41 protein-coding genes, 1 pseudogene and 1 riboswitch (2 of these 43 cut by a window edge) are annotated in these 57,671 nt (G+C 54.5%); of the genes and pseudogenes, 17 read left to right on the top strand and 25 right to left on the bottom strand.

Annotated features, from left to right (window positions below):
- On the bottom strand, positions 1–220 hold the beginning of the coding sequence (locus HB393_RS18355) for an ATP-binding protein (RefSeq protein ID WP_213806639.1). Its footprint begins 1,163 nt before the window's first position; the window shows 220 of its 1,383 coding nt (coding positions 1–220); it begins with the start codon at positions 218–220; its stop codon lies off the left edge, out of view.
- Between the two features lie 7 nt (positions 221–227).
- The gene (locus HB393_RS18350; protein WP_345945300.1) at positions 228–950 is read right to left on the bottom strand and encodes a response regulator transcription factor; all 723 of its coding nucleotides are present in this window, start codon (positions 948–950) and stop codon (positions 228–230) included.
- Positions 951–1,225: 275 nt separating this feature from the next.
- Between HB393_RS18350 and HB393_RS18345 the strand changes: the two genes are divergently transcribed.
- The gene (locus HB393_RS18345) at positions 1,226–2,206 is read left to right on the top strand and encodes a hypothetical protein (protein WP_213806637.1); all 981 of its coding nucleotides are present in this window, start codon (positions 1,226–1,228) and stop codon (positions 2,204–2,206) included.
- 35 nt (positions 2,207–2,241) lie between these two features.
- Here the strand turns inward: HB393_RS18345 and HB393_RS18340 are convergent, their stop codons facing one another.
- Entirely contained in the window at positions 2,242–3,264 is a 1,023-nt protein-coding gene (locus HB393_RS18340; protein ID WP_213806636.1) for a carboxypeptidase-like regulatory domain-containing protein, read from the bottom strand.
- 499 nt (positions 3,265–3,763) lie between these two features.
- Here HB393_RS18340 and HB393_RS18335 point away from each other — a divergent pair, with 499 nt between their 5' ends.
- Together HB393_RS18335 and HB393_RS18330 are read left to right on the top strand one after the other, a co-directional pair.
- Entirely contained in the window at positions 3,764–7,216 is a 3,453-nt protein-coding gene (locus HB393_RS18335; protein WP_255551317.1) for a TonB-dependent receptor, read from the top strand.
- A 199-nt stretch (positions 7,217–7,415) separates the two neighbouring features.
- A complete protein-coding gene (locus HB393_RS18330) occupies positions 7,416–8,474 on the top strand; it encodes a phytoene/squalene synthase family protein (protein ID WP_213806634.1) in 1,059 nt (352 codons plus the stop codon).
- A 7-nt stretch (positions 8,475–8,481) separates the two neighbouring features.
- On the opposite strand, the gene HB393_RS18325 is transcribed toward HB393_RS18330, so the two are convergent.
- From HB393_RS18325 to HB393_RS18295, 7 genes are all read right to left on the bottom strand, one after another.
- On the bottom strand, positions 8,482–8,736 hold the full coding sequence (locus HB393_RS18325) for a hypothetical protein (protein WP_213806633.1): 255 nt from the start codon (positions 8,734–8,736) through the stop codon (positions 8,482–8,484).
- 133 nt (positions 8,737–8,869) lie between these two features.
- Complete coding sequence (locus HB393_RS18320) at positions 8,870–9,160, bottom strand: YXWGXW repeat-containing protein (protein ID WP_213806632.1); 291 nt, start codon at positions 9,158–9,160, stop codon at positions 8,870–8,872.
- A 221-nt stretch (positions 9,161–9,381) separates the two neighbouring features.
- Positions 9,382–10,470 (bottom strand): CehA/McbA family metallohydrolase, encoded by a 1,089-nt coding sequence (locus HB393_RS18315; protein WP_345945298.1) that lies wholly within the window; start codon positions 10,468–10,470, stop codon positions 9,382–9,384.
- A gap of 261 nt (positions 10,471–10,731) precedes the next feature.
- The gene (locus tag HB393_RS18310) at positions 10,732–12,186 is read right to left on the bottom strand and encodes a CehA/McbA family metallohydrolase (protein ID WP_213806630.1); all 1,455 of its coding nucleotides are present in this window, start codon (positions 12,184–12,186) and stop codon (positions 10,732–10,734) included.
- A gap of 174 nt (positions 12,187–12,360) precedes the next feature.
- Positions 12,361–15,567, bottom strand: a complete 3,207-nt coding sequence (locus HB393_RS18305; protein ID WP_255551315.1) for a TonB-dependent receptor — start codon at positions 15,565–15,567, stop codon at positions 12,361–12,363.
- A 635-nt stretch (positions 15,568–16,202) separates the two neighbouring features.
- The gene (locus tag HB393_RS18300; protein ID WP_213806629.1) at positions 16,203–16,682 is read right to left on the bottom strand and encodes an NUDIX domain-containing protein; all 480 of its coding nucleotides are present in this window, start codon (positions 16,680–16,682) and stop codon (positions 16,203–16,205) included.
- Positions 16,683–16,766: 84 nt separating this feature from the next.
- Entirely contained in the window at positions 16,767–20,195 is a 3,429-nt protein-coding gene (locus HB393_RS18295) for a carboxypeptidase regulatory-like domain-containing protein (RefSeq protein WP_213806628.1), read from the bottom strand.
- A gap of 168 nt (positions 20,196–20,363) precedes the next feature.
- A riboswitch (cobalamin riboswitch) is annotated at positions 20,364–20,564 on the bottom strand.
- 371 nt (positions 20,565–20,935) lie between these two features.
- Here HB393_RS18295 and HB393_RS18290 point away from each other — a divergent pair.
- A complete protein-coding gene (locus HB393_RS18290; protein ID WP_218624014.1) occupies positions 20,936–21,616 on the top strand; it encodes a PEP-CTERM sorting domain-containing protein in 681 nt (226 codons plus the stop codon).
- A 1,120-nt stretch (positions 21,617–22,736) separates the two neighbouring features.
- Here HB393_RS18290 and HB393_RS18285 read toward each other — a convergent pair.
- The 5 genes from HB393_RS18285 to HB393_RS18265 all read right to left on the bottom strand — a co-directional run bounded on the left by HB393_RS18285 (position 22,737) and on the right by HB393_RS18265 (position 30,120).
- Positions 22,737–23,555 carry a FadR/GntR family transcriptional regulator gene (locus tag HB393_RS18285; RefSeq protein ID WP_255551314.1) on the bottom strand — a complete coding sequence of 273 codons (819 nt, stop codon included), beginning with the start codon at positions 23,553–23,555 and terminating at the stop codon, positions 22,737–22,739.
- 50 nt (positions 23,556–23,605) lie between these two features.
- On the bottom strand, positions 23,606–24,106 hold the full coding sequence (locus tag HB393_RS18280) for a hypothetical protein (RefSeq protein WP_213806626.1): 501 nt from the start codon (positions 24,104–24,106) through the stop codon (positions 23,606–23,608).
- 69 nt (positions 24,107–24,175) lie between these two features.
- Entirely contained in the window at positions 24,176–27,475 is a 3,300-nt protein-coding gene (locus HB393_RS18275; RefSeq protein ID WP_213806625.1) for a carboxypeptidase-like regulatory domain-containing protein, read from the bottom strand.
- A 59-nt stretch (positions 27,476–27,534) separates the two neighbouring features.
- Positions 27,535–28,740, bottom strand: a complete 1,206-nt coding sequence (locus HB393_RS18270; protein ID WP_213806624.1) for a mandelate racemase/muconate lactonizing enzyme family protein — start codon at positions 28,738–28,740, stop codon at positions 27,535–27,537.
- 30 nt (positions 28,741–28,770) lie between these two features.
- A complete protein-coding gene (locus tag HB393_RS18265; protein WP_255551313.1) occupies positions 28,771–30,120 on the bottom strand; it encodes an enolase C-terminal domain-like protein in 1,350 nt (449 codons plus the stop codon).
- Positions 30,121–30,312: 192 nt separating this feature from the next.
- Between HB393_RS18265 and HB393_RS18260 the strand changes: the two genes are divergently transcribed.
- The 5 genes from HB393_RS18260 to HB393_RS18240 are packed head-to-tail and all read left to right on the top strand — an operon-like array spanning position 30,313 to position 35,960.
- On the top strand, positions 30,313–31,332 hold the full coding sequence (locus HB393_RS18260; protein ID WP_345945296.1) for a D-glycerate dehydrogenase: 1,020 nt from the start codon (positions 30,313–30,315) through the stop codon (positions 31,330–31,332).
- Positions 31,326–32,810 (top strand): NAD-dependent succinate-semialdehyde dehydrogenase, encoded by a 1,485-nt coding sequence (locus tag HB393_RS18255; RefSeq protein WP_213806622.1) that lies wholly within the window; start codon positions 31,326–31,328, stop codon positions 32,808–32,810. The genes HB393_RS18260 and HB393_RS18255 overlap by 7 nt, the downstream gene beginning before the upstream one ends.
- A gap of 20 nt (positions 32,811–32,830) precedes the next feature.
- Entirely contained in the window at positions 32,831–33,592 is a 762-nt protein-coding gene (locus HB393_RS18250) for an SDR family oxidoreductase (RefSeq protein WP_213806621.1), read from the top strand.
- A 17-nt stretch (positions 33,593–33,609) separates the two neighbouring features.
- Entirely contained in the window at positions 33,610–34,689 is a 1,080-nt protein-coding gene (locus tag HB393_RS18245; RefSeq protein WP_213806620.1) for a tartrate dehydrogenase, read from the top strand.
- A complete protein-coding gene (locus HB393_RS18240; protein WP_255551311.1) occupies positions 34,686–35,960 on the top strand; it encodes an MFS transporter in 1,275 nt (424 codons plus the stop codon). Before HB393_RS18245 ends, HB393_RS18240 begins: the two co-directional genes overlap by 4 nt.
- Before the next feature lie 836 nt (positions 35,961–36,796).
- Here the strand turns inward: HB393_RS18240 and HB393_RS18235 are convergent.
- Positions 36,797–37,195 (bottom strand): hypothetical protein, encoded by a 399-nt coding sequence (locus HB393_RS18235; RefSeq protein WP_213806619.1) that lies wholly within the window; start codon positions 37,193–37,195, stop codon positions 36,797–36,799.
- Between the two features lie 492 nt (positions 37,196–37,687).
- Between HB393_RS18235 and HB393_RS18230 the strand changes: the two genes are divergently transcribed.
- On the top strand, positions 37,688–41,206 hold the full coding sequence (locus tag HB393_RS18230; protein WP_213806618.1) for a TonB-dependent receptor: 3,519 nt from the start codon (positions 37,688–37,690) through the stop codon (positions 41,204–41,206).
- Between the two features lie 404 nt (positions 41,207–41,610).
- Positions 41,611–41,859 (top strand): hypothetical protein, encoded by a 249-nt coding sequence (locus tag HB393_RS18225; RefSeq protein ID WP_213806617.1) that lies wholly within the window; start codon positions 41,611–41,613, stop codon positions 41,857–41,859.
- A 1,002-nt stretch (positions 41,860–42,861) separates the two neighbouring features.
- Here the strand turns inward: HB393_RS18225 and HB393_RS18220 are convergent.
- Complete coding sequence (locus HB393_RS18220) at positions 42,862–43,128, bottom strand: low affinity iron permease family protein (RefSeq protein ID WP_213806616.1); 267 nt, start codon at positions 43,126–43,128, stop codon at positions 42,862–42,864.
- Positions 43,129–43,381: 253 nt separating this feature from the next.
- Between HB393_RS18220 and HB393_RS18215 the strand changes: the two genes are divergently transcribed.
- Together HB393_RS18215 and HB393_RS25360 are read left to right on the top strand one after the other, a co-directional pair.
- Positions 43,382–43,927, top strand: a complete 546-nt coding sequence (locus HB393_RS18215; RefSeq protein WP_213806615.1) for a hypothetical protein — start codon at positions 43,382–43,384, stop codon at positions 43,925–43,927.
- A 570-nt stretch (positions 43,928–44,497) separates the two neighbouring features.
- Positions 44,498–44,800, top strand: coding sequence for a DUF892 family protein (locus tag HB393_RS25360; RefSeq protein WP_255551310.1), 303 nt, complete (start codon positions 44,498–44,500; stop codon positions 44,798–44,800).
- Positions 44,801–44,905: 105 nt separating this feature from the next.
- Here the strand turns inward: HB393_RS25360 and HB393_RS25355 are convergent, their stop codons facing one another.
- Complete coding sequence (locus tag HB393_RS25355; RefSeq protein ID WP_255551309.1) at positions 44,906–45,067, bottom strand: DUF3309 domain-containing protein; 162 nt, start codon at positions 45,065–45,067, stop codon at positions 44,906–44,908.
- 175 nt (positions 45,068–45,242) lie between these two features.
- On the opposite strand from HB393_RS25355, the gene HB393_RS18205 reads away from it, so the two are divergent.
- Positions 45,243–47,357 carry a catalase gene (locus HB393_RS18205; protein WP_345945293.1) on the top strand — a complete coding sequence of 705 codons (2,115 nt, stop codon included), beginning with the start codon at positions 45,243–45,245 and terminating at the stop codon, positions 47,355–47,357.
- 218 nt (positions 47,358–47,575) lie between these two features.
- A pseudogene (locus HB393_RS18200) lies at positions 47,576–48,348 on the top strand (IS5 family transposase).
- A 421-nt stretch (positions 48,349–48,769) separates the two neighbouring features.
- Here HB393_RS18200 and HB393_RS18195 read toward each other — a convergent pair.
- Positions 48,770–49,327, bottom strand: a complete 558-nt coding sequence (locus tag HB393_RS18195) for a cytochrome b (protein WP_213806614.1) — start codon at positions 49,325–49,327, stop codon at positions 48,770–48,772.
- Positions 49,324–50,208, bottom strand: coding sequence for a catalase family peroxidase (locus HB393_RS18190; RefSeq protein WP_255551308.1), 885 nt, complete (start codon positions 50,206–50,208; stop codon positions 49,324–49,326). Before HB393_RS18190 ends, HB393_RS18195 begins: the two co-directional genes overlap by 4 nt.
- On the opposite strand from HB393_RS18190, the gene HB393_RS25350 reads away from it, so the two are divergent.
- Positions 50,183–50,536 (top strand): hypothetical protein, encoded by a 354-nt coding sequence (locus tag HB393_RS25350; RefSeq protein ID WP_255551306.1) that lies wholly within the window; start codon positions 50,183–50,185, stop codon positions 50,534–50,536. The two genes, HB393_RS18190 and HB393_RS25350, sit on opposite strands and share 26 nt — an antisense overlap.
- Before the next feature lie 378 nt (positions 50,537–50,914).
- Here HB393_RS25350 and HB393_RS18185 read toward each other — a convergent pair whose 3' ends face one another.
- From HB393_RS18185 to HB393_RS18165, 5 genes are all read right to left on the bottom strand, one after another.
- Positions 50,915–52,381 (bottom strand): cytochrome b N-terminal domain-containing protein, encoded by a 1,467-nt coding sequence (locus HB393_RS18185; protein ID WP_213806612.1) that lies wholly within the window; start codon positions 52,379–52,381, stop codon positions 50,915–50,917.
- Between the two features lie 12 nt (positions 52,382–52,393).
- Positions 52,394–52,945 carry a ubiquinol-cytochrome c reductase iron-sulfur subunit gene (locus HB393_RS18180; protein ID WP_213806611.1) on the bottom strand — a complete coding sequence of 184 codons (552 nt, stop codon included), beginning with the start codon at positions 52,943–52,945 and terminating at the stop codon, positions 52,394–52,396.
- A gap of 65 nt (positions 52,946–53,010) precedes the next feature.
- On the bottom strand, positions 53,011–53,331 hold the full coding sequence (locus HB393_RS18175) for a cytochrome c (RefSeq protein ID WP_213806610.1): 321 nt from the start codon (positions 53,329–53,331) through the stop codon (positions 53,011–53,013).
- 40 nt (positions 53,332–53,371) lie between these two features.
- A complete protein-coding gene (locus HB393_RS18170; RefSeq protein WP_213806609.1) occupies positions 53,372–55,519 on the bottom strand; it encodes a hypothetical protein in 2,148 nt (715 codons plus the stop codon).
- 112 nt (positions 55,520–55,631) lie between these two features.
- Entirely contained in the window at positions 55,632–56,561 is a 930-nt protein-coding gene (locus tag HB393_RS18165; protein ID WP_213806608.1) for a DmsE family decaheme c-type cytochrome, read from the bottom strand.
- A 788-nt stretch (positions 56,562–57,349) separates the two neighbouring features.
- Here HB393_RS18165 and HB393_RS18160 point away from each other — a divergent pair.
- Positions 57,350–57,671, top strand: partial view of a hypothetical protein gene (locus HB393_RS18160; RefSeq protein WP_213806607.1) — the 5' portion only. It continues 242 nt past the right edge of the window; 322 of the gene's 564 nt are visible here — the first part of the coding sequence; its start codon is at positions 57,350–57,352; the stop codon falls past the right edge of the window.

Here is a 57,671-nt window from a genome sequence, read left to right as displayed (position 1 = left end):
GATGGCAGGTTGAGTCCTGTTGAGGCGAGGCCTCGGAGCCGCCGTGTTGATACCTCTCGAGCGCGGTCTTTGCGCAGCTCTGCAGATCGCTGAGTGGCAAGCTTCGCAGCCTATCGTCCTGCAGAGGGGAGGAGTCCGTCGACAGTAAGAGAGGAGATATCGCGATCACCACGATGGTCGCGACCCAGAAGCTGACGAAGATGCGGAGGAAGATTCTCAAAGCGTTGTCACCCCGCTGTCCCTAGGACATAGCTGTAGCCGACGTTGCGAATGCTTTTGAATCTGTCGAGACCATTTTCGTGCGGGCCCAGTTTTTTGCGCAGGTTGTTCACCAGATTGTCTACGCTGCGATCCAGTCCGCTGGGCTCGCGACCGAAGATGCGAGGGATGAGCTCTTCGCGTGATAGAGCTTCGCCTGGCTGGCTCAGAAGCAACTGAAGTAGATGAAACTCCGCTCCGGTGAGATCGAGTAGACGACCGTTCAATGCGACGGAACGCTCCTGTTCGTTGAGTGTAACGTCGCCTACTGAAAACCCTGCTGGCGCTTCTTTGGGATGAACTCTTCTCAGGATGGAATTGATGCGGGCGAGAAGTTCCTCGGGCTGAAAGGGCTTCGGCAGGTAGTCATCGGCTCCATGTTCGAGCCCGTGAATTCGGTCTTTGGCAGCTCCGCGAGTCGTCAGCATAAGGATGGGTGTATTCGATGTGCTTCGAATACGCCGCAACACCTCAAAGCCATCTATGCCGGGAAGCATTACGTCGAGGATGATGAGGAGAAAATATTGTTGCCGCGCGACGCGTATGCCGTCTTCGCCGGTGTTTGCAGCTGTGATGGAGAATCCTCCCGGCCCGCAATATTCTGTAAGCAGGACGGCTAAGGAGCGGTCGTCGTCGATCAAGAGGAGAGGAGATACCGGGGCCGGGGGAGTCTGAATCGTGGGACTTGTCACAGATCTATTGTCGCGCTTTAGCTCAGGGTGCGGTTGTCGAGAAGTGTCATTTGCCCGGAGCTTCATCTTATGTATGCCCCTGTTGCGTTTTCTATTCGAGACGATGCGTTAGATAAAAGGTATCGCATCGATTCCTACCGGTCACCCTCGACACTTCTCGACATCGATGCCAAGAGCTGAACGTCAGACTAAGTGAATGGTTTCGACCCATTCTCTTTATTCTCCAAATGTACTCTTCAAAGCCCCTATTGCACTTTCCAGGAAAGGATTTACCTTTGCTCAGACTCAATAAAACCATTGCTCTTTCGGTCTTCACTGCCTGTCTCGCGGCTTCAACTCCCGGAGACGCTCAGGCTCCAGAATCGACAGCTACGGCTGAAGTTCAAAGCTTAGATAAAGGGCTTGCCGATGTTATTTACCTTGCTGGATTGCCCGATGCAAAGCCACGTATCAAAGGCGTCTTAATCCTCACTCCAAACGCTTTAAGTTTTACAAGTGAGGGTGTTCACGCGCTGATCCCGCTTAAGCGGATCTTCGCTGTCTCCATTGGAGATGAGCGGGTCGAGAGAGGAGGCACAACCGGCCAGATTGCCCGGAAGATTATTCCTTATGGAGGAGGAGCCGCGCTGGGAGCGGCTTCGCAACATTCTGTCGATCTGCTTACTATCGAGTATCGCGATCCGCACGATGGCTATCATGGGACGGTCTTTGTGCTTCCTACGAAGCAAGCATTGGCTTTGCAGCAGAGAATGCTCGCACAGATTCAGCCACCGGCTACGGTGACGCCCCAGGTCTGTCCGGCGGGTGCAGCTGCTCCCAATTCGGTGTTGCTGGCTCCGATCGTGGTCGAGGGCGTGGACTTACCGGCAGAGTACCGGGTTCTGCTGTATGAGCACCTGCTTACGGCGCTGCGGCAGTCCCGTCCTGCGGATACGTTCTTCCGCGATGGGGATGTCTCTGCTGGACCGGGATGTGCGGCCCTCACCTTGCACCTCTCCACCGATGACTTCAAGAAGGGCAATCAAGCGGTGCGTGCTTCTACAGGGCCGCTAGGGTTGTTTCTTGGCACGACTTCGCTGTCGTTCCGACTGAAGCTCGATGCCCCAGATGGAAAGCTTATCCTTGAAGCGAAGTTGAAGAAGAGCAAGCGAGGAGACTCCGACAGCTTGAATCTGGCGCAGAGTATCGCCAAGGATATATCCAAGCGAATCGATAAGGCTCTGAAGAAGAGTAAAGCGAGTGGTTCGACGGTCTAAGTTGTAACTAACTATGTGACGAGCTTAGGAATGTCTTATTTTTGGTCCGTACCTTTTACTCTCGATGTGAATCTGGGAAGGACGAACTCCTGGGCCAGAGCGTTGGCGAGTCGACCGGCTGTTGTAATCAAGGCGTTGTTGAAGACCAGGCCTGGCCCACGATTTGACGCGGGGTAGTAGAGATTGGAGAGTGCGCCAGAGGCCAGGTCGCCTCCTACGCTGGAGTAGTTGAACTGCCACCGGCCGTTGTCTCCCTTTGCCATGAAGGGGCTGGAGAGAGCATGGAGTGCGCGGGACTTTCGGGTGCCTTCGCCCTGGTAGAAGTAACGGGGATCCTGATGTAACAAGGTGGGCAGGATGGCTCCGCCGATCAGGATATTCGAGACGCCGCCTGCATATGTGGCACCGAAGCGCTGGCCGTAGCCCTTCGCTCCTTGCACATAGTTGGGAGTACCTATGGCCTGATCGATGCCTGCGACGAATGCAGCGGCGGAGATGGTGACGATGTCGGTGGATGCGCGAAAGGCGAGTTGAAACTTCAGCCGGCCAGAGAGAGGCACGAAGGTCTGATCGTACGAGGTGTAGAAGTTGGGGATGACACCGAAGACTCGCTGTTGCTCCGCGTTCTTGATCTGCAGGATCGCGAGCTTATCGGGATCGACTGCGTTCACGGATGTCTCTACCGCTCCGACCATGAGCTTGATGTTGGTGAGTTCCAGCGACTGGCCAGGGGTGAGGATCAGTTCGGGGGAGGTCCAATCGGCGAAGCCCTGAGCATGGATGGTGACGTGATATGGAACTGCGGGATGAAGATCGCTGAGAGTAAAGGAAGCTGCATCGGTCGCCGTGACGGTGTGGTGATCGGCAGGGGTGGGGCCGTCGATGCTGATGGTGGCACCGGGGATAGAGGCCTCATCGGTGTCGGTGACGGTTCCGACGATGCTTGCAGACTGTGGTACGGGGCCTGAGACCTGTTGACCAGGAAGATTTATCGCGGTGAAGCAAAAAAGAGGCACGAAGAGCAGGGCCTGTTGGAGACGGATCTGAAGAAAAGCCATACATAGCAGACGGCGCGGGTGGCCTAACGATTCCTTAGTCGACACTTCTCGACAGATCAAATCTTGGTTGCTGAGCCATTTATCGCACTAATTCGCATCTGAGTGCCAAATTTATGTCGAAAACGGCTCTCAGGTTCATGGATGCACGTATTGTCTCTCTGTGCGCGCGACTATGCCCTAGTGCAGCTTGAGGCGGTCATGATAGATAGCCTTCGTTAATGCATTGTGAGGTAGAGGACAGTCTGGTCACGTTAGGTGAAGAAGAATCCCAGATCGGGACGCGTTGCATATGACTGAGACTAGAGGTGAACAGATCTAGCATTTCGACGTGACTGCTATTGCCAAGTAGTGGAAAGTATTGGCCACTTCATACGTGGTTCATCTTTTCCCGATACGTTCATTCATGCTAAATTTTTCGCTGTCTTTGCACCCTTTAGGCCGTGGGACTGTGTCATTTTCGGGTCCCTTTGTGACGTTTAAGAGGAGCTTGCTCCCATTTTTGCTTTTGCTTTTTCTGGCGACCTTCCCTGCAGTTGCACAGTTCGATACAGCCAGCGTTTTGGGGACGTTGCGTGATCCTAGTGGAGCGGTTCTTCCAAAAGGAAATGTAGTTCTGACGAGCCTGGCCACTGGGACGCAGCGGACCGCCGTGACTAACGATTCGGGTAATTACGAGTTTGGTTCGGTCAAGCCGGGCGACTATAAACTGACCGCCGAGCTTGCTGGCTTCAAGGTCGCTCTGGCCGAACACTTTAGCGTCACCGTTGGGGCTCGCCAACGTGTCGATCTGACACTTGAGGTTGGAGGCACGTCCGATACTGTTACGGTCTCGGGAGCTGCAGCGGTGCTAGAGACAGATTCTAGCGATCGCGGCGAGGTCATCAGCCAGCGAGAGATCGTCGGGCTTCCACTGAATGGCCGCTCCTATGCGGATCTTGCGTTGCTTGTTCCGGGTGTCAGAAAGTCTGTGCTCGAGAATCAGACGCTTTCGAGCCGGGACTCTTCGTTCAATGTGAACGGGCAGCGTAGCGAGCTCAATAACTTCATTCTGGATGGACTGGACAATAACCTGTACGGCACAGATAACCAGGGCTTCTCGAACCAAACGATTCAACCCTCGCCTGATGCGGTCAGCGAGTTCAGAGTCGTTACGGACAACTACAGCGCGGAGTATGGCCGCGTTACGGGAGCCGTCGTCAACGTTACGACACGAAGCGGTACGCGCCAGTTTCATGGTAGCGCTTGGGACTTTTTACGAAATACTTCGCTGAACGCGATCGGTCCCTTTCTGCCGCCAAAGAACGCGCTTACGGGACAGTTTCAAAAGCCTGTCTACCAGCAGAACCAGTTCGGCGGAACTATTGGTGGGCCTCTTAAGATGCCCATCGGGATTCTCCGGGACAAGCAGTTCTTCTTCCTCGACTACGAAGGGGAACGTCGGGTGACCAGACTGCTGGCGACGGCGACGATTCCTGATGCCGATCAACGAGCAGGACGCTTCAAGACAGCGGTGATGAATCCTTATACCGGTCAGGTGTATGCGGTCGATCCGACGACTGGCTTTGCCCAGGTTCCGGCCAGCCAGATCAATCCGCTCGCAACGCTTGTGATGGCCGCGCTCCCGTTACCGAACGTCGCGGGCGCTTCGAACAACTTCGTCTCGCTTCCCCGTGGCTCGCTGAACGATGACAAGGGCGATGCGCGCTATGACGGTTACTTTACTCCCAAGCTCACCAACTTCTTCCGCTACAGCGAGCGCAATGTGAACATCTTCGATCCACCGAATATTCCTGGGGCCGCTGGCGGAAACTCCAACAGCGTTGTCAAGATTCACGATCAGCAGATTGCCTATGGAATGACCTATGCCGCGAGCAATAACTCGCTGATCGATGCTCGCATCGCCTTCAGTTGGGTGCAGGGGAGCAAGGCTCCTTCGCAGATCGGACAACCTAGTTTGCTCGCGGAGGCTGGGATTCCAAATATTCCTACCGACCCGCGCATTGCTGGAGGCCTTAATACGCAAAACGTGAATAACTTCAGTGGGTTTGGCCGTCAGACGACCAGTCCGAATGTGCAGAATCCTTTTGTGATCGATCCCAAGTTCAACTACTCGCTGCTACGGGGTGCGCATAGTCTTAAGTTTGGCTATGAGTATCAGCGCATCGAGGTGACTGATGACGACTTCCATCCGAAGTATGGGAACGATACCTATTCGGGTGCGTTCAGCACACCGTTGACGCCAGTGGCCAACCCCTCTAATGTTCCCGCTCCCAGCAGTGCGTATATCAACGAAGATATTGCTCTGACGGACTTCTTCTTCGGTGCTCGAAGCCATTACGAACTGAATAATACTCATATCGCCGTCATCGAGCAGCGGCTTCACCAGTGGTACGCACAGGACGACTGGCGCGTCGCCCATAAGTTGACGCTCAATATCGGTCTACGCTATGAGCTTGGAACACCTGAGTGGGAGGCCAATAACCAGCTTGCCAACTTCGATCCTGCCACATCGCCTACTACCGGCAAGCTGATTACGGCCAGTTCGGGATCGATCTACAACCGTGCCCTGGTCAATATGCAGAAGAACAACTTCGCACCGCGCCTGGGCTTTGCGTACCAGGTACAACCGAGCACGGTGATCCGCGCAGGATATGGCATCAGCTACACGCATTTTGTACGTGAGGGTGGAGAGAATCTGCTGGTCTATAACGCTCCCTTTACCTTCGATGCCCAGGTCAATCAACGCGGTCCCCTGGCTTCTAACGGCCAGCCGCTCTGCACCAGCGACACGCAGAATCCTGCGAGTTGTTTCCGTACTACGATGCAGGGGTACTCCATCGGCTTTACAGATGCCTCGAACTTCAATCCGCTGATTGCGCAGCCGCACTATCAGCCGAAGAACGATCCGAACGGTTATGCCGAGTCATGGCATGCGAGTGTGCAACAGCAACTCGATGCGAATACGGTTCTCGATATCGCTTATGTTGGGGTCTCGGGCAAACATCTTCCGGTGCTGGCTGACTATAACGAGGCGCTGCCGCAAAATGCCTCTTGCCAAGCGGCGAATGCGACTACCTGCAAGACTGTGCAGCAACGTCGTCCGCTGCAGAGCTTTGCGGGCATTGAAGTAGCCTTTGGTGCAGGCGACAGTATCTATCACGCGCTCCAGGTCAAGCTGGAGCATCGCTACTCCTCTGGACTTTACCTGTTGAACTCCTTTAGCTGGTCGCATGCCATCGACAACGCATCCGGCACGCTTGAGAATACTGGTGGAGACTCTAACTTCCTCACCTACACGAATCCAAACTACGATCGGGGCCGTTCGGGCTACGATCAACCTCTCAACGATACGACGTCAGTGATCTACGATCTTCCTTACGGGCGCAATCGCCGCTTTGGCGGCGATGCCAATCCGCTCCTGCGCGGGGTGTTGGGGAATTGGCAGTTCACCGCGATCCATACGGCGACCAGCGGTCTACCGGTCACCCTTACCTACAACGCTGGAGGATACAAGCTGGGACAACTTCCCTCCGATGCCTTTGCACTGACGGCGGGCGCGTCGTCTTCGGGAACGCTGTATTCGCAGCGTCCTAACCAAATGGGCGATGCCATCGCGCCTAAAACCAACTGGGTGAAGACGGCTTCGGCGTTGAACGGCTATCTCAATCCGGCGTCAGTCTCGCTACCTACCGATCCAAGCCATCCGCTTGGGAACGCTGGCCGCGGTTCGACACATGGTCCTGCTTTCTCCCAGTTGGACCTTGGCCTGCATAAGGTCTTCCCGGTATGGAAGGAGTCCACGAAGATCGATTTTCGCGCGGAGGCCTTCAACGCCCTCAACCAGGTGAACTACCAGACGCCAGATCAGACGGTGACTGACGGAGCTTATGGATCGATTACGTCGGCCTATCCTGCCCGCCAGCTTCAATTCGCTGTCAAAGTCTTGTTCTGATTCCAATCCTTCTTATGCACGCCAACCTTATGGCAAGTCCGGTCTTCGCCGGACTTGCCATTTCTTTATGCTGGTTCACATTTGCGTCGATCTCACATTTGCTGTGTGGATCGCGGCTCCTTCTAACGATTCGTCGAGATTCCAGGCGAGATGATACCCGCTCCTCTAAAATGGTAGAAGTACTTCATAATGAGAATTCATGCGTAATTCCGCTCGAGCCGTTCTTCTCGGCCCTCTTCTGAAAGGTGTTTCACGCTCCTTCTATCTCACCCTGCGCGTGCTGCCGGTTGGGATGCGCGATCCTATTGGCCTTGCATATCTTTTGGCGCGCGCCGCGGATACGATTGCGGACACATCGCTTATCCCGCCGGGACAACGATTGGAGATGCTCTTTTCGCTTCGAAGCCAGGTTAACGGCTCTTTAGATGAAGGAGCGCTTGCGCGTATTGCGGGGGAGGTTGCCAGCCAACAGAAGCAGTCAGACGAGAAGGTTCTACTCGAATCGCTCGGCGCAGCGCTGACCGTGCTAACGCAATTGAGCGAGACTGATCGCGAGGCGGTACGCGATATTGTCACGACGATTACAAAGGGCATGGAGTTCGACCTGCGTACTTTTCCCGACGAACAGTCTGGGCAGATCGTCGCGCTACAGAGGTTCGAGGAGCTTGACCACTACACTTATATGGTCGCGGGATGCGTGGGGGAGTTCTGGACGAAGATGACCTACGCGCACATGCCTAGGACATTCAAGGACAGCCCCGATACGATGCTGGAACGTGGCATTCGTTTCGGCAAGGCGCTGCAGATGACAAACGTTCTGCGGGACTGCAGCAAAGATCTGCGCATCGGGCGCTGTTACCTTCCCGCCCCGATGCTTGATCGATTTGGTTTAACTCCGCAAGACCTCTTGTTCCCGGATGCGTCGCTCCTGGCACGACCGTTGATGTTCGAACTTGTCGGGAAGACACTCGATCACTTCCGTGAGGCAGTTGAATACGCGCTCGCTATTCCGGAGTACTCCATCCGACTGCGGTTGGCTTGTCTGTGGCCGGTCCTCATTGGGCTAGAGACGCTATTGGTCCTTGTGCACAACGACGAATGGCTGGACCCGGCAAAGGTATCGAAGATACAGCGCAGCGACGTATACCGGCTGATAGCGTATTCCGTGCCGCTAGTGGCATCCAATAGACTGCTGCGTATCTGGCTTGAGCGACTGATGGGAAGAATCGAGGCCCGGCTGAGGCTAACCAATGCGTGAAGGATGACTAAGCGGCTTTTGCCTTCTTCGCAGCCTTTTTCGCCTTCGCCCAACGAGCCTTTTGAGCAGCAGCGATCCTGGCTCTTCCTTCGGCGGTCATCGCGCGCTTGGCCGGTGTAGCAGCGAGGATCCTTGATACGACATCGTTCACTTTAGGACGACCCGAATTTTGTTTGATAGCAGAGCGCAACAGCAAAGCCTTGGCTTGCTGCAACCTAACGATCTCCGCATCGATTTGTTCAATGATTGCTTCCATGTTCATGTTCCTCCATATCTCATGCTAAACGAGAAAGAGGATGGAAAACTATGGAAGGTGAGCGTTCGGAGATTTGAATCCGTATATAGAACCATGGAGCGCGTCAGTTATGACCTGCCGACGCGCTCTCATTCTGGCTTTATCTCCAATACCCACGACGATAGTAGTACCGGCCGCCACGGCGATAGTACCCATCGGGTATCCATCGTGCACCACGCCGCGGCGGAGCTGCATAGTGTCCAGGCGTCCACACATAACGCGCTCCATCCCAGCGGTGATATCCACCTTGCCAGACCCAGCCCGGACGCGGCGGAGGTCCATAGTGCTCCACGATTGGCGGTGGAGGTCCAATTCGAATTGCAATCTGTGCCTCAGATACGCCCGACATCATCGAAGCAATAAACGCTACAAGGATCAGTTTCTTAATCATAGATTCTCCTTTCAAGGCGTTGAATCCGACCTTCGTTAATCTCAACCCAACACCTTTGTAATTGTCTCGTACTGAAGCCAATGTTATTCGGCGATGCGGGGTTAATTTATGGGAGGTCTACTTCGCTCGTATCTAAATTGTTACTGACTATGACGATGCTTCGAGGCTGGTATGTTCATGACAAACTTCCACTGATCACTCTCACGAGGAGAAAGCCGCGCTCAAAAGTTTGGGTCGAAGTTGAAGTAGATCGGGTTCGACAATCCGACCATATTTCCGCTCATCGCCATGGATTCGGGGACCTGCGGATAGGCTGTTGGAGGGCCCTCGACCGTGACACGGTAGTAGGTTCTGCCGAGTAATGCCGGGGTGTCCGTGAACTCGACCATAGGTATCTTACCGATGGCCTGGAAGGTGCCGAACTTGTTGCCGTCCTTCACTACATTCACGGTATAGGACGCGGTTGGAACTGTGTTTCCTGTGAGCTGAACACGGAACTTGACGGGCTTGCCTGTTGACTTGGTGTTGTCGCCCATCATCATGTCCATCTTGCCGTCCTGATCGAGATCAGCGTAGAACTCGACGCGAGGGGCATATGGATTCGCGCTGACGGAGACTCGACCGCCGGTAAGGGTGTCTACGACTGCTTGCGAGGTCCGCGCGGGGGCAAAGACCCAGGTAGTCGGCGTTCCAATGTAGTTGGATTTAGCCTGAAAACTATTTTTGGTTGCCTTGTCGGGCGTCTCCGGAGCGCCGTGATGGGCGTCGCTTCCGCCTCTACCGGTCAACTTGCGACCCGATGAGAGCATGTCGTCCCAAATCATGATTGCGTTGGCATTCTTCGGCCAGTAAGAAGAGTTCCAAACTTCGATCGAGTCGACCATATCGTAGGAGTATCCAAAGTGATCCTTTCCGCTGGGATGGTTGGCCGATAGATGGATTCCAAGTTCCTTCTTCACCGCTCCGACTACCACGTCGCGTTGATCGCGAACGTCGTATAGCCGCTGGTGATCGTATGGTCTGGCAGAGAAAGCATTGCCGTGGCCGCGAGTCGTCGTCCATTCCGCGCCGTACAGAAGCAGGACGGAATCTGACTTGAACTCGGGATCGGTCCAGGTGTTGTGCGCGACGTCGCCGAGTACGTGGTTGTCGTGGTCCGTGATGCAGAGGTAGTCCATGCCGACGGATTTGGAGAAGGAGATGATCGTTGCGACGGAGTTGTTGCTGGATTCCTTGCTATGCCTGGAGTGCACATGGAGGTCGCCTTTTAACCACTCACCTCCGGTCAGGCTGGCGATGGGTGGCAGCACACCGATCTCTATTGGCGCCCATGGATCTGTGTGGCTTGACTGCCCTATCGCCAAACTTGTGAGACAGCCTGCCATGATCAAACCAGCCACGAAAACACTTCTGTGCATATTCAATTCCTTTCAGGAGGTACCTAGGCTATGTTCTATCTGCCTTGCCTTAGTTCATGCGGCAAGTGCGGCAGCGAATTGTTTTGAATGAAGGATATTGGCAAGAGTCTTCCCACAAGGCTGAAGACGTTGCGAGATCGAATACCTAACCCTTTAGAAGTTGATATAGATCGGATTGCTGAGCATTTGGGTCGTGTCGTTAGCATCCACCACTACGAAGCGAAGCCAATGGCGGCCTTCTATCCCGGTCCAGTGGAAGCCTGGGGTGGCGTCATCGGCGCTTAAAGTTTGTGGGTTTCCGGCGGCTTTGCCGTCCACGAACATTTTGAGTTGAGAGCCATTGCAGCCTGCGACGTGAATTGTTAGTTCGACCTGTTCTCCGTTTTCTGCGCGGAGGGTATCTCCCATGTGAGCAGAGGTCTTCGAGGTGTGAGCCTCTATCTCAAGGAGACGATTCCGCGAGCCGGCGAGATCGATGAAGACATGACCAGCGCGAATGCCTGCCAAGATACTGGCGACGGAGAGGTCCTGTGCCATGACGGCAGTAGTAGGATGCCCGATCGCCGTGGGGATATCGTCGCCATAGGGTGAGCTGTGGTTGTCAGATCCGCCGATGGCAGTCAGACGATGGCCTTGCGCGATCTGCTCGTCCCAGAAGCGATCCATGACACGGTTGGCATTGACCACCTCGACTCCAGCGAATTTACTGAGGTCCGTAGGAGTTGGTGGAGTCCATCCACATCCGCGGCAGCGTTCGTCCGTAGGGGACATCGGATGGTTGATCGATACGATGCCGCCTTGTGCAAGGATGTCCGCTACGACCTGATCGATTGTTCGGCCACCCTTTTCCGCGACGCGATAGTCGACATATTGCGTGATGCCGAATGCGTTGAAGTGTCCATAGAACGTGGTCATCTCGCGGCCGGGAATCAGAAGCATCTTGCTGAAGTAGGGTTGGAGCTCACGCATCTCTGCGTAGTGAGCCAGGGAGTTGTGGTCGGAGATGGCGATAAAGTCGAGGCCACGGTTGGCTGCCGCCTGGGCAGTGAGGAAGAGGGGGCACGGAACTCGCACGCCACTCTGGTTGGGGCACGATCCATCACTATGCGCCGTGTGCATGTGCAAGTCGCCTCGAAACCAGCGCGCATGAGTATCGAGAGGCGTCAGGGTGAAACTGGAGTCTTCGAGAGGAGAGTTGAAGCGGATCTCGGCCCGATAGTGCGAGGTGATGTTCGGCCGAATGCTGGAGACTGAGATGAGCAGCTTCCACTCCCCCGGCGGGATACTGCCCGGGATGTAAGAGGCTGTTGCATCTCCGGGGCCGATGGTGAAGTGGTCCTTGTTGCTGCCACTTTGGCCACGAAATCCGTTTGGATCGTGAATCCCGATATTCAGCGTGGTCTTCTCTTCTCGGTGCGTATAGGAGAAGTCGACTGTGATGCGGTGTACACCTACGGGAACTTTGAACGGGACGAAGAAGTGCGTTCGATTCTGATCTGGAGTGACATCCCCTTCGAGCACCAGACTCGGAGTTGGCTGCTGTGCGGGCAGAAGACGCGATGCGAGAAGGAGAAGAGATGCGGAGAGCAGAAGACGGACAAGCTTCATTCGAAGTGCCTTTGGATACGGAATAGAAGAGTCGAAGTGTTTGGAGCCTAGCTGCATTTAGTTCCCTGGCTGCAGATTCCGCCTCAATGACGACATTATTGATGCGCTCGGAGGTGCCCGCCTGTAAAACGAACAGTCTCTAACAGGCAGGCTGTATTTCTCTTTACGAATTCGTTAGAAGTTGAACTTCGCGGCGAATTCGACGGTGCGACTTTCGTTGACTGTTGACGAGATCACACCGACTGAAGCGGGATTGCTGATGGCAGAGCTTGGAGTCCCGAAGTTGGGATGGTTGAAGACGTTGAATACCTCACCGCGAAGCTGCAATCTGTAACGTTCTCCGAGGCTCGTGTTCTTTTGCAAATTCATATCCCAGTTCTGGTAGTGCGGACCCCACAGCATGTCGTAGCCGGAGTTACCAAAGGTATAAGCTGGAGGCGCAGTGAACGCTGCTGGATTGAACCACTCCGCATTGCTCTTATGCGCGGGATAAAGAGGCACACCCGGCACTCGATTGGCACGGCCACTGGCACCGTAGGTCTGACTGCCTGGTGCGGTGTAGGTGACGGAGAAGGGCTGCCCGCTCTGGAACGAGCTGATACCAGCCAGTTGCCATCCGCCGACAAGTTTGTTTGTAAGACCACTCGCCCTAGCGAACAACATCTTGCCCTGCCCTATTGGAAGCTCGTACGCATAGCTGATCTCCAGGGTCTGCGGAGTGATATTAGAGATGTTGCCATAGGAGTCGCCGATGGCCGTTGGGTTTTGATGATTTTCGACGCCCAGCACACGAATCCACTGATACTCGGCATTGATCATGAAGCCATGCCTGTACTGCTTATGTAAGCCCACTTGCAATGAGTTACCGGTAGTGTGATAGATCGGATCGAAGGCCAACGTTATCGTCGAGAAAGGTTGGAAGGGGCGCCGGGACTGCTCAACCGTCGGTCCGGGGGCTGAATAGTTTAGATCGGGTTCCGTGTTACCAGGACCGCCATGATTGTTCTGGTGGATGGTACGCTGGCCGACGTAGCCGATGCGGAGGTCTACTGCGCCAGGAAGTTGTTGCTCAATCGCGAGGTTGTACTGCTCAGTGTAGGGCGTGATGGTCTTGTGCTGCGCTATAGTCGTCGGGTTGGCCGGAACGGAAGCAGTGGCGGCAAATGGCGCGTTCATCGTAATGGTGGGCGTGTCGCTGTTCGTATACGTCAGAGCATTTACGAAGGGCAGGTTGCTGAAGCCGCCGCCATCGACGTAGGCAGAAGGCAGGAGGTTGTAGTATTGGCCGATTGCGCCACGAATGACTGTCGTTGGTCGAATCTGATAGGCAAAGCCGAAACGTGGCGCGATATTTGTCTTGGGTTGGCCAAGATAGTCAAACATGCTGGTGGGCAGACCCACCGACGGCGCAAGCACCGTGTCAGGAATGTAAAGCGGATTGGTCATGGCCGGATACGATTTTGCGAAGACTACAACTTTGCCGACGCTGGGCACGAAGAGAGATTCAGTGCCATACGGATTGTCGTGGAAGCGTTGCAGATCATAACGGATGCCATAGTTCAGTGTCAGTTTTGGCAGCGGCTTCCAGTCGTCCTGGATATAAATGCCATATTGGCTGGACTTGAACCGCACGATAGAATCGTGCGGGGTCGAGTTGGAGGTGGTGTCCGGATCGCCCAAAAGGAAGTCGGCGTAGGCGATATTGGTGAACCGGCCTGTGAACGTGAAGGAGCCGTGCGAAGTCGAGCTATCCTGCCAGGAATCGTTGTAGAGATATGAGACACCCGCCTTGACGGTGTGCTTGGGAAAAACTTTGGTGAGAGCAGTGTTTCCCTGATAGGTCTGTTCAAGATTCTTGGAACCGGCTTCGGTCACCGCTGTAATGTTGGTAATGTTCAGAGTTGGTGCACCTTCAAGCAGTTGTGAGCCAAGGCCTGGGATAATCGAAGAGAAATCCGTCTTGAAGTTCTGAGCATCGCGAAAGAGCGGAAGATGCAGGTAAGAGACATAGCTATCGAGCAGCAGGGTGGGCGAGAAGGTGTGAGTCCAACCGACGACAAAGATCGAGTTATGTTCTCCATCTCGCGCCACACCGCCGGCAAGACTAGAAGTTCCTACGTCAGAAAAGGGACCATAGAAAGCACGCAGCCAAGTTCCGCGAATCTGATCGTGATCACTGATCTTATGATCGACGCGCAGATTGAAGCGAGTCACTTGCGTCGTATGGGCGATTAGTTCAAAGGTATTGACGCCGGTGGTCTGCGTGGTCGACTGGGGGAAAAGAAGGTTCTGCAACTGAACGTCGACCGGATTGAAGGGAACGTTGATCTTGTTTCCAGGGAATGGTTGCTTCGTCAGCGGATTGATGATGACTGTGTTCGGTGCCCCCGAGGTTGCGCAGCTCCCTCCAGCGAGAAAGCAACTGAAGTCACCATTGCGTTCCGCCGCTGTTGGCTGGGTACTGTTCACCGAATTCGATTGCGTGAGATGAAACCCTTCGTAGCTGGCAAAGAAGAACGTGCGATCTCTTCCATTGTAGAGATGCGGAATGTAGACCGGTCCATTAAGATTCGCGCTGTACTCATTGCGCTGGTAAGGCGGACGGGCGGGGGCAGAGGCACGGGATGTAGGAACCCACTGCTTCGCAGCTGTTCCCCTGCTGCGATTGAACTCCAGCACCTCGCCATGCAGCGCATTGCCGCCACTGGCGCTCACAACGATAACCTGGTTCGGCTGATTGAACTCCGCGGGCGCGCCCTGGGTGATGACCTTGAACTCGGACAGGGCGTCGAGTGGTGGCACTTCGCCCTCACCTCGTTGTAGCTCGACCTCCTCGTTGGTGACGCCGTCGAAGGTAAACCCTGCGTTGCCGTAAGAGTTGCGCTGATTGGTCCCGAAGGCCAGCGTCACACCACGGACGGGAACCTGATCCTGCGCGGCGACGTCCTGAACTCCAGGAACAAGATTGATGAGGCCAAGAATACTGACGTGTCCGTTCAAAGGTGTGTTCTGGATCGTCTGGCTGTCGACGACCAGACCGACGGATGAGGTCTCGGTCTGGATGACGGGAGCTTCGCTTGAGACGTTCACGATCTGCTGGTTCGAGCCGATAGAGAGCTGGGCGTCGATCTTCACCACCTGATCGATCGTAAGCGTGAGGTTGTTCTGCTGAAAGGACTCGAAGCCAGCCTTGTCGACCTTGACGCTGTAGGTTCCTGGCGATAGCTGCGTGACGGTATATGAGCCGACGTTGGAGGTTGTTGCCGTCCGAACCGCATTCGTATCCACGCGACGGATTGTGACGACCGCCCCAGCGATCGACGCTCCACTGGAGTCGCTCACCGTTCCCGCAATCGTTCCGGTGATTCCCTGGCCTAGCAAATTCGATGTCGTTAGCGCGAGTACAAGTAGTAGGTTGGCAAGAAAAGCGGAGGATCTGGTGGACCTATTTCTTGGTGGCACTCCCGCCTTATTCTTTCGCTGTAACATTCCTGTAAAAAAAACCTTCACGAAGTTCTCCTCTAAGCAACACAAGGCGTGGATCTCTCATGTATGCGAGAGCGATATCCACTTGCAGTCCTGGTTGAGGCGAGTATTGGTCAGCCGCCACCTCTCCGCTAGGGGTTTCCTTGTGCTTAGAGGTCTTAACACGTCGTCGACGCGCATCTTCTACGAAATCAGTCAGCTGAGACTGGTCTCTTTCGTCTCCGAACACGGGTGTGCGATTGCGTTGACACACTGAATTTACAGAACGTTCATCAAAACGAACTAAACTCTTCTGAAGATGTGAGCTCGAAGTAGACGATACGGATGTTGCTGCCGGTACCGTATACCGATGCAGGAATATATTTTGGGGTATGAGCACGTCTGCGGCAGGTATCGATAGTCACGCCGCTGCGTAAGTTGGCATCAGCGCAGTGTGTTACCGCAGGCATATTCGGACTGCTCGTGTTTGTCTGTGCGCTCTCACCCTCTGGATTTGTGACGTTCCAGAGCAGCGAAGATGATGCAGGTTTTTATATGTTGCGTGCAGCGATCCAGGACTCCAACGCTTCCAAGAGTGGAATTTGCTCGGATCGTATGTGCGTTCTGGCATTGCGCGATGAGAACCAGGAGCCCCGATCGATCTCCGGAATCTCCAGTCGCTTACCGGACTTGGGTGGCCATTCAATTTCGCAGATGTTGCTCTTGAGTTGAGTAGGGTCGCAGTCTCCTTCAACGGCCCAGGCGATGACTACCTTTCCGCTCTTCTGTCGAATTGAACCTAGCTCGATGAAACTGCCGGTTGCTATGAACCCTGTCTCTTCGAGGAACTCCCGTTGTGCCGCCGCGAGTGGCTCCTCGTCATTCTCATACTCCCCCTTGGGGATTGTCCAAGCGCCTTGGTCCTTCCTAGCCCAGAACGGACCGCCGGGGTGAACGAGGAAGACTTCGACCTCGCCTTGGCGCTTTCGATACATGAGCAAACCGGCGCTGCGTTTCGAGGATTTCTTCATTGGTTGTCGAATGAGAGCATTTGATTGTTTGTCATGGTCGTGGCCTCTACCAAAGTCCCGCGTAATTTGATGCGATGATGGCACTTAGAATGCAAATTTTGCTGCGAGTTGTATGAGGCGAGGCGCCGCCGCGCTTTCGATCTGCCCAAAGCTGGGATCCCCTCTCTGTCCGTCCACCGCCGCGGGCCCATAGAACTGCGCATGATTGAAGACGTTGAACGCCTCCGCGCGGAACTCAAGCGATCTGGCGTCCGACAGCCGCAGGCCCTTTTGAAGGGTCATGTCAAAGTTCTCAATCCCAGGACCATAAAAGATTCGGCGTTTCGCGTTTCCAAGCTGACCGAGATTCTCTTCAGGAAACAGCGCGGTATTGAATGCCGGGCGGCCATTGCGGCCGTTGGTATTGATCTTGAGCGCCCCTGGCAGGTACTGCGGAGTATCGAGCAGATAATTGTTCGCTCCATTGCCTAAAGTTCCGAGCAGCGAGTTGTCCGTGTTATCGAACAGCGTTACAGGAAAACCGGTGGTGAAGCGGGTTGTTCCGGAGAGACTCCATTGGTCTGTAAGGCGGTCACTCTTATGCAAGAGCTTGGCAACGGGAAGTGCCAGCGTGTAGCTTCCGACAAAAGCATGCTTCATATCCCAGGCTGAGATAGTACGGCTCTGGCGCGGATCGATCGAATTCAGTTGCTCGCCGAGATTCGATCCCTGATCGATCGACTTCGCATACGTGTAGCTCAACAGGAATTGCGATCTATGGTGCTGATAGCGAAGAGTGATTTCGAGAGCGTTGTAGTTTGAATTGGCGATGGAGCTATCCGAGGTATTCTCTCCGTAGTTCGATCCTTGACCGAAGCGGGTTCCCTGGATCGTTTCTCCCGCACCGTTTGTATACGGCGAGTCCTCTCCGAAGGGACCGCAGCCGGGAAGGCTCAAACAGAGTGCCGGATTACCGGGATTAACCGAAACAAGTGCAAGGATGCGGTGTCCCTGGTTTCCTACGTAGCTTACGGTCAATAGAGTGTCTCCCGTAATCTGCCGCTGGATCGAAAACATATAGTTGCTGGTGTAGGCCGGGCGATTGTTATGGTTGAAGAACGGGTCAGCCGCAAGAGGAAGGAAGTTGGACCAATTGACCGAGGTATCAGGATTCGAGGCGGAGACGTTGTGCGACGGAAAGGGGAACGGAAACCGCTGCCCGTTGTCGACGCCCGTCGCAGCAGTTATGAACGGCTTGGCCAGCAGCGGTGGCCCGGGACTGAGATAGTTAAAGCCGAAGGGAGGAACAGCGTACATGATGCCCGCCGACAAACCCTGAAACGCAGTATAGAAGAGGCCGTAGCTCGCTCGGATGCTGCTTTGTCCGTTGCTTCCGAAGATTCTGCTCCAGATTCCCTGTTCAAACCGGGGTGAATAAGCCAAGCCGACTCTGGGCGCAAAGTTCTTGTAGTCGGTAGGCGCGAGTGTCTTCGGTACGCCGGGATCGCCGGCAACAACCAATCCTGAAGGCGCTCCCGGATAGAGGGTCGACTGTGCCCCGGGTATATAGGTCTGGAGCTGGTTGAACTTCTCCCACCAAGGCATAATGAGGTCCCAACGAAGGCCGACATTGATTGTCAGGTCCTTTCGCGCGCGCCAACTGTCCTGTGCATACGTGCCGAAATAGTGATTCCGAAGATAGAACGGCTGACCAGAGGATTGTGTGTAGTTGCTCGGAGTACCCAACAGAAAGTCCGCGTATGGATTCCCGGTCTCGGTGCCGTTGATGTTGAAGGTTCCGTTGAAGGTAGCATTCGGATGGTTGTTCACCTGATCCGCATGGAACTGGGCCCCGAATTTCAACGTGTGCGAGCCCATCGCTTTGGAGATTCCATCGCTCACGTACCAGGTATTGTTCACCTGGGTTAGATTGGTGATCGGCACTCCCATGACAAAGGTCGGGAAGGTGATGTTCTCTACTCCCTCGAACTGGGGCGCCTGAACGAAGATTCCAGAGTCATCCGCCGATGAAAACCCTTGCGACGCCAGACTGACACCGAGGCCGCCCTTCGGTTGACCGATAATGTTCGCATTGCGGAGATAGCCCACATGAAATTCATTGACGATATTTGCGCCAATGACCTTCGTATCTCCAAGCGAGAAGAGTTGCGCCCGTCCGATCGTCAACGCATCGAAGCCGGGAATACTCGCTCCGGCCACAGAACCAGGGTAGGGGTTATCCAGCCGGTAATCGTCGAGAAAATAATAGCCGGATAACTGGCCGAGCCTGCTATTGAGATCGATGCGTACTGATCCCTTATCATCGCGAACCGTCTGCGAAAAAGCAGACGTAGAAAATTGATCCGAACCGGAATTAGGAGAAGGGATATATTGCAGCAGATTTTTTGCAGGCGCGGACCAGGCGCGTTGGGGGATGACTCCGTTCGGAAAAACCGCAGAATATGCCTCTCCCGCCGTAACCGCGTAGCCAAGCTGCTGTGTCAAGAGGGATGCCAGGTAGGGACCGCTCACGTTCCCGGTAAGCATGCTCGATTGAGTGCTTGGATAGACAAAGTTGCCGCTACGCTGCGCGACCGTCGGTACTGAAATATTCCCCGTCGAAACACCTTGAGTCGTGCGCGTTCCCTGATAGTCAGTGAAGAAAAACAGCTTGTCGCTCTTGATCGGTCCGCCGATAGCACCCCCAAACTGGTTCTGCTCAAAGGCCGAGCGCGTTGGATCAAAGTATCCCCGTGCGTCCAGATTTGTATTGCGGAAGAACTCGAACGCTCTACCGTGTAATTGACTGGTTCCCGATTTGCTGATGACAGTAACGATTCCGCCGTTATAGTTGCCATACTCAGGATCGAAGTTCGTCGTCAAAACCCTGAACTGCTCGATCGAATCAAGATCCGGGATGATCGAGGTACCGCCATTCATGTGCTCCTGGACATCGATTCCGTTCACCAAAAACCCGTTGGCTGACTCGCGTTGACCGTTGATGGAAAGATTGCCAGGATTCAGATCGCCGGATGGATTGATACTGCCTGTAACGCCCGCCATGATGACGGAGTTGGACAACAACGTCGAGATGGGAGCCACTCCCGGCTGAATCGCCAGCAGGTCGGTATAGCTTCGTCCATTCAACGGAAGCGCTGTCATCTGGGCACCCGACACCACCTCGCCCAGGTTGGTCGCCGCTGTCTCGACCTGCACTCCGGTCTCGCTCGTGACTGTCACTGTATCCGATCGCGAACCGATGGAGAGACTGACATCCACTCGGATCGCCGAGGCAGTGTCTACCGTTAAATTTGTCTTCCGCTGCGGCGTGAACCCGTTGGCTTCGATAGTGAGGTCGTAGTGGCCGACTGCAAGATTGGGAAAGGAATAGAAGCCCTGTCTGTCAGAGGTCGTTTGATACGTCGTCCGCTGGGCAGTATTGACCAGTTTCAGGGTTGCCCCCGGAACCATAGCACCGCTCTGATCTGCGACCACGCCGGAGATGCTACCGCCCGTCGCTGCCCACAAGGGCATTGCTACAAGAAAAAGAAATACGATCGATAGAAGAGAAACGTAAACAGTGCTGGGTGGAGAATTCAAACTCGGTCGGAACAAATGCGCCTCACAATCCTGAATAGCGGGAAAGAGGCACAAAAGCTCAAGGACCAATGAGCGATCGCTTCCCGTTTCCGCGCGGAGAAGTTTCACAAATTCATCCTGGGTAGGTCTCCTGATTTACAGGCGGAGTCGATGTTGCCAAACTCCTGACTTTCCGCCTTCCCCGGTGCAAAACCGAGTGGCCAATGGAAAGTCATTGTTCCTGATTACAGTGGCGGGACCACGCCGGACTCTCACCGGCTTCCCTTTTATGCCCTCGCGGGCACCCAAGATGTTATTTACTCTAATGCAATTTAGCACATTGCAAGTCTTAAGGTGTCAAGGTATTGTCAACATCATCAGTGTCTTAGCCGATGAAGAGGTCATTGCGAATCAGCCTCAATGTGATGTTTTTGCGGCTTATTGTTGGATTCAATCCTAGCGGTTCATTCATCGATTTGCTAAATCTGTAGTGGAACACGCCGGTACAATATTGGCATTAAACTTCCACTTTAAGTTGCAAGATGCTGCACTCAAAAGCATACAACTCTGATCCTGAAACCCGTAACCTTGGTGGTCCAGACGACTACTAACGGCGGTCAGAATCTTTTCAGTGGCCATAGGAATGCTCCTAAAGACTGTGTAGGAAGTATTTAGAAGAATTCCGGGAGAACCACTTGATTCAGTTTCATAAAACGTTTGTCGCCATAACAATCGCCTTCGCGGCCCTAGTCTCAGCAAATGCCTCTACCATCACTCTTGGAAGCTATGGAACGACCGCGGTCAATCCAGGTTTTGACAACACTGCTACGTCCTATCTTCCACTCACTTCAACAGTCAATAGTGGGACAGGTGCCACCTACAACATCAGCGCCGGGTCCACATGGCACGCTGCCCTCCCCGGTTCCAGTTACGTTTCGTTCAATTCGGGTACTGGTCCCACCGGTAGCGTCGTTGTACCAAACGGCAACTACGTCTACACCACCTCGTTTAACGCTATTGGAACAAATGCATCCACAGTGGGGACCCTTACCGTTCTCGCAGACGACACCGTCTCCATCTTCCTGAATAACGTGCTGATCCTTCAGGCAGGCGGCCTCATGGGCGCGGATAATAGTTATGCTAGTTGCTCGGACACAGGGCCGAACTGCCTTACACCTCTGACCTTCTCCTTTTCGGGTATCTCCGAAGGATTGAATGAACTCACATTCGATGTAAAGCAAGTGAACCTCGTGAATGAAGGTCTCGACTACTCGGGAACCATTTCTACTGTCCCCGAACCTGCTTCATTGGCTCTCTTTGGGACGGGAATGTTTAGCGTCATTGGTTTGATGCGTCGCTTTCGAGGAGCAAAATAACACTGATCAAAATGGTCACTGGCAGAAGCTAGTTTGCCGGTGATCATTTTGATTGATCGCAACTGGAAAGACCATCTTCCTTGCAACACCTTCTTTTAGAGGCGCCCACAAGAGCTGGTCCGTGGATCGAAGGATCACGGATACGTTGCTGCTCTCTTCGACAACCATTGGAGATGTAGAGCAGGAGAAGCAGTGCGAAAGGAGCGCTAGCTTCGAAAGCGTCACGGCACTACAAACATTCTTTGTCATACAGGTCCGGGAGAATCGCTCGAATCCGACCTCTCGAATCCGACCTAATGATGTCCCCAACGGCGAACCAGCACAAGAGGATTGCGGCCTCAACACCCTGGGACACACCTACTGTGCGGCGCGCTTTTGCCTCGTCGCGTCCGTTAAGATCCGCCGTCCCCTATTTGTTTATGCGGCTGCCTCTACGCGGTCTCGAAGAGCTTGGCGACGCGCGAGCAGATCGAGCCGTATCCGTCTCAGCTCCCGTAGCTGCACTCTATCTGACGCGGTCACGGGATTTCCCACCGTCCACCGCTCAATCTCGTCTTCTGTGGCTTCGATATTTCTTTGGTTGAGGGTCAAAAGACGGTCGAGTCGGACAATTTCGGGGAGGAGTGTTTTGGAATTTTGCGAAGTTCGCACGTACTTTAGCGGCATAGATTTGATCTGTTCCTAAAGAATGAATTCGAGAAGTTTAGCCAGATTCAAGAAGTACGATGCAACCTCAAGTGCAGTGGCTGCCTATAGTTGTGGCGACATCCTTTCGGCAAAGACGAGAGGAAATATCTACCAATGAGCCGACAAAAACTACCAGCCATCGATACCGAATTACCTGGTGATCCACGAACTGTGTATTAAGCGGTCAGTGACGGCGGCCTGTGAGAGATACCTAGACGCTTCGGCTACAGACCGCTTCGACAGATTGCGAGATGCTCGAGATTTGAGCAAGGCGTTCCACGACTGCACCTTTTTGTCATGAAGATTACGCTGTGCACTTCATCCGTCGTAACTACCCACCGACCGCACTTATTGTAGTAATCTCGTCCAGATTTGAAGATGGGCGGGGTGGAGAGGCGAGCCTCGGCAGGGCTACGATCTAGCAAGCTGCATTTTATTTTGAGGTTGAGACAACTTGAATAGCTTTGTTTTGCCAAAAGTCTGCGTCGGCTGAGAGAAGGCGCTTCGAGGCATTCTCGATATGAGTACGTGCGGCAGCCGCAGCCGCATGTGCATCGCGTTTAGAGACCGCTTGTGCAATTGCCTTGTGTTCACTGCGGGTTTCTTTCGCAAGCTCTTCCATACGGCGCTCGTTTGCCCTGGTTACGGCGATACCGCTGTAAAACGAGCCGCCAAGAAAGCGGATCAATTCGAAGAACATAGGGTTTTGCGTGGCCTGTGCGATGGAGAGATGAAACTCGAGGTCCTCGGCGACCGCGTCACCGCCTGCATCGCTGGCGTGATCGATTGCCTTGAGTGCGCGTTGAATAGCGGCCATCTGATCCCGCGTTCTGCGTGCGGCTGCCAGAGCTGCTATTTCAGCGTCGAGTCCGAGCCGTAACTCGAGGATATGCAGCAAAGAAGGTAGAGGATTGGTTGCATCGATTCCTAACCGAAGAGGGACGTCCGTTCGGTCTGTTCTTACGAACGCGCCGCGACCTTGGCGTGTATCTATAAGGCCCTCGGACTTCAGACGAGAGATGGCCTCGCGCACAACCGTTCGACTGACGCCGAAGCTGGCGGCCATCATCTGCTCCGAGGGAAGCTGAGCACCGGCTGGCAGTTCCTTGCCCACGATCTTCCGCATCAGTGCTTCGGAGACACGGTCGGCTAGTGTCCGGGTCGAGGATATCTGCTCCGAGGCAAAGAGCGCGATCCATTCCGATCCCTCCCGCTCCGAGGCCGTTTTCGTATTAGGTTGTGAAATGGCCATGTCCTTTAAGCGTATCGCAACTGGTGAACAATCCGACCCAGACTTACGTCCTAGCGGGACGGTTTGGGTAGAGGTGCTATTGCACTGTCCTCATGAACCTTTACGACGAAGTAAGTGAAAGTATCTCCGGGAGCGAGCCGCAGTTGGTGCGGCACGTTTGCCGGTATATGCACAAGATCGCCACGTTTTAGAGAGACGACCGATGCGCCGAACAGACCCGAACCACGATGTTCGCCCGGCTCTGTGACTTTATCATTCTGCATCGACCCTCCAGTCCATAGCTGAGCACTTCCGCCCGCTACGAAAAAGACATCGGCAACATGCTCATGCAGTTCGGATTGACCGTTATCGCGACGAGTAATAAGCATGGTGTAGTGATTCGGGTAATGTTCAAGGACGCTTGGGGTTTCGCCTGGTTTTAGGGCGGCCTTTGTTGACGAGGCTGTCAACTGCTCAGCCGTATAGACATCGATCTTGCTGGTCTGGGCGCTTGATACGGTAAGCGCCATGAAAGTAAATGCCACAACAGTGTTGAGGGTAGCAAAGGTCATGCTCTCTCCATGAACTTGATCACGTCGTAGCGGGATAACAACCCCGCTACGACGTGGCAGTGGGGCAGACTAGAAATAAAGTTTAGCTGCAAGTTGGATTTCGCGAGAGGTTCTTTGGAAAAGAACCGGCTGGCCAGCGGAGGATATCTTTCCTGCATTGACACCCCCGATTTGAGCGTTGGGGTTGTTGAACTGAGGGATATTGAAGACATTGAAAGCCTCGGCCCGGAACTGCAGATAGTGAGTCGCCGATTCGTTGAGGTGGACGGTCTTGAAGATAGATACATCGAACTGCTTTGTGCCGGGGCCGTAGAGAATATTACGGCCAGAATTGCCAAATGTGAAAGCGGGCGGTGCGACAAAGTCCGCTGTATTGAACCAGGCGAGTGGGTTACGGTTTGCTAATTTGCCGGAACCGATGCGATTTGGATATTGAACGCCGGTACCATTGTTGAGGTTTGAAGTCGCCATCGTGGGAGTGTATGGCGATCCTGTCTGAAAGGTATCGATACTGTTGAGTTGCCAACCGCCAACGAGGAGATCTGTTAGCAGACCAGCATCTGGGAGGAATGTGTGGCCGCGGCCAAACGGAAGCTCATAGGTTTGGCTTAGGACGAGACTATGACGAAGGTCGAAGTCAGAATTGCCATAGTAGCTGGAAAGAACATAGGGATTCTGATAGGCAACGCTTGAACCAGTGCCGCTTGTGTTATCGAGGCTGTGAGAATAAGTGTATGCGCCTTGTAAGTGAAGTCCTTTAGAGGCGGTATAGATATAACTGGCTTGAAACGAGTGGTAAGAGGAACTACCGGTCGGATTGTTTTGAGTGCCGTCCGCGAGGTTCGGAAACGGCCTGCGTGCGGCTACCGCTCCGCTCCCGGGTGAAGCAAGATTGATGTTGTTCACGACGAGAACGTGCACGCCCGTCTGACCTACGTAAGCGATGGAAAGTACGTCTTTCTTGGTGAGTTGCGTTTGCAGGTTCAGATTCCACTCGTTCGCGGAGGGGTTCTTGTAGCTGCGAGGATAGTAGACGAAGTTCGTACCGGCTGTCGGATAAAGGGTAGGACGTGCCGCAGGAAATCCGGCCGATATGGGAGCCGCGGCAGCGTAGTTGCCAGAGTTATTATTGGCGACCAGTGAGCCATGGAAAGGTGCGTTGACTGCCTGGTTGACGTTGGAGGTATTGTTCTGAAAAGCGTAGAAGATGCCTACTCCACCGCGCAGAACTGTACGGCTATTTATGGAACATGAGAAGCCGAAACGTGGACCAAAGTTTGTATAGCGCCCGTCTGTGATGTGATTGCCCGGGAAGGCGGGATCGGTTCCAACCGGAATGAGCTGACCGCCGTTCAGCGGCGAGAAGCCAGCAAGCCGGTTTGAGCGCTCAGTCCAAGGAGTGACGGTATCGTCGCGAAGGCCAAAGTTGAAGGTTAGTTTGGGACTGACACGCCAGTTGTCCTGGACATAGTAGCTGGTTTGAAAGCGAAGCAGGCTAAAAAATTGATTGACGTCGAGGGTTGAGCTAATGGGCCGCCCAGAGAGAAAGTCTGCGAAGCCATTGCCGGTGTAGACGCCAGAGAAAGTCATTTGGCCAACGGGGTAGGTAGGAGAGAAAAATGCGAAGCGGCGACTCTGGAAGTCAACGCCAACCTTCAACTCATGGTTTCCTTTGATGAGAGTGAATGCCTGATCCACCTCCCAGTTGTTGTTGACCTTCTGAAGACTTCCGGAACCATCACCAAGGCCGACTGTACCGCCAGAGATACTGATATTGGTAAGGCCAGTGCCACTGCGATTGGCGTTCGGTATGCCCAATTGCTCGGCAAGATTCCCCATTGTAGAGTCGGTATCAATGATGAGCTCGGTCATGCGGGAGTAGCCAAGACGGCCTTCGTAGAACTTATTGCCTCCAAAGGTGCGGCTGTATCCAAGCACCCCCTGCCAGGCTGGGATTTCAGTGGCCCCAGGTCGAGAGGGACCACCGCCGACGGCAGGCGCTGGAAGATAACCGGGTGTAATCGTGTAGGGGTTTTCTTTACTGAAGCGCCCGAAGATTGTGGTCATATTCGAGTGATAGTCAATGCGGGCGTCACCCTGGTGGATATTATTGATGACGGGGCCATTGAAGAGGAAGTTGTTTGAGATTCCGGGCGAGGTCGGTGCGGGATACAGCGCGGCGAGGTTCGCTGAGGTGGGGTCGATAGAGGTTAGCCGGTTGAACGGCAGCGGAATTTTAGCGGCACCCGTGGATGCCGCCGTTCCTGGTACATAGATCTGTTGCGCGGCCAGCTGAGCTGCCGGGGCCATGCACAGACCCGCTGCATTGAAACCGGCCGTGCACAGAGCACCGAAGTCTCCAGCTCGAAAGGCTGCTGTTGGGACTGTGCTGGTATAGGTTTGTGCCTGGTTCTGACGCTTCCCTTCGTAGTCGATGAAGAAAAATAGCTTGTCACGTCCATTGAAGAGGTGAGGGATGACGATTGGACCAGACAGGTTCGCCCCGAACTGGTTCATATGGAACGGTGGAATCGGCTTGGTTGGGGAGTCAAAGTAGTTCTTGGCGTCAAAGATATTATTGCGGACGAACTCGTATAGCGTTCCGTGCAGCTTGCTCGTTCCTGAGCGGAAGGACACGTTGATAATAGCCGGACTACCGCCGAAGGCTGCGGGTGCCGCGCTGGTTTGAACCTTGAATTCACCAATGGCGTCGACTACTGGAAACAGGATGAGATCATCTGCGTCATTATCCATGCTTTGGATTCCATCGAGGAGGTACACCGTATCTTCAGGTGGATTACCGCCGATAACTGCACCGTTGGTACCGCGACCGTTCGTGTATCCCTGGGAGACAGAGTTGGCGGAGTTTCCACGATTATTGACCCCGGGCGCAAGATAGACCAGTTGCGTAAAGTTGCGGCTGTTCAGCGGCAGACCCTGAACCTGATCCTGCGAACGGACATTACCGAGTTCCGAGGAGCCTGTCTCCAGATTAACCGCTGTCGAAGTCGCGTCCACATCCACCGTAGCCGTTGCGCTGCCAACATTGAGTGAGACATTCGCTTCTACACGCTCCGACACCGCGACGTTCACACTGCGGATCTGATCGCTGAAGCCACTCAGTGTAACTTTGATCGTATAGACGCCAGGTTGCAGACCAACGAAGGTGTACTCCCCCGTTGCTGAAGTTGTTGTCTTTCTAGATGAGTTCGTCGAGTTCTGAGTGGCTTCTACCGTAGCGGCCGGCAGGCGTGCTCCCGATATATCCGTTACCGCACCGGTGATGGAACCCACTTCAAACTGCGCGTTGGCGGTGACCACACTGAGAAAGAAGAATGCAAATGAAAGCAAATGTGTTCGATGCTGCATGTTGTACCTCCAAAAATATGAATTTCGTATATTGCGAAGAGCTTCGACCGAAGAGCTGTTCAAGAGCGAACCTTATATTTGTCGATGAAGTCGCGGCGGAGCTCATTGCCCATGCCGGGATCCTCCGGTGCCGGAATTTCTCCATTGACAAGTCGTAGAGTCTCCACATGTGTCGTATCGCTCTTCAGACTGCCGGACTCCATGTAAATGGCGTTCGGCATCGCGAGTAACATATGCATGTTGGTGGGGGCTCCTCCATGGCTCGCGAGCTCTACATTGAATGCATCAGCGATCGCTCCAATTTCCATCCACTCCGTAACCCCGCCTGCTCGACGGTTATCGGGCTGCACTACATCAGCACCGCCTATGCGTAGTTGTTCAAGGAATTCATACTTGCCGTAAAGGTTTTCTCCAGTTGCAATACGGATGTCGAGTTCCGCTGCGAGCGCTCCGTATTCTTTCTTTGCGTGCGGCATCATCGGCTCTTCATACCAGAAACAACCAAGCTCCTGATAAACGCGGCCGCGTGCGAGAGCATCTGTGAAGTTGAACTTCTGGTTGGCGTCAACCATTAAGCGGCGATCTTTGCCAAGCAGTGCCTGCGCAGCCTTGATCCGCTTGACATCGTCATCGAGGGTGTAGCGACCCACCTTGATCTTGACGGCGTGAAAGCCTTCTTCTAATGCTCCTTGAATCTGTTTTTGAAATTGTGACAGGTCGTCGTCGTTATCGTAGTACCAACCACACATGTCATAAGTGGGCAGGCTCGAACGATAGCCTCCCAGCAGACGATAGACAGGCATCTTGGCAACTTTGCCGACGATATCCCACAACGCCATATCGACAGCGGCCATGGCACAGGTAACAAGACCGGAAGTACCGCTGTACTCGGCGGCCCGCCACATCTCATGGCGCAGCCTCTTGGACATAGTGGGGTCCTGGCCTATCAACGCCGGCTTGAGGAGGTTCTGGAGGATACCTTCCACTATCCCGGGACCGCCAATCTCAGCGCCGAAGGAGATGTAGCCCCAGCCCGTGATGTTGCTGTTGGTCTTCAAGCGCAACACGACTCCGCCACCTTCCGATCCAAAGCGATGAATCGCGTCCAAAAAGGGTTTGCCCGGAGGCATGCGAAGCAGTTCAGTCTCCATGGAGGTAATCTTTAGTCCTTCAGTTACCTGCGCGGAGAGAGTCTGCAGTTGTGAGGCAATAGGAAATGCTATGGCCGCAACGGTCGAGGAGGTGAGAAAGTTTCGTCTGTTCAAGATATAGATCCTCAAGTAGAGCTATTTGGATTAAAAAGCGAGCACTTTACGGGACTCGACCTTGCCTTCATCAAGCGTGATACCGAAGCCGGGACCCTTTGGGACGGAGAAATGCGCACGCACCGGTACCGGCGGATTCGCTTCAAAATGGTAGTAAGAGCGCATCTTGATCACGAGGTACTCTGCCAGCGGAAAAGTCATGGGCGACTGACTGAGAATCACATGCAGTGCCGCATGAAGGCTGTGACCGTGCGGAATAACAGGTACGTCATGCACGCTTGCGATGGTACCGATCTTGAGTAGCTCTGATATTCCGCCACACCATTCAGGATCGGCCTGCACGACGGAGAGCCCGCCAGCATTGAGATAGCGCTCGACCTCCCAGCGGCCATAAAAGTGTTCCCCCGATGCGATGGGAATGGATGTGCTTCGACGAAGCGTGCTGAAGGTCTCAATCTTCTCAGGGTGTGTTGACTCCTCCATCCAGCGAGGGCGGTATCGTTCAACTTGGTGCGCCCACTCAAGCGCATAGGTCAGGTCCCAACCACTGAAGGAATCGAACATGATCTCCACGTCGTCGCCTAAGGTCTCGCGCAAGATGCGAACCAATTCCACATTGCGGCGCATGCCTTCAGGTCCATCCCCCGGGCCATAGCCCATGAACCACTTCTGATTACGGAAGCCTTCATTCTTTAGCGCCAGACAACGCTTCCTCACCGCATCTGGTTGGAGCGAAAACCCCAGTGTGCTCGAATATGCTTCGACGGATTCCCGTGTAGGGCCTCCAAGGAGCCGATAGACCGGAACGTTGTAGTAACGTCCGCGCAGGTCCCAGAGGGTATTGTCGACTGCGCTGATTGCCATCATGAAGATGCCATCGCGAGAGTGGCGATTGGACCGATACATCTGATCCCACAACTCTTCACCGGCCAGTACATCTTTGCCGATCAGAAAGGGGCGTAACTGTTCACGAACGACGAAGGCAGCTTCCCGGTCGATGGGGCCGTAGAATCCGTCTAAGCCGCCCGCAGTATGAATGTACAGGTAGATCGCAGATGTTTCGATCTGCTTACTTGGTCCAGACTTATCTTCATAGACCTTTGCCTTATAACCGTCGTAGATGGCAAGCGGTGTGACCTCTGGTTGATTGTCCACAGTAGGGGTCGCGTCGTAATGTCCCTTGACCTGGATCAGCTCCAGGTCCGTGATCTTGAGGGTGTCTCCTCTTCTTGCCTCTGTCCCCAGAGGGGACTGTGCGAGAAGGGTGCGGAACGGGGTAGCGAGGATAGCGCTTGCCACGAGACCGCCCAATAGCTGCCGGCGGCTCATAGCCGCAGAGCTGGGAAAACGGGATGCGGCATATCGTGAATGCTGTTGCATTGACCGTGGCCTCATACGGAAGTTGGGAAGCGCAATCTTTATACGCACATTGTGTCCGCGCCGTCAATAACATTTCATATAGTAGGCTAGACTGGTTGTCATACAACTTAACTTGCCGAAGATCATTTCTATCGGTATGCTTGCGCTGTCGAACTCAGATCCCTGTCGATTCTCTGTAAAAAGTTATTTAGTATGCCGTTCCCAATGAAGGAGACTGCACAAATGCGTGACGTTGGGGAACCCGAATCCCGGCCACCAAACTTGAAGGTATTTGTCTCCCGGCGATTGCCAGAGGCCGTGGAGCGCAGGGCCGAACGATACGAACTCATTATGAATAAGGAAGATGTAGTTCTTAGTCCAATGGAGTTAGCAGAGGCGGCGCTGAATTGCGACTATATTGTGACTTCAGCGATGCAACCGATTCCCCGCTCTGTCTTCGAGCGGCTGAAGGGAACGCTGAAAGCAATCGGGACATTGTCCGTGGGTTATAACCATATTGATCTCGAAGCAGCCCGCGAGTGTGGTGTCGCCGTCTTCTATTCTCCGGGGGTGTTGTCTGAAGCATGTGCAGATCTCGCCGTGATGCTGATGCTGAATGCCGCACGGCGCGCTCATGAGGCCGACGCTTTGATGCGTTCCGGTAAATGGACAGGCTTTGCACCTACCCAGTTGCTGGGGATCAGCCTGACTGGCAGACGTGCGGGTATCCTCGGCATGGGACGGATCGGGCAGGCTGTTGCCCGACGACTAGCGGCATTCGGAATGAAGTTGCATTATCACAACCGAAGGGCGCTCTCTCCGGACGAGAGTATAGGCGCAACCTATCACCCCACAGCGGAGGCTTTGCTAGAGGTAAGCGACGTTCTATTCCTACTCGCGCCGGGAAGTGCGGAGTTGGTGAAGTTCCTGGACAGGCGGCGGATCAGCTTGCTTCCTGCCGATTCCGTTATCGTTAATATTTCGCGTGGCGAGACGATCGATGACGACGCTTTAATAGAGGCGCTCCAAAGCAATCGTATCTTTGCAGCAGGGCTCGATGTGTTTACCGACGAGCCTAACTTCGATCCTCGATATAAAGCATTGCATAACGTCTTTCTTACACCTCATATTGCCAGCGCCACAGTCGATACGCGGAATGCCATGGGCTTTTTAGTTCTTGACGGGTTTCTGGCCTTTGAGCAAGGCCGAAAGGCGGACAATCAGCTATGCTGACCTCCACTATAAGTTCGGGTGGGAACGCCTCCGCATTGGGGCTGCAGGATGACGGTCTATTTCGCGAGCAGTGTTTCATCGATGGCCAATGGTTGGGAGACCCGGTCGATGAAATACTGAATCCACACGATGGTAAGGTGCTTGGTCGTGTTCCTCGCTTCGGCGCCGAAGAAACGAGGCTGGCGATTCGCGCCGCGGAAGAGGCGTTGCCAGCGTGGCGTTCGCTGAGCGCGAAGGAGCGCTCGGATGCTATTGGCAACTGGGCCGACCTTTGCCTTGAACATCAACAGGATCTCGGAAGAATTCTGACACTGGAGCAGGGGAAGCCGCTGGCTGAGGCTCGTGGCGAGATCGTCTACGGCACCTCATTTCTGCACTGGTTCTCCGGTGAGGCAAGGCGAGTCTATGGCGATACAATTCCCGCCAATGCACGGCATCGCCGGATCGTTACGTTGAAGCAGCCTATCGGGGTGGTTGCGGCAATTACACCGTGGAACTTCCCCAACGCGATGATCACGCGCAAGGCAGGCGCAGCGTTGGCTGCGGGCTGCACGATTGTTGTGAAGCCCGCGCCCGAGACTCCCTTCTCCGCGCTGGCCTTGGCAGAACTGGCCAAGCGTGCAGGAATTCCAGCAGGTGTGTTCAACGTAATTACTGGAGACGCGATAGAGATTGGACGGGAGCTTACATCCAGCACAGTGGTTCGTAAGTTGTCCTTCACTGGCTCGACCGAGGTGGGCCGCATTCTTCTGCGTCAGTGCTCGGATACGGTTAAGAAGGTCTCTCTGGAGCTTGGAGGGAACGCACCGTTCATCGTCTTCGACGACGCCAACGTAGACAAAGCGGTTGAAGGGCTGATGGCCTCGAAGTTCCGCAATGCAGGCCAGACCTGTGTATGTGCGAACCGAATCTATGTTCAGAACGGAATCTATAACCTCTTTACAGAGAGGCTGGCGGCAGCCGTCGACAAGCTACAGGTAGGCAACGGCCTGGACGAGGGAGTGACTATCGGCCCGCTGATCAATCACAGTGCCATCGAGAAGGTAATTTCGCACGTCGGGGATGCGGTCGCCCGTGGAGCCCTGATACACACTGGTGGGCAGCCACATGCGCTGGGTGGTTTGTACTTCCAACCCACAATCTTGACCGAGATCTCAGAGGGCTCCGCGCTCCTCGACGAGGAAACCTTCGGACCGGTGGCTCCATTGATCCGTTTCTCGACGGAAGAAGAAGTGATCGCTCGAAGTAACAATACCGAGTCCGGGCTAGCAGCATATTTCTATACGCGGGATATCGGACGAATCTGGAGAGTCTCCGAAGCGCTCGAGTATGGAATGGTCGGAATCAACGAAGGATTGATCTCAACAGAGGTTGCGCCTTTTGGGGGCGTGAAGCAATCCGGATTGGGACGTGAGGGTTCGAAGTACGGCATCGATGACTATCTCGAAGTGAAGTATCTCTGTTTCGACATTTCGTAAATGAAGGTGAGGAAGACAAGATGAAATTGCAAGGTCAGGTCGCGATTGTCACGGGTGCGGGCAGCGGGTTCGGTGAGGGCATTGCAACGCTCTTCTCAGAAGTGGGCGCGAGTGTTGTGGTCGCGGATATTCGGAGTGAATGCGCGGAACGAGTCGCTGCCAGGATTCGGAGCTCTGGAGGCAAGGCCACCGTCTCCGTCACGGACGTCACGAAAAATGACGAGGTGGCCGCAATGGTAAAGCTGGCCGTGGACACATACGGCAGGCTGGACATCGTGGTAAATAATGCCGGCACCACGCATAAGTCGCAACCCATGCTGGATGTGGATGAAGCAACGTTCGATCTCGTCTACGCGGTCAACGTGAAGAGCCTTTACCTCTCTGCAAAAAACGTCGTGCCATTATTCAAGGCGCAAGGGGGTGGGGTGATGATCAACATTGCATCGACTGCGGGCGTTCGTCCGCGCCCTGGCCTGACCTGGTACAACGGCTCGAAGGGAGCCGCGATCCTTTTGACCAAGTCCATGGCTGTTGAATTGGCGGCCTTCAAGATCAGAGTGTGCGCTGTGAATCCGGTTATGGGTGAGACAGGGCTGATCGCCGACTTTCTGCCCGGGGGGCAGGACACCCCCGAAGCACGCGCCAAAGTTATCAGTGGCATTCCATTGGGACGGCTCTCCAGGCCATTGGATGTCGCAAAAGCAGTCGCATTTCTTGCCAGCGACGAGGCCGACTTCATCACTGGAGTTTGCCTCGAGGTAGATGGCGGCCGCTGCATCTAGAAGTTCAGGATGGTGTTATGAAGTTCAACATCGCAGTCATACCCGGGGACGGTATTGGGAATGAGGTCGTCCCCGCAGGTCTCCGTGTCCTGGAGCGTGTCGGCTCCCTTTTCGGGATCGAGTACGTCTTCGAGCACTTCGATTGGAGCTGCGAGTACTACCAGAAGACCGGGCGCATGATGCCGGCGGACGGCATTGCGCGGCTCCGCGATCACGACGCCATCTTCTTCGGCGCGGTTGGATTTCCCGGAGTTCCCGATCATATCTCGCTATGGGGTCTTCTGATACCAATCCGTAGGGAGTTCGATCAATACGTGAATCTACGGCCAGTACGGCTGCTTCCCGGGGTACAGGCTCCAATTCGCGCACAACCAGGAGACGTCGACTTCTGGGTCGTGCGCGAAAACTCAGAAGGCGAGTACTCGCAAGTAGGTGGACGAATGTTCGCCGGAACTGACCGCGAGACTGTAATACAGCAAGCAATCTTTACACGCCGTGGAACAGATCGAATCCTCCGCTACGCATTCGAATTTGCCCGCAAACTGGGGCGCCCCCATGTCACCTCCGCAACTAAGTCGAATGGACTCTTTTACTCCATGCCGTTCTGGGACGAGCGCTTCCATGCGGTCAGTCAGGAGTTCCCGGACGTCAAAACGGATCAGTACCACATCGACATTCTTGCCGCGCGTTTTGTTATGTCACCGGAGCGCTTCAGCGTCGTAGTAGGAAGTAACCTATTTGGTGACATTCTCTCGGACTTAGGCCCTGGAGTTACAGGTACGATTGCGATCGCGCCTTCCGCTAACATCAACCCAGAACGGATCTTTCCGTCCATGTTCGAGCCAGTCCATGGGTCTGCTCCTGACATCGCGGGTATGGGAATCGCGAATCCCATCGGGCAGATCTGGTCTGCCGCAATGATGCTGGATCATCTGGGGCAACATGAAGCTGCAGATCATATTCTTAAGGCGATCCAACATGTCCTGCTGCAACGGCGGGAACTTCTGACTCCCGACATGGGGGGCAACGGTACCACTCAGACGCTGAGCGACGGCATCGTGGACTCGCTGGAGCTTCCGCTAGGAGACCTCGATTGATAGATACTTACTACAAGGATCTGGCCATACCCGAAGTCGAGACCAAGCGTTGGCAACTGGCTGTCAGCGCAGGTGTCTTCGGGTGGCTTCTGGATGCGTTCGACTTCTTTATCCTGATCTTCCTCTTCGATCTAATTGCGGCGCACTTCCATGTACGCAAAGAGGCTGTTGTTTACACCCTGACGCTAACCTTGGCGATGAGGCCGCTTGGCGCTTTATTTTTTGGCGCCCTCGCAGACAGATACGGTCGTAAGTGGCCACTGATCGGCTGCGTGCTTTACTTCTCCGCGGTGACGGTGCTGAGCGGACTTGCTCCAAGCTTTACCTTCTTCGTCATAATGCGTGCGCTTTATGGATTGGGCATGGGAGGATTCTGGGGTATCGGAGCATCCTACGCAATGGAGAGCGCTCCACCTCGAATGCGCGGCTTGTTGAGTGGGATGATGCAGGGGGGCTATCCTATGGGATATCTCTGCGCGGCTGTCGCTATCCAGGTCGTAACTTTGCAACACGGGTGGCGGGTCTTCTTTTTTCTAGGAGCTCCAGTGGCTCTACTCGTCGCGCTACTGACATATCTTGCCCCGGAGTCCGGAGCTTGGGGCGCACAAAAGCTAAGTTCTGTTCGAGAGATCTTTCATGCAATGCTGCCGCATGGACGCATTTTTATTTACCTGCTGATTCTTATGTCCGTTATGTTGTGTCTTTCGCACGGGACACAGGATCTTTATCCCGATTTTCTCAAATCGACTCATCGCATGAGTAGCAAGCGAATCGCAGGCATGAACGCGTTGTATGCCGTCCCTATCCTCTACAACATTGCAGCAATTGGGGGAGCTCTTCTCTTCGGCTCCCTCTCTGAGTGGATGGGACGACGCTATTCCATCATGCTCTCGCTCGTATTGTGCCTTATCTCCATTCCTGCCTGGGCCTTTGGGAACACCGTGCTTGTTCTGGTTTTGGGTTCGTGCCTGATGCAGCTACGAGGACAGGGCGCATTCGGTGTTATACCGGCCCACATCAACGAGCTATGTCCAGCCTCCCTTCGCGGTCTTTTCCCAGGCTTCGTATATCAGCTCGGCGTCCTGGTTGCCTCTCCTGCAACGATCCTAGAATTGAAGCTTCGCGACCTATTCGGATATCAACTGGCACTCGCGGGTTTCGCAACATGCGTTGTTGCTGTTCTTCTTGTGCTTTTTTACTTCGGTCCAGAGGCCCGCGGTAAGAGCTTCCTTCAGGACACTTCCAGGACCTCTGAAGTCTATGTGGATTGATGAAGTGTCATCTTCCAAAGCTCACTTGTTTGTATAAGCGTCAATGAATGCTTCCATCCACATGAGCTTCCTCGCGAAGCCTTGCAAGGCGCTATGCCCTCGCTTTGGATGGCAAGAAGACGTAGTCCGAAACCTACAAGGTGCTCGCCGTTATAGACAAGCCTACTGCTGGCCCAGCGAAGTAAAGTCTATTGATCGCTGCGAGATGGTTCACGGCTGGCTCACGCGACAGTCGACCCAGTTGCACCTTCTCTATGAACTGCGTCGTCGCCAACGTCGATGCGTGTCTGAATCCTTCAGGTTACCTGCGCCACCGTCAGAACTTTGGGCATGCAGGAACCATCGGTAGGATAATCATCGTCACTTTTTCCCTCGGCTCGCTGTCGTATTTACCGCACCCACCATCGCGTACTACCCATGCCTTGCGGGGAAAACGAGCAGACAGGGATTCAGATTTGTTAAATATTTCTCCCTGTTGGGACGGGAGCATATCAACCTGACCGGAGAATACCTGGCGCAACAGCGCCAGCATCCGCGCCGGTAAGTTCAGACCCACTACGAATGCTTACCGTACTTAAGATCCGTTTCTGAGACCACCCCGGCCTGTTTTTGTATTACATCGTCCTCATCGTGGCCGTCGCCTGGGCCGGATACCAGCCGGGCCCTAACCTTCTCCTTGCTCATTGCTGCCCTGAGCTTCCCGCTCTATCTGGTGGCAAGAGCGGCGGGAAATAAGCGCTCTCCATGCCATAAATCTTCAACACCTCATTAATATTGAATTTCATTGAAAACATTGAAGCGAATATAGGTCATTTGACCTATAAAAATACCAGACATTAGCCCGATTGACGCAACATCTTCGATAGTTTGAAATCGATCCACTGAGAAGCAATTGTTTTTATATTAACCGCGGATTCACCCGCGACGAGGCCCGGCTTATCTATAAGTACCTCGCCCCCGAGACCGCAGAAGACGTCGGCAGCATTCTCGCCGTCGACTCCTACGGCAGTGCCATCAACCGTCCTGAGTTCACCAACCTCACCCTCTACCCTGACGCCCACCTCACCGACAAGGGTCCCCTTTACCACAATCAGCAGTACGAGGACTGCTACACCAGCTACCCCGACTTCAACATACTCGCCTGCTCTTCTTGGTCCCAGTTGTACTACGGAGAGCAGGGACTCTATCCCTCCCTCCAGGAAGCGAAGGGCGCTACTAGCCCAAACATCTTCCACCACGCCATGTCCATTCGCGCCTGAAAAGTCCAAGTGCGCGCCGTTTGAGTTTGCAGTCCGATCTTTCGCAATCTGACGTTTTTATACGGAGACGCCTTGGGGCGACCGATCCATTCGACCCTCTACCAGTCGCACCCGAGCGCCGCTGGAGCCGCGCGCCCTCTTCCCGCATCGTGCCAGGTTCCTTGCCCGGTGTTTCAATGGACAACGGCTCTCCAGTCAGTTTGAAAATGTCATTTACTTCCCTATAATGCAGCAGAATCCCGCTCAGGCGATTTCGCTGCATACAGGAAAGAACTCTCTCAAGGAGGCAATGCAGCTGAAAGCACGATCCCACCGGTAGCGAGTCGAGAGACCCGGGCCGACAACCCGACTCCGCTCTCACGGTCCAAAGACAAAAAGACAAAACAAGGCTGGGAGAAACACACATCGCATCGTGATGCCTTTCCCACCCGGCCAATAGCCAAGCAGTTTTTTTTGAGGAGACTAAAGATGCAACGAAGATCTATCGCTCTCAGTATTCTGATCGCCTTCCTACTGGTGGCCTGTTCCGCTATTTCCTGGGGACAGACAATTACCGGAAGTGTGAACGGTACAGTCACCGATTCGTCGGGCGCCATTGTCCCCAACGCCAAAGTCACCGCCAGCAATGCGGATACCGGCGTCAACACCGACACCACAACCAACGGCGACGGCATCTACAACATCCGCTTTCTGCAGATCGGCCGTTACAAGGTCACGGTCAGCGCCCCCGGCTTCGGAGACTCGATCTATGGCCCGTTCACCCTTGAGACCGGCCAGAACGCCAAGATTGACAGCCACCTGAGCATCGTAGGCCAGCAGCAGAAGGTCTCGGTCGAAGCCGAGATCGCGCCGCTGCTCAACACCGAGAACCCTACCCTCGCCACAACGCTCGATAGCCGGGCGATCGAGAACATTCCTCTCGTCAGCCGTAACCTGACCGCGATCACGATGTTTCTTCCCGGCTCCGTCAGCACCCAGCCCAACAGCTTCGTCAGCAACGCGGCCGTCTCCGGTCCGCTGAGCGGAAACAACCCCAACGGTGGCAGTAGCAACGCCTCCGTCTCCGTCAACGGCAACCGCCAGCAGGCCAACCAGTACCTGCTCGACGGTATGAACATTAACCAGACCCTCGACGACGAAATCGGCTATAACCCGAGCGTCGACGCCATCGGCCAGGTCCAGGTAATCTCAGCCAACGCCAACGCCGAGTATGGCAACGTCAACGGCGGCGACATCCTCTATCAGACCAAGAGCGGAACAAACAACTGGCATGGAAGCATGTTCTACTTCCTCGGAAATTTCAACCTCGACGCCAATAGCTGGGTAAATAACTTTACTGGCGTTGCGAAGAACTCCTACACCCGCAACCTCTTCGGCGGAACCTTCGGCGGCCCCGTCGTGAAGGACAAGCTCTTCTTCTTCGTCGACTATCAGGGCGGCCGCTTCCACTCCGGCGGTCAGTCCGTGGCCAGCGTCTATACCCAGAAGATGCGCAATGGTGACTTCTCGGAACTCCTGAACCCGGCCATCATGGGCGCAGGCAAGACCGTTCAGCTCTACGACGCAACCCAGCCTGGCCTTCCCGCCTACGCCAACAACCAGATCCAAGTCACCAACCCCGCAGCACAATACCTCTTCGCTCATCCGGAGCTCTATCCGCTTCCCAACGCCGCTCCAAACCCCGGTTCGCCGACCCAAAACAACTACCACGGTCTCCAGAAGCAGCGGAACTACGGCGACCAGTTCGATGCGAAGGTCGACTGGAAGATCAGTGAGAAGGACAACATGTTTGTGCGCTACTCGCAGGATGATAGCGGCCAGACAACCCAAAGCGCCCTGATCACCAGCTTTAACAGCGCCCCCACCTTTCCCTTCCGGGGTGTGGCCATCAACGAGGTCCACCAGTTTAACTCCTCGCTCGTCAATGAGTTCCGTGCCGGTTACAGCCGTATCCAGGACAACGGGGCGGTCCTGCTCGATCCCAGCGGCGCCTTTGGCCTGAACGGCAACAGCCTCCTCGGCATCGGCTCCAATAACCCTCAGGCACAGGCCTTTGCTGGCTTTTCCGCTCTGGGCATGCAGAACTCGAATAGCCCCCAGGGCTTCTCGGCCTCCAACGGATCGAGCGATTTCACCCTCATCGGCAACGCCAACCTCGGTACCAACTTCACCCTCAACACCTTCCTCTATGGAGACAACCTCACATGGTCCAAGAACCGGCACACCTTCAAGTTCGGTGCCCAGTTCCTGCGTCAACAACAGAACAACTTCTACCCCGGAAACGACGGCTCCCTCGGAGGCCTTTACTTCCTTGGGGCCGGCACGTCGAATGGAACTAGCGGCGGATACACCGGAGCCGACTTCGTCCTGAACCGCGCCAGCTTCGTCAGCAAGGGCGGCGTCTCCGGACCGGTTGGAATGCGCTCCTGGCGAGACGCTTACTTCGCTCAGGACGACTGGAAGATCGCCTCGACCCTCACCCTCAACATCGGTGTCCGCTACGAGTACATCCAGCCCATCTACGAGGTCAACAATAAGATGTCGACCATCGATCCCAACAACCCCTCGGTCATTCTGCTCGCTGGCTCTGCGCAGGCTAAGGCCGCAGGTTACAACCGCGCCCTCGTCGATCCCTACTACGGCAGCGTGATGCCCCGTATCGGCTTCTCTTGGCAGGCACAACCTCGCCTGGTCGTCCGCGGCGGATACGGCATCCAAAACTTCATGGAAGGCACCGGAGCCAACCTCCGCATGACCACCAATCTTCCCTTCCAGGGCTCCTATCAGGCCACCGGTGTTCAGCCCAATGCCGTGGCCGGAACCCCTGGTCAGTTCTTCAACGTCCAGAGTGGTTTCGGAATCCCGAACCCCACCGGCGGAGCTAGCGGTGTCGTCTATAACGTCTGGAACAAAAAGATCAAGCCCGCCTTCATCGGCGAGTACAGCTTGACCCTCGAGTACCAGATCAGCAACACCGCCTCCTTCCAGATCGGCTATCTGGGCGAGTCTGGACAGCACCTCATCACCGCCAACCAGAGAAACCAGCTCCAGGCTCCGTGCGTCCTCAATGGGGTCGTTCAAGCATTTCCGAGCGCCGGACAGCCACAACCAGCGGGGTGCCCCAAGGCCCCCTTCCAGGACGCTCCCGGCGTCGGCTACACCGGAGTCATCCGCTTCACAGACTCCAACGCCATGATGAACTACAACGCTCTGCAGGCGAGCTTCCGTCAGCGTCTGGCCCACGGTCTGCAGTACACCGCAAACTACACCTATAGCCGCGCCATGACCAACAGCATAGGCTTCTACGGCGCCCCTAGCGTCAGCGTATCCAGCGCCTACGCCGAGAACGTCTATAACCTCCACAACGAATACGGCCCGACCGGACAGGACGTCCGCAACGCCCTCAACTTCAACCTTGTCTACGATCTTCCCCTTGGCCGCGGCCGCAAGTTCGGTGCGAACATGCCGCGCGCTCTGAACGAAGTAGTGGGCGGATGGAAGGTCGGCATGACCGGCGTTGCCTACTCCGGCTTCCCCGTCAACATCAGTACCTCAAATAATAACTCGGCTGTTAACGGCAACTCTCAGCGCCCGAATCATTATCGTACGCTGAAGGTTGTCAATCGCTCCATCAAGAACTGGTTTGGTACGGACCCATCCGCAGTTCCTTGCACCACGCCTGGCGTTGACAACGGCATCTGCGCATACGGTCAGCCCGCGCTCGGAACCTTTGGTACCGCTTCTCCCGACTCCGAACGTGCGCCGAGCTTCCAGACGTATGGAGCTTCGGTCACCAAGGACTTCACCGTCTGGCACGAGCACCAGATCAACTTCCGCGCGGATGCCGACAACGTGCTCAACAGCGCGTTTCTCGGCAATCCGCAGAACAACATTCTCGACAACCAATTCGGCAACATCATCAATCAAGCCAATCCGATCCGGTCCAACCCGCGTCAGATGCAGCTCTCCGTCAAGTACCACTTCTAACCATCCCTCAACAGAAAAGGCACGGACTCGAAAGAGTCCGTGCCCCCAGGGTTACGCATGAAACATCTGGGGATCGTTGAAGGTATAAGTTCCACGGCTCAATCTCAAATTGCTAGAAAGTATCTGGCCAGTTGACTGATCACGGAGAAAGCACTCAATGAAGCTGGTGCATTGAGACTACCGTGGTCGCCAAAGAGCCTAAGAAGAAAAAGTGAACCGTCAAACCTATTTCCGCAGAATATTTAAACTTGATCGATGATTTTGAGGGCTGTTACCCCTTAAGGCAGACAGCCCTCAGGTATTGACCCACATGGACGCGCTACATTCACCAATTTCCCTTGAGCCCTCTGGGCTCCCATCGATGCTGGAAATTTCCTCGACATCCACGAAAAACAGCCGTAAAGATGGCCCGCGCTCACCTGCTCCCTGCGCTGCATCCGATGCAAGCGATCCTCGCCCGACTGACCGATCCCATGCACCGGATTGCGGTCCTGATCGCAGCGGTGACGGGACTTCGCGCTCTGAGATTAGGGAACTTTAGACTGGCTATGGCTCAGATTGGAAAGGGGTATGTCAGGCAGATGCAGACGCGCCTGAAGACTGAGGGTGGCCGCAAAAAAGTTCCCATTCCGCAGGATCTGGCCGAGCCTTAATCGAATGGAGAGACAAGTCTTTATACCCAGCCGACGACCATTCGGTATTTGCCTCAGCAGCCAAGGAAGGCACCTGTTTGGCTAAGCGAGGTACTTCAAAATTACGTCCAGTCAGCCGCTTTAGCGGCAGGGATCACCAAGCGGATCGGCTGGCATACCTTCCGCCGAAGCTAAGGGCGAGGACGTCAAAGTGGTTCAAGAACTCCTCCGCCATGTCAACTCCTCGATCACATTGGAGTTGTATTAACAAGCTGGAGCCGACGCCAAAAGGACTGCACAGGAGGGGCATGTCGGCAGTCTGTTTGTTGTACCCAAGGCCAGCTAACTCTCGCTCCTTTAAACCACAAACCCCACCGGAAGCAAGGGCTTTCTTTTTGCTCGACTGCAGGCGCGGGTGGACGCTACCATCGCTTCAGTGCCTTTTAGTGCCCTAATTTTGAGTATTTCTGTGATCGCTTAGCCGTCTCTAATTTCTGGCTATACATGACCTTAGGTCTGGTGGGAACAGCAGGATTCGAGCCTACGACTTCCACCGTGTGAAGATGTAATGTAATGTGCCGGTCGATGATACTAAAGGAGTTATCTACCGGTTGAGCGGGTGAAAACCGGCATTCTGGGCGTTGTTTGCTACCAAAATGCTACCAACTATAAGCAGTGGGCGGAGGGCTGACCGTGGCGGATCAGCCCTACTCAATTTGGGTAGGAATCTCACAAGTGAAGTGCGGTTGGGGGCCAGCATGCAGTTCTTAGCGAACTCGCGTTGGCATCAACCGGCGGCGATCGGATGAACCACCTCGAGGAAGACGGCGACGATGTAGCCTCGCCTGACACAACAACCTGTCGGTGGCATCAATTGGATCTCAACTCCAAAATCGAATTAATCGGCAATACCGGTGGGTCATTGGGCAAGCGGAGCATTGAATTGCCAGGAGTGTTCGGGTCGACTGCCTCGAAGACCGAGAGTAAGGTGCTCGGGCTTGTTCGTAGACAGCCATTCCGTATTCATCCTTCGGTGTTGTTGCTAACATACTTCCCTGCGCGTGAAAAGGAAACCATCAGGAAAGTAACAATGGTCGTACCTGTATTGATGACCAGTTGCCATGTGTCCGAGAAATGAAAGATCGGCCCGATGGCAGCCCAAACGATGATCGCCATTCCGGCCCCGGCAAACGCCCATTTCGAACCCAACCAGCCTGAAGCTGACGCTGCGAATCGTCCGAATCCGTCGTTGGCGCTTCTCGTCTGCGCTTCTGTGGGGGGAATCTTCATTGACCCTCTGTGACTTGCAGAAGCCGAGATGTAATTGGTCCGAAGCCAGCATCCTATTGGATGCGCGAATGCAGAAACTATGGCGAAGACACTAGGACACTGACCCAAATCAGGCATAGTTGCCTTGATTCGCCGCCCTCTGTCCTAAAACGTCCCCTCTTAGGACAGGAGTATATTTTCCTGGGCGGACGGTAGGCCGCCGGTTGTCTGCATCGAACAACTATAGAGTAGCCAATTGGCGAATGGAGAAATCATGGCACACGCAGGAAACGCAAACTTACTGGTCGACGATCAACTTGTTGATTACAAATATCCAGGAAGCCGCGAAGCCAACTCTTCGGGCGTTACCTGGTCCGCCGTCCTCGCTGGTGGTGTTGTAACTGCTGCCCTTTCGCTCATCCTTTTGGCGCTCGGCACAGGATTGGGACTCGCATCCGTCTCCCTGTGGTCCGGTGTGGGCGCTTCTGCATCTGCCATTGGGACCGCGGCTATTCTTTGGCTCATCCTTACTCAGATCCTAAGTTCTTCGATGGGTGGCTATTTGGCTGGGAGATTGAGAACGAAGTGGATGGGCATTCATACGGATGAAGTCTACTTCCGAGATACAGCACACGGTTTTCTAGCCTGGGCAGTTGCATTGGTGGTGACAGCGGCATTTCTGGCTTCCGCTGCCACCTCTCTTGTGGGTTCAGCACCGAATAAGAATGCAGCCGCTGTTACAAATGCAGGCCAACCGATCGAATCCGGGCTCAATGCCTACTTCGTGGATTCTCTTTCGTGCTACTGGTTCAAAGCCTGAAGTTCAGTTTCCCGGGAAGCGGCCACCATCTTTGCGACCTCCTTGAAGCAAGGCGATCTTTCTGCACCCGATAAGACTTATCTCGATCAACTGGTAATGTCGAAGACCGGCATGAGTCAGAGTGAGGCCGATACGAGAGTCTCAGATACTTTTGCAAACGCTAAAGCGTCTGCCGAGGCTGCCCGTAAGGCGGCCGCATATACCTTGCTTTGGACTTTTATTGCACTGCTGATTGGCGCCTTCTGTGCCAGCCATCGGGGGAAGGCAACGGGATCATGTTGTAACCGTTTGAGATCCAAACACGAAGTCCTGCTTGCAAACACAAGAAAACGAATTTAAAAGGAGTTTCCATGCGTTCCATCTTGCTTCTATTACTCGGCGTACCCATCCCTATCGTCATCCTGATTGCGATCTTTAGTCATTGATCTCATTCAATTGATTCGAACGGCTAACCCATGAGGCATTCGTTTCATCGAACTGTCGCTGGAGTTCAGGCGAGCTGTCTCCGTTAGCTATAGCTTAATGGGCAAGTTTCCGAACGTCCCAAACCAAGAGGAGATAGGTTGTGGCATGGAAAGGGGAAAAGACGCTCTCGAAAAAAAAGAGGAAGGCGCTTCATTCGATGCTGGCCTAATTGGGGCTGCCTTACGCACCGAGCATTATGAGATAGCCGACTATGAGGACTGTATCTCCATCGCGACGGCATTGGGAATGTCGAAGGTCATCAAACTGCTTCACTCTAACCTCAAAGAGGAGTTGGCGACTGCAAAGAAGTTCACCGTAGCAGGCACTCCAACCATGAAGCAAAGCGCGGAAGCCGATAGACCGGAAAAGAGAAATACTTGGCTAAAGAGCAAGGGGATGAGGCGATAGCGGCTCCGGACCTCAAGAAATCCGCCTTGATAGCACGCAATGACGTGTTCAAGCAGCCTCCTTCAGGAGGCCGCTTTGTCTGCGTGATGCTTCACTTTCGGTTGTCTACAATCGGTTTCGACTTCTGCCAAACAATAGGTAGATAACCACGAGGGCGAGAATAAGACTGAGGCCGCCACCGCCGTAGTAGCCGATTCCGGGCCCCATGTAGTATCCGCCGCCGCCGAAGAGCACCAACAAGAGAATAAGGATGATGATAAGAGGCATGCCCGAAAGTCTAGCACGCCGCAGACTGAGGGACGCCGCATGGGCCCAAGAACGAGTCGAATATCCATCGGCGTCCAGACATACTAACTGAAGGTTTGGCATCTCATGAACTATCGGAGTCGACCTCACGCTGGCCTTGTTCCGCGCTGAAGCTATCCGGTCCAAGGGGATTACAGTGAAGAAGACATCGGATCTAAAACTACCTACTGCAAAGAAGATCAGCGAGGGAACTGGCAACGGTGGCGAGTTCCACCAATTCAGTGGAAGAACACATCCCGAACTAACGACCCAGCAAGGGCAGCCGATCTCGGACGACGAGAACTCACTCAAATTATCGAACACGAGCCGCCCCGGCCCGGTGCTTCTTGAGGACTTCGTTCTCCGCGAAAAGATCAATCACTTCGATCATGAACGGATACCCGAGCGAATCGTTCATGCGAGGGGTGCGGCGGCTCACGGATACTTTGAGCTTACCGATTCCCTTGAGAAAGTCTCGAAGGCACGCGTCCTCAGCAAGGTTGGCGAAAAGGTGCCGGTCTTCGTTCGCTTCTCGACGGTTGCAGGAAACGCCGGCTCTTCTGACCTGGCCAGGGACGTTCGAGGATTTGCGGTGAAGCTCTACACTCAGGAAGGAAATTGGGATCTGGTCGGAAACAATATCCCCGTTTTCTTTATTCAGGATGCAATCAAGTTTCCTGATCTGATTCACGCAGCGAAGCAGGAACCGGATCGCGGATTTCCGCAGGCGCAAACCGCACACGATACCTTCTGGGACTTCGTTTCCCTGACGCCCGAGAGTACGCATATGTTGATGTGGATCATGTCGGACCGTGCTATCCCGCGTTCCTTCAAGAATATGGAAGGTTTCGGGGTGCATACCTTCCGTCTGATCAATGCCGCTGGCGATACAACGTTCGTCAAATTCCACTGGCGACCGAAGTTTGGGCTCCAATCGGTTATCTGGGACGAAGCCTTGAAGATCAGTGGCGGAGATCCTGACTATCATCGCCGTGATCTTTGGAATTCGATCAACGATGGCAAACTCCCAGAGTGGGAGTTGGCAGTGCAATTGTTCGACGAAGATTTCGTGAACAAGTTTGAATTCGATGTACTTGACGCGACCAAGCTCATCCCTGAGGAGCAGATTCCGCTTCGCGTCATTGGGCGCATGGTCCTCGATCGCAATCCTACGAACTATTTTTCTGAGACGGAGCAAGTCGCATTCATGACCCAGAATGTGGTTCCCGGTATCGATTTCACCAACGATCCTCTTCTTCAGGGACGTAACTTTTCGTATCTCGATACACAGCTCTCTCGGTTGGGAAGTTCCAATTTTGCGCAGCTTCCGATCAATACTCCCAAGTGTCCCATGATGAACTTTCAACGTGACGGACATATGCAGTTTCAGACCCCTCCGGGGCGTGTCTCTTATTCGCCTAGTTCGCTCGAGCCGAACACCGCAAGAGAGAACCCAGACACCGGCTTCACTTCGGCAAAGGAGCATATTGAAGGGGATAAGTTGAGGGTCCGTCCTGAACTGTTTGCAGATCACTTTAGCCAGGCGCGTCAATTCTTCTTCTCGCAAACTGAAACGGAGCAGAACCACATCGTTTCCGCATTCATCTTTGAGCTCAGCAAAGTAGAAACGAAGGATGTCCGTGTTCGCATGCTCGGACAACTTGCAAATGTGGATATGGGGATAGCAAAGCGAGTCGCTGATGGCCTCGGTATGCCGGGAAAAATTGAAAAGGTCGCTACAACCGTCCCAGCGCGCACGGACCTTCCCGAATCTCCTGCTCTAAGCATTCTAAAAAAGGCGAAGACATCATTAGAAGGCAAGGTGATAGGTTGTTTGATTGCCGACGGTACCGATGCCGCCACGGTGGTCGGCCTTGGTAAAGCTGCTAAGAAGGCAGGGGCCGATCTCAAGATCATTGCTCCGAAGATAGGTGGGGCAGTCGCAAAGGATGGCTCAGTCATTGACGCTGACTTCCAATTGGCTGGCGGTCCGTCGGTCCTCTTCGACTGTATCTTCTTGGCACTCTCTGCGGACGGCGCTTCCACCCTGTCGACTGAAGCTGCTGCCGTTGCATTTGTTCATGATGCATTTTCCCACTTGAAGGTAATCGGCGCTACATCGGAAGCTCAGCCTCTGCTGGACAAAGCTGGAGTCGTGACCGACAAAGGGGTAGTGATTGGCAAGAACGGGTTAGCCGCAGAGCGTTTCCTCAATCAAGCTGCGATAGGGCGGATCTGGGAAAGGGAGCCTTCCGTTCGAACGGTGTACTAGCGCGACTCCGACCGGGCAGCCCCTCCACGTAACCTATTGCGCGAATTGCCCGTTCAACCTGGAGGGCCCCTAATTAAAGGGGCCTTCTTATGTTTCTTCGATATTCCTGTCTAGCGAATTTCTGTGGGTTCCAACGGAGCCCGAATTAGTCGTGCTAGGCAGTATCAACATATAGACTTTGCAGTTTGTGCTGGATTTGTTGTTCTTGTTTTATGGGGATCAGTCGTTACGAGTTGAGCGATGTGCAATGGGAACGGGTTAAGGATGTTCTTCCTGGGCGGGTTAAAAGCGTTGGCCGCACTGCAGCTGACAATCGTCTTTTCGTGAACGGAGTTTTGTGGGTTCTGCGTTCCGGTGCCCACTGACACGATCTTCCGGAGCGCTACGGAAAGTACAAGAGCCTGCACAAGCGCTTCAGCCGTTGGGCGGCGAACGGGGTTTGGGAGAAGATCTTTCACGAGCTGTTGCGCGATCGCAAGAACCAGTACCTCATGATCGATTCGACCATCGTACGGGCTCACCAGCAAGCGGCCACGGGCCGCAAAAAGGGGGCGAAGACAAGGCTCTGGGGCGTTCCCGAGGAGGTCTGACGACCAAGATCCATCTGCTTGCCGATGAGTTGGGCTTGCCGGTGGACTTTGCCGTGACTGCCGGTCAGGTCCACGACTGCACTCAGGCCATTGGCCTGCTGGCACAACACAAGGCTGAGGCCGTGCTGGCCGATAAGGGTTACGACATCAATGCCATCGTTCAGCACATCGTCGGCATGGGAGCGACCGCCGTCATCCCGCCCAAACGCAACCGTAAACAACAACGCGAGTACGACAAAATACTGTACAAGCAGCGCAATCGCATCGAACGATGCTTCTCCAGACTCAAACACTTTCGACGCTTCGCCACGAGGTACGAAAAACTCAAAACCAACTTCAAGGCTCTCGTCGCACTCGCCTGCTCATGGCTCCACCTTCAGCTATATGTCGATACTGCCTAGTGATTCAAGATCTCGCTTCCCATGAGACTGGCGCAGATATAGTTCAGCTTCATGGTAGCGCCGGGATACATCTTGATTCATTGAGAGAGGGTGTGGGCCGTAGGCTCGCGCAAACCGCTGCAGCGTGTCTGTGCAAGCCCGATCGATGACGTGACGCAATTCCAATGCACGAATCTGTGCCGCCACGCGGTTCTCCGGTTCCACGTCAATCTCTCTCTCTCGACCGGCAGTTTCGAGACAAGACTTCGCCATCCAGAGGTTGGCGTGAATCGCACCAAGATGAGCCAAGGTATGAGGATCTTCTCGACTACTGGTCATGGCGAAGTCAATCAAGGCAGCTACGCCGCCGGCCCAGCATGCTGCGGCCCACACGCACCGTGCCAAAAACCCGGCCGATCCAAATACCATCCGGGCTCACCAATCAGATCTCTGACTCGTCGTGCGTGAGCACAGGGGCCATTGCCTCAAACACACCATCATTTCTGATCAGCTTATGGAAGAGAATCGCTGCGACATGCATCAGGATGGTTGCGAAGAAGGCAAAGGCCAGATAATAATGCGCATGCCACAGCAGCGTATGCAGGCTGGGGCTTACGGGCAGGATGGATGGCAGATGCACGCTACCGAACAGAACCACGGGGTACGAGGCCGCGGACAACATACCCCAGCCGATCAGCGGCATACCGATCATTAGCGCGTAGAGGACGTATTGCGATAGTTCTGCAGCAAGCCTCATCGGCCTTGGCATGTCGGCTGGCAACACTGGCGCATGAAAAACAAAGCGGAGCGATAGACGGATAAGCGCCAGCACCAGAATGGCAATGCCGAGCGGCTTATGAATCTGCACCAAGGTCAGGTACTTGCTGGTGACGGTGGAGACCATGCCTACCCCGATGAACAGCATGGACAGAATGCAGATTGCCATGAGCCAGTGGAGCAGTCGCTGCGGTGCGGTGAAGCGTTTGCGGCTCGTTGTCATTGCTTGCCTCCTGTCGCGTTACGCGGATAGTACTTCTCTTCGGCTGTGCGGCTGTTATAGGATCGGGAATAAGCCGCTGAGCGGGCGGAGGGGAATGGATCGTCCGAGGTCGTAATGCCGGCGGGAAGAACGGTCGGATCGTAGTTGATGTCGCGGCAGGGGCCATCGGCTTCCGGCTCGATCTGCTGCACCGTGAGCGTGCCGACATCCACTGTGCGGCGGTCGACAGGCCACGCCTTGTTGGGGTCTGCGGTGGGGTCGCCGGGGTTGGAGAGCGTTACTACCACGCTCCAGCGTTGCGGGCTGGAAGCAACACGCTGGGTGATCTCCTGATCCAGAAAATCGGGGCCGCGTTTGGCCAACTCATCCGGCAAGATGGAGACGGGTTGCGCTGCAGGAACCAGGGACCAGCGTACGGTGTGCTTGGCTCCGGAGTTATCAATGAACACGAAGGAGTTGAGGCTGTTGTAACGCTCCTCAGCGTAGCTTCCTGTCCAGGGGGCACTCTTAGCCCAGCCCAGGAACGTGGTGAATTCAGGATGCGCAGCGATGAAGTTCTTCATTGCATCCGGCTCCTTGCTGCTCGAGGCCATTTGCAGGTCATAGAAATCCTGTACCGTGGAAACGGGAAAGATTGGCGCGTCGATCATGGCGCTACGCCACTCCTGCCCATTCGGCGGAGTGATACGAATGCCGATGCCACGCACACGCACCATTGCATCGGCGGCATTCGGATTCGGAGTGGCGAGGTTGAAGCGTCCCACCACCGGATACTGGCCAGCCACAAAGACCTGCGCCCTGGAGAGCTCCGAGCCGTTACCGTTGGCTTCAAATGTGCCGGTGAAGCAGATGCCTTTGGCATGGTTGCGACGGTGGCCCAATGCCGGGCCTCCCGGAGGCGCCAGAGAAGCTACCAGCTTCTTTGGCGTCAACCGCTTAGGCGTGAGCCATCCCGCCGTATATGCAAAAGAAATGACCACCACGCCGACAACCGCAGCAATGACCGACAACCGCGTAAGCGGCAAATTTCCTGGTGATAAGGGTGACTGGGGCATTGAAACCTCTTTTCAGTCGATTCTGTTCTTCTACAACGATTACGTAGCTGGAGACTCAACGTGCAAGTACACGGTGAAGGCGGCTCAAACGTTCGCCTGTCATCTGTTTCAACGCATCGTGAAGAAAACTATATCCGATCTCAATGAAATTTGACTCGGTTTTGGGCGAAAGCCTACTAATGCCAGGCGAGGGATTCGAGGCTTCTGCTATCGCGACCAGAACTGGAGACCGCACTCACTAGGTTAGCAATTTTATGCGAATCGCATTGAGCATAAAAAGGCGGAAAAAAAAGAAATGATCAGGCATTATGAAATCTGATGGGATTTAAACTAAGCGCTCAATTGGTTTCTCGCTGGGGACCTCGTCCGGGATTCAGGCCAATGCCACTTGCGAATAACTCCCTTTCCAAACAACTGTCCCGGGAACCATTGAAGAACGGCTGGCCTAGCCTCTGAGGAAACTTTGGTGCCATCTCGAGCTTCCCTTCCGCATGTTATCTGCCCATTTTGATCGCACCTTGCTTCATCGCCCTCAGTGAAGCTGGCGAAGATAGGCGGTCAACGCCTTAAGATCTTCCGGCTTGAGATCCACAGACTGCATTCCTCCAGCGATCATCTTGCTGTCTGGTGCATGGAGGATTGCGTTCAACTGCGCTTCCGTGTACTTCAGAGCAACGCCAGTCAGTGGGCCCGCCGCTGCTGTGCCGACGCCACCTTCCCCATGGCAGGAGTTACAGGATTGAGATTGGAAGAGCGCATGCCCTTTCACAACCGCAGGACTAGCCGAAATCAGATTTGTAGAAACACTGCCTGCAGAGGACTCTGGAACAAAGGGCTTAGCCATGAAGGCGTGTGCATCGGCATCCTGTGTATGCATCTGAGCGGCCATCACCGGATCGCTATAGTCATCTCGATAACTTGCAATTCCCAGGCTCGTATAAGCGATCAAGAAGAGAAGGAACGCGCCCACGGAGATTGGGCGCTTCCAGGGGCGGCGCTCCAGACGCCTGTCGAGAAACGGAGCGGCAGCAAAGATAAGCGCGAGCAGGGCTGGAAGCATAATGCCGCCCACCAGGGACCATCTTCCGCTGAGATACTTCAACCATTGAAACGCAGGTCGGTAATACCACTCGGGACGTGGAAGAAAGTGGGTGTCTGCGGGATTCGCCGCAGGCCCCAGGTCCATGGGAATCGTCTTCGCAATGATGGCGAGAATACCAATCAACACGACGGCAAACGCCGCATCCATGAGCACCTGGCGCGGATAAAACGGAACGGACGGAAGGCGTGGAGTAACCGGATCTTCTTTGATTGGTCCTGCGGCCCCCGCTTTACGAAAGAAGAAGATATGGCCCGCGATGAAGGCGATCAGCATCCCGGGCAGAACGAAGACGTGCAGCACAAAGAAGCGGGAGATCGTCAAGGTACCCATCTGATCCCCACCGCGCACGAGCTTCTGCAGGATTGGGCCGATCAGCGGAACTTCGGCGATGAGATTCGTCCCGACGGCCGTGGCGAAATAGGCCTTCTCGTCCCACGGAAGCAGATATCCGGTGAAGGCCATGCCAAGCATCAGCGCCATCAGAATACAGCCGGAGAGCCAGAGCAGTTCTCGTCGTCCTTTATAAGACCCATAAAGCACCGTCTGGCCTATATGCAGGCAGAGCAAGATGATAATGCCACTTGATCCATAAGCATGAATGCTGCGGATGAACGATCCTGACGACACGACCTTCACAATGTAGGAGACGACGGTATGCGCGTGGTCAGCCGAAGGAACGTAATACAGTGCCAGAAACACTCCCGTGATGACCTGCGACATGAAAAGGAAGAGCAGCCCAGAGCCAAAGACGTAGGCCCAACTTGCCCCTCCATGAATTGGCTCATCAAGCGACTCATGCAGGATGGAGTCGATACCAGTACGAGTGTCCAGCCAGGTATCCAGGCGTCCGACGAGATCGGACTTGCTGTTCGGCTCCGGTGTTGGTTGCTTGGTCATGATTCTCCTCGCCTAAGCCATCGCTTCTTTGTTAGAAACCAGTTGACGAAAGTATTGGTAGCGGACTTTCAGCTTGCCGTCTTCCACCTTTGTCTCGAGTGCGTCCATCGAGCGAGGTGGTGGTCCTCCAAGGCGCTCTCCTTCCGCCGTAAACGAGCCGGAGTGGCACGGACAGATGAACTTGTTCTGTTCGTCTTCCCAGCGGACGGAGCAGCCTAGATGGGGACAGATCGGCGACAGAACGCGAAGCAAACCGCCTTTGGCTGGCAAGACATACACAGCAGTCTGAGAAGAGGTGGTCTGCCAGGCATCTCGGCGCTCCAACGTAATAGTCTTGGCGACCGGTGCGGTAAGCGAGGCAAAGTCTGCCACAGGACCGACATCCGACCACGATGCGTCGCTCTCATCCTTTCGCAATGGGTAAGTGGCGAAACGGAAGAGTGGGATTGCCAGCAGAGCTCCCACGACAGTTCCGCTCACCGCGAACATGGCCATCACAAAAGATCTTCGCCCTGTCGGTGTTGGTCCTTTGACTTCCTCGTTTGCTTCAGTTGTCATTTCCATCCATCTCTCCCATTCCGTTTAACCACGTTCCGTCGGCTTGCCTGCGCCGGATATTGCGTCGATATTTACTTTTGCAGCTTACGTATATAAGCCACCAGAACGGTCATATCCGAATCCGTTAGCTTACCGGCGAAGGCCGGCATCTTTGCTTTGCCGTTCTTGATCGTTGCAAGTAAGTCTGCATCGGACTCCTTAATGACTTCGGGAGAATTGAATGGACGGGCACCCATGGCTTTCCCAGCAGGGGTGTCCCCCAGACCTGTTGCGCCATGGCACATCTGGCACTTAGCAGCATAGGGATTGGCAGCTGGGCTTTGAGCTCCGCTGCTGGAATCAATAGCGAAGAGTGTCGTCATAAGGACGGTTGCGATAAGAGGGAACGACATAGCTGAATCTCCTTTTCAGTACCTAAAGTTAGGAATCGGGTTAGAACGCATAGTGAACAGCGAGCGTGCAGACATTGCCATGAAAGCTGCGCGGGAGAGTGGGACCGCTGGGGCCGCCTTCTCCATAACCGTAGTAGTTGTAATCTCCCTTCCAGCTCCAATTGGGGGCGATATCCACGGCTAAATTCGCGTAAGGCGTATGAAATTGGGATCGAAGCGATCCGGGAACCTGGCGAATATTGATCGCGTCCGTTGTCCCGTTGACCGCACTTACCCGATAGCCGCCGCCAAGATGGACTCTCTTGAAGGGGTTAGCCATAAGCCCGAAGGCAACGAACTGCGTAGGAGCGTTGTAGTAGCCGGTATTCGCGAATGGGGTAGCGGCCGCGATGCAAACGGCAGGCGCGACTCCCGCGTTGGGCGGTGTCGGAGTAGAAGCGTAACACGAGATTGTGCTGGAGAAGACGTCATCATATGAGTAGTTGAGGTCTATCGACCATCGCTCATTGGGTGAGATCGAGGTTCCGAAGGAAAAATCTCGATTGTGTTCGAGATGATTGACCGTCTCGACATTGTCGCGGCTCTCACGAATGTTGATCGTTCCAGCCATAGTGAGCCAGGGATGTGGCTTGTAAGTGGTTCGCACGATGTAATGCTGCATTTGTCGAGGACTGATGCGGGTAAACGACTTATCTGCATACATGGCCTCGAGGTTGAGGTTAACGCGCAACAAAGGAGTGGGTCTCAATGCTGCTCCAAACAGCGCCCAATCCTCATGGATTGGAATGAACTCCCCTCCTGCGTTTGTGATAATGCGACTCCGATAACGGAAACCTGCTGTCAACCGAGCATGTGACGTTGCGTCCCAGGCAAAGAGAAAGGTGTCGGTTTTGCTCTTTTGGTTGAGAAACTGGTGGTCAGTGGTAGTTGTCGTAGTGGCTGCACCAGGAGCAGCGAGCAGTGTTGTGCCGGTGTAGTCGGTCTCGGAAAACGAGTTCGTCCCAGGTACGCGAAAATTCCAGAAATCATAGGTGTTGGTCGCAGAGAGCTTCGGCGTGATCTGCCACGTCGCGCTAAGGTCTCCATTCACATTGATACGCCGTATTCGTGCAGAACCCGTGACAACCGACTGCCGAAGCGCAGAGCGGGAGGTGAGGCCGTTGAAGATCTCGTTGTAGTTGTTAAGGGTGCTAGTCGCGCCACTATAAAGGATGCGCCCATTTAACTTCAGTTGGGGGATGGAAGCGCTCTGAAAGCGAAGTTGCTCTGTGGGCGATAGCGTCCGCGTCGGCGCGGAACGACTGTAGCCTAGGAATGCATTGCAGGTCGGGTTGACGGTTCCATTCGCATTGAACGGTGCAGCGCAAGGAGCCGCCCACACTGACGAGAGATCGACTCCCAAAGCAACCGGCGTCCCGTTCGGAAGCACGTTATTGAGACCCGTCAGTTGCCATCGCGTGTCCCCCTTGTAATGCATGACGAACTCGTCGTAGCTGACCGTGGTGTGTGGGTCAACCTTCCAGTCCAGTCCGGCGCTCCAGGTATCCGTGCCATTACGCCAGAACTGGGTGAGCAGACCATCCGCTCCCTCGTGGATCGTGCTATACGAAGGACCTTGGCTGATAATGTGACCGTAATCAATCCGGACACTGAAACGCGCCAGTGGCGCCAAGGTGAGATTCAGATCTGTCATCCGTCGAACGGTGTTGAATCGATGGGGGGAATCGACAATGGGAATGTATGGAGTGGAAGTCGGTGGAATCAATGGATTCGCCAGCAGATCATAGTCTGAATATTGGCGATCGCGGCGATAGCTTCCACGGAAATCATAGAGCTTTCCCTTCGAAAAATTGAGGGTGGAAACGCTGTTTGGATCTCCGCCATAGCCGAAGCTATCCGTAGACAATCGATCGAATAACCGGATATGACCTGGACCCGTTCCAACCAGGTTCAGAGAAAAATTCAGAATGCGTGGTCCAGACTGGATGTTCACTAAGGTGTCGTACATCGAACCACTGCCTGACCGCGATACGATGTGCCCACCGAAGTCGATTGATTGGTGAACGACGTACCCGTAACGGATATTGTCCAAAGGCGTCGGCGGAGCAGCGGTGGGCGGTGCTGCGGTCGCAGCAGTAGGAGGAACGATCAGTGCGGAGGATGGAGTGGCCTGTGCCGTGGCGATCAAACACCCGCCTCCATAAGCGGCTAGGCACAAGGCCAAAGTCACAATCCCGCCACAACGTAAAATTCGCAGATATGACAGCGCCTGCACCGATTTCGTCATATGCGGTCTTCCCTTATTTGAAGAAATCTACGTTGGCATTGGAGCCATGGATTTGGGTGTGACACGTCGTGCAGGATTGATATTGATTGGCTTGATTATGGAATGACGGCGTACCTGGTGCGCTAAAGTTCATCGATGCCGTATGGCATTGGAGGCAAAGTGAGTTAACGTTATTTCGTGTCAGGAGCCGCGGATTTGGCGAGCCATGCGGAAAATGACAAGAAGTACAGCCTTCCGTCTTGAGCGGCGGATGCTCATAGACGAACGGGCCTAGCGCCTCTGCATGACACTTGGTACAGACGGCATTCTGATCCGCACTGGTCCGCAGAAGCTTATCCTGTAGCGTGCCGTGGGGATTATGGCAATCGCTACAAGCCAGTACCCCCTCGTTCACCTTATGGTGGAATGGCTGAGAGAAGGATGCTTTGACGTCCGTATGGCATGTGTAGCAAAGCTTAGGCTCGGCGATTTTGAGCAAGTGCAAATCCGTTTTGGCATTGTGATTGCTGTGGCAATTTGTGCAACCGACACCCGCCAAACCGTGAGCCGAACGATCGAAGTTCGCGTGCGTCCCGAGATGGCAAGAAAGGCATTTCGCGTCCACGACTTTGGGTGTCGCGGTTAGGAAATCGAAGATCTTAGTCTTGTCGCCGCCTGACTCCACATGCGCTTGCCCCGGACCGTGACAACTCTCACAAGTGACTCCTTTTCCGCCATGCATAAGAGCTAACGCGGAGTGAGGATTCGAGTCGAACTTCTTCGATAGATCGGCGTGACATAGGGCGCAGGTCTCGGAGCCGACTAAACTATTTGGGGTAGGTGCCGCGTCGACAGGCTTCACAAGAGCTGCTTGGGTTTGCGGCGCGGCTTTGACAGCATCCGATTTTAGAAACAGGGCCGCCAAAGCGAATCCCAGCAGCGCGAGAGTCAACCAGCGTCTCATCGCCACACTCCGGAGGCTACATAGTTCCGCGTAGACTGCGCCTTTCCGAGTTGTGTTTGTTGACAAGGAAAAGCCATCGCACCTCGACCGCGTTACGGAGTTGCAGCGAGTATGGGCCTACCACGCTGAGAATTCTGTGCAATAAAGCTCATTCCAGACTGCATTTATCGACGCCATCGCGAGCCCCACTTGGAGCATGCAGATTTGTCAACACGGTAACGGCAGAACTCACTCTCTCGCTCCATAATCGTCTCCTTGCGCAGACAAGTCTGTGATGGCCGTCACAATAACCTGTGAAATCTGTCCCGTCTGCTGCATACGCCATCTCTTGGTTCGCAGCGACACAGGATTCATGGAGAGAGGCCGATCTTCGCTCCGCATTTGCATCTATCCGCTCGAGCTTCTGATCGCCCTCGAAACTGCCGCGAAACGAAATGGACAAGATTCTCATCTCCCTTCCTCTCAAAGAAGAGTTGCTAAGAGAAATGAACGAACACTCGGGGCGAGATCGTTTCGGCAAATGCCTCAAAAGGCGAGCTGCTCCCGAAGATCCGCTTTGCCCGGGGCGTCATAACCAAGTCGGAGGAGACTACCACCCTGCAAACTTGAGCCGAAGTAGAGCTAACATCCTTCGGATTTCCCCGACATATTGGAATTCGGACAGTAGGATTCGGTGACTTGCTCTAGAATTTCGCGCCCCGCACTATCGAACTAGCCTTTGTCGTTTTCCCGGGATGCGGCTGCTTTCTTTTGCATCGAACTTTTAAGCGAAGGGAGGAATATTCGTTATGCCACCACCAAAGAAAACTGCAAAGAAGGCCGTCAAGAAGGCCGCGGGACATCATCATGGAAAGCACCATGAGGCGAAGGATTTGCGCCGCGCCTATGAACACATAGGCCGCGTGGAAGTGCTCCACGCGTCTCTGGACTTCCCTGCCCTAGAGGGGGTTGACGCGCTAACGAAGCTAGCCGAGGATGAGCTTGAGAACGGCTTCAACAAGAGTGCAGCCGAGCTGCTCAGGGCATCTGAACATCTCAGCTTTGCTGTGCTCTCCGATGATCGCTCTAGTGGTGGCGATGTCTCGACAGCACTAGAAGGCGCGATCAAAG

It is taken from the genome of Granulicella sp. dw_53 (assembly GCF_018449545.1).
GTDB lineage: Bacteria > Acidobacteriota > Terriglobia > Terriglobales > Acidobacteriaceae > Edaphobacter.
This window is presented reverse-complemented; position numbering and strand designations above follow the sequence as displayed.

Coding starts and splice junctions, on each gene's coding strand:
- HB393_RS18340 (WP_213806636.1), bottom strand. CDS start 3,264: ATGGCTTTTCTTCAGATCCGTCTCCAACAGGCCCTGCTCTTCGTGCCT.
- HB393_RS18330 (WP_213806634.1), top strand. CDS start 7,416: ATGCGTAATTCCGCTCGAGCCGTTCTTCTCGGCCCTCTTCTGAAAGGT.
- HB393_RS18325 (WP_213806633.1), bottom strand. CDS start 8,736: ATGAACATGGAAGCAATCATTGAACAAATCGATGCGGAGATCGTTAGG.
- HB393_RS18320 (WP_213806632.1), bottom strand. CDS start 9,160: ATGATTAAGAAACTGATCCTTGTAGCGTTTATTGCTTCGATGATGTCG.
- HB393_RS18310 (WP_213806630.1), bottom strand. CDS start 12,186: ATGAAGCTTGTCCGTCTTCTGCTCTCCGCATCTCTTCTCCTTCTCGCA.
- HB393_RS18300 (WP_213806629.1), bottom strand. CDS start 16,682: ATGAAGAAATCCTCGAAACGCAGCGCCGGTTTGCTCATGTATCGAAAG.
- HB393_RS18295 (WP_213806628.1), bottom strand. CDS start 20,195: ATGCCCTTGTGGGCAGCGACGGGCGGTAGCATCTCCGGCGTGGTCGCA.
- HB393_RS18285 (WP_255551314.1), bottom strand. CDS start 23,555: ATGGCCATTTCACAACCTAATACGAAAACGGCCTCGGAGCGGGAGGGA.
- HB393_RS18280 (WP_213806626.1), bottom strand. CDS start 24,106: ATGACCTTTGCTACCCTCAACACTGTTGTGGCATTTACTTTCATGGCG.
- HB393_RS18275 (WP_213806625.1), bottom strand. CDS start 27,475: ATGCAGCATCGAACACATTTGCTTTCATTTGCATTCTTCTTTCTCAGT.
- HB393_RS18265 (WP_255551313.1), bottom strand. CDS start 30,120: ATGCAACAGCATTCACGATATGCCGCATCCCGTTTTCCCAGCTCTGCG.
- HB393_RS18260 (WP_345945296.1), top strand. CDS start 30,313: ATGCCGTTCCCAATGAAGGAGACTGCACAAATGCGTGACGTTGGGGAA.
- HB393_RS18255 (WP_213806622.1), top strand. CDS start 31,326: ATGCTGACCTCCACTATAAGTTCGGGTGGGAACGCCTCCGCATTGGGG.
- HB393_RS18250 (WP_213806621.1), top strand. CDS start 32,831: ATGAAATTGCAAGGTCAGGTCGCGATTGTCACGGGTGCGGGCAGCGGG.
- HB393_RS18245 (WP_213806620.1), top strand. CDS start 33,610: ATGAAGTTCAACATCGCAGTCATACCCGGGGACGGTATTGGGAATGAG.
- HB393_RS18230 (WP_213806618.1), top strand. CDS start 37,688: ATGCAACGAAGATCTATCGCTCTCAGTATTCTGATCGCCTTCCTACTG.
- HB393_RS18225 (WP_213806617.1), top strand. CDS start 41,611: ATGGCCCGCGCTCACCTGCTCCCTGCGCTGCATCCGATGCAAGCGATC.
- HB393_RS18220 (WP_213806616.1), bottom strand. CDS start 43,128: ATGAAGATTCCCCCCACAGAAGCGCAGACGAGAAGCGCCAACGACGGA.
- HB393_RS18215 (WP_213806615.1), top strand. CDS start 43,382: ATGGCACACGCAGGAAACGCAAACTTACTGGTCGACGATCAACTTGTT.
- HB393_RS25360 (WP_255551310.1), top strand. CDS start 44,498: ATGGAAAGGGGAAAAGACGCTCTCGAAAAAAAAGAGGAAGGCGCTTCA.
- HB393_RS25355 (WP_255551309.1), bottom strand. CDS start 45,067: ATGCCTCTTATCATCATCCTTATTCTCTTGTTGGTGCTCTTCGGCGGC.
- HB393_RS18195 (WP_213806614.1), bottom strand. CDS start 49,327: ATGACAACGAGCCGCAAACGCTTCACCGCACCGCAGCGACTGCTCCAC.
- HB393_RS18185 (WP_213806612.1), bottom strand. CDS start 52,381: ATGACCAAGCAACCAACACCGGAGCCGAACAGCAAGTCCGATCTCGTC.
- HB393_RS18180 (WP_213806611.1), bottom strand. CDS start 52,945: ATGGAAATGACAACTGAAGCAAACGAGGAAGTCAAAGGACCAACACCG.
- HB393_RS18175 (WP_213806610.1), bottom strand. CDS start 53,331: ATGTCGTTCCCTCTTATCGCAACCGTCCTTATGACGACACTCTTCGCT.
- HB393_RS18165 (WP_213806608.1), bottom strand. CDS start 56,561: ATGAGACGCTGGTTGACTCTCGCGCTGCTGGGATTCGCTTTGGCGGCC.